The 47,594-nt window shown below is 58.7% G+C and carries 43 protein-coding genes, 4 tRNA genes and 1 pseudogene; 20 read left to right on the plus strand and 28 right to left on the minus strand.

Features of this window, described 5'->3' with window-relative positions; all coding sequences use genetic code 11:
- The first annotated feature begins 1 nt into the window (after nt 1).
- The 3 genes from AAHA39_RS19370 (at nt 2) to AAHA39_RS19380 (ending at nt 305) form a co-directional block, all read left to right on the plus strand.
- A tRNA-Val gene (locus AAHA39_RS19370) sits at nt 2–78 on the plus strand.
- Between the two features lie 37 nt (nt 79–115).
- A tRNA-Val gene (locus tag AAHA39_RS19375) sits at nt 116–192 on the plus strand.
- A 36-nt stretch (nt 193–228) separates the two neighbouring features.
- Nucleotides 229–305: transfer RNA gene (locus AAHA39_RS19380), tRNA-Val, on the plus strand.
- A gap of 134 nt (nt 306–439) precedes the next feature.
- Here AAHA39_RS19380 and AAHA39_RS19385 read toward each other — a convergent pair.
- The 5 genes from AAHA39_RS19385 to fadR form a co-directional block, all read right to left on the minus strand.
- Nucleotides 440–2,281 (minus strand): sigma 54-interacting transcriptional regulator, encoded by a 1,842-nt coding sequence (locus AAHA39_RS19385; RefSeq protein WP_033115827.1) that lies wholly within the window; start codon nt 2,279–2,281, stop codon nt 440–442.
- Nucleotides 2,282–2,467: 186 nt separating this feature from the next.
- Nucleotides 2,468–3,352, minus strand: coding sequence for an AEC family transporter (locus tag AAHA39_RS19390; RefSeq protein ID WP_071909968.1), 885 nt, complete (start codon nt 3,350–3,352; stop codon nt 2,468–2,470).
- Nucleotides 3,353–3,364: 12 nt separating this feature from the next.
- Nucleotides 3,365–3,922, minus strand: coding sequence for a YaeQ family protein (locus tag AAHA39_RS19395; protein WP_042030612.1), 558 nt, complete (start codon nt 3,920–3,922; stop codon nt 3,365–3,367).
- A 175-nt stretch (nt 3,923–4,097) separates the two neighbouring features.
- Nucleotides 4,098–4,238 (minus strand): TIGR02808 family protein, encoded by a 141-nt coding sequence (locus tag AAHA39_RS19400; protein ID WP_071909966.1) that lies wholly within the window; start codon nt 4,236–4,238, stop codon nt 4,098–4,100.
- Nucleotides 4,239–4,541: 303 nt separating this feature from the next.
- Nucleotides 4,542–5,255 carry a fatty acid metabolism transcriptional regulator FadR gene (gene fadR / locus AAHA39_RS19405; RefSeq protein ID WP_033115828.1) on the minus strand — a complete coding sequence of 238 codons (714 nt, stop codon included), beginning with the start codon at nt 5,253–5,255 and terminating at the stop codon, nt 4,542–4,544.
- Between the two features lie 334 nt (nt 5,256–5,589).
- On the opposite strand from fadR, the gene nhaB reads away from it, so the two are divergent.
- A complete protein-coding gene (nhaB, locus tag AAHA39_RS19410; protein WP_041210759.1) occupies nt 5,590–7,170 on the plus strand; it encodes a sodium/proton antiporter NhaB in 1,581 nt (526 codons plus the stop codon).
- Nucleotides 7,171–7,270: 100 nt separating this feature from the next.
- A complete protein-coding gene (gene dsbB / locus AAHA39_RS19415) occupies nt 7,271–7,792 on the plus strand; it encodes a disulfide bond formation protein DsbB (protein WP_033115823.1) in 522 nt (173 codons plus the stop codon).
- Between the two features lie 83 nt (nt 7,793–7,875).
- Here the strand turns inward: dsbB and AAHA39_RS19420 are convergent, their stop codons facing one another.
- From AAHA39_RS19420 to uvrB, 3 genes are all read right to left on the minus strand, one after another.
- A complete protein-coding gene (locus AAHA39_RS19420) occupies nt 7,876–8,523 on the minus strand; it encodes a DedA family protein (RefSeq protein WP_033115822.1) in 648 nt (215 codons plus the stop codon).
- Between the two features lie 179 nt (nt 8,524–8,702).
- Nucleotides 8,703–8,960, minus strand: a complete 258-nt coding sequence (locus AAHA39_RS19425; protein ID WP_320656570.1) for a YkvA family protein — start codon at nt 8,958–8,960, stop codon at nt 8,703–8,705.
- The gene (uvrB, locus tag AAHA39_RS19430) at nt 8,957–10,969 is read right to left on the minus strand and encodes an excinuclease ABC subunit UvrB (RefSeq protein WP_042030616.1); all 2,013 of its coding nucleotides are present in this window, start codon (nt 10,967–10,969) and stop codon (nt 8,957–8,959) included. The genes AAHA39_RS19425 and uvrB overlap by 4 nt, the downstream gene beginning before the upstream one ends.
- A gap of 133 nt (nt 10,970–11,102) precedes the next feature.
- Between uvrB and AAHA39_RS19435 the strand changes: the two genes are divergently transcribed.
- Both AAHA39_RS19435 and AAHA39_RS19440 read left to right on the plus strand, forming a co-directional pair.
- Nucleotides 11,103–11,178: transfer RNA gene (locus AAHA39_RS19435), tRNA-Asn, on the plus strand.
- A 762-nt stretch (nt 11,179–11,940) separates the two neighbouring features.
- Nucleotides 11,941–13,626 carry an aspartate:alanine antiporter gene (locus tag AAHA39_RS19440; protein WP_033115819.1) on the plus strand — a complete coding sequence of 562 codons (1,686 nt, stop codon included), beginning with the start codon at nt 11,941–11,943 and terminating at the stop codon, nt 13,624–13,626.
- A 239-nt stretch (nt 13,627–13,865) separates the two neighbouring features.
- On the opposite strand, the gene fabB is transcribed toward AAHA39_RS19440, so the two are convergent.
- Nucleotides 13,866–15,077: a beta-ketoacyl-ACP synthase I gene (gene fabB / locus AAHA39_RS19445; protein WP_042030619.1), complete on the minus strand. Its 1,212-nt coding sequence runs from the start codon at nt 15,075–15,077 to the stop codon at nt 13,866–13,868.
- Between the two features lie 90 nt (nt 15,078–15,167).
- Here fabB and mnmC point away from each other — a divergent pair, with 90 nt between their 5' ends.
- Nucleotides 15,168–17,186, plus strand: coding sequence for a bifunctional tRNA (5-methylaminomethyl-2-thiouridine)(34)-methyltransferase MnmD/FAD-dependent 5-carboxymethylaminomethyl-2-thiouridine(34) oxidoreductase MnmC (mnmC, locus tag AAHA39_RS19450; RefSeq protein WP_320656569.1), 2,019 nt, complete (start codon nt 15,168–15,170; stop codon nt 17,184–17,186).
- 78 nt (nt 17,187–17,264) lie between these two features.
- Here mnmC and AAHA39_RS19455 read toward each other — a convergent pair whose 3' ends face one another.
- Nucleotides 17,265–17,885 carry a DUF922 domain-containing protein gene (locus AAHA39_RS19455; protein ID WP_320656568.1) on the minus strand — a complete coding sequence of 207 codons (621 nt, stop codon included), beginning with the start codon at nt 17,883–17,885 and terminating at the stop codon, nt 17,265–17,267.
- Between the two features lie 182 nt (nt 17,886–18,067).
- Nucleotides 18,068–18,478: a hypothetical protein gene (locus AAHA39_RS19460; protein WP_231556912.1), complete on the minus strand. Its 411-nt coding sequence runs from the start codon at nt 18,476–18,478 to the stop codon at nt 18,068–18,070.
- Between the two features lie 250 nt (nt 18,479–18,728).
- Between AAHA39_RS19460 and dcuC the strand changes: the two genes are divergently transcribed.
- From dcuC to AAHA39_RS19485, 5 genes are all read left to right on the plus strand, one after another.
- Nucleotides 18,729–20,081: an anaerobic C4-dicarboxylate transporter DcuC gene (dcuC, locus tag AAHA39_RS19465; protein ID WP_033115719.1), complete on the plus strand. Its 1,353-nt coding sequence runs from the start codon at nt 18,729–18,731 to the stop codon at nt 20,079–20,081.
- Nucleotides 20,082–20,170: 89 nt separating this feature from the next.
- Nucleotides 20,171–21,817 carry a bifunctional metallophosphatase/5'-nucleotidase gene (locus AAHA39_RS19470; protein ID WP_320656567.1) on the plus strand — a complete coding sequence of 549 codons (1,647 nt, stop codon included), beginning with the start codon at nt 20,171–20,173 and terminating at the stop codon, nt 21,815–21,817.
- Nucleotides 21,818–21,991: 174 nt separating this feature from the next.
- Nucleotides 21,992–23,635, plus strand: a complete 1,644-nt coding sequence (locus AAHA39_RS19475; RefSeq protein WP_320656566.1) for a hypothetical protein — start codon at nt 21,992–21,994, stop codon at nt 23,633–23,635.
- Between the two features lie 125 nt (nt 23,636–23,760).
- Nucleotides 23,761–24,264 (plus strand): YgjP-like metallopeptidase domain-containing protein, encoded by a 504-nt coding sequence (locus tag AAHA39_RS19480; RefSeq protein ID WP_156852895.1) that lies wholly within the window; start codon nt 23,761–23,763, stop codon nt 24,262–24,264.
- Nucleotides 24,265–24,290: 26 nt separating this feature from the next.
- Nucleotides 24,291–25,151: a DUF2927 domain-containing protein gene (locus AAHA39_RS19485; protein WP_320656565.1), complete on the plus strand. Its 861-nt coding sequence runs from the start codon at nt 24,291–24,293 to the stop codon at nt 25,149–25,151.
- Between the two features lie 127 nt (nt 25,152–25,278).
- On the opposite strand, the gene AAHA39_RS19490 is transcribed toward AAHA39_RS19485, so the two are convergent.
- A complete protein-coding gene (locus AAHA39_RS19490) occupies nt 25,279–25,530 on the minus strand; it encodes a DinI family protein (protein WP_033115714.1) in 252 nt (83 codons plus the stop codon).
- Nucleotides 25,531–25,617: 87 nt separating this feature from the next.
- Entirely contained in the window at nt 25,618–28,056 is a 2,439-nt protein-coding gene (locus tag AAHA39_RS19495) for a DNA polymerase II (protein WP_407707136.1), read from the minus strand.
- A 199-nt stretch (nt 28,057–28,255) separates the two neighbouring features.
- Between AAHA39_RS19495 and AAHA39_RS19500 the strand changes: the two genes are divergently transcribed.
- Nucleotides 28,256–28,753, plus strand: a complete 498-nt coding sequence (locus tag AAHA39_RS19500) for a prolyl-tRNA synthetase associated domain-containing protein (protein ID WP_320656563.1) — start codon at nt 28,256–28,258, stop codon at nt 28,751–28,753.
- Nucleotides 28,754–29,323 carry a GNAT family N-acetyltransferase gene (locus AAHA39_RS19505; protein ID WP_320656562.1) on the plus strand — a complete coding sequence of 190 codons (570 nt, stop codon included), beginning with the start codon at nt 28,754–28,756 and terminating at the stop codon, nt 29,321–29,323. It abuts the gene before it with no gap.
- A gap of 61 nt (nt 29,324–29,384) precedes the next feature.
- Here AAHA39_RS19505 and AAHA39_RS19510 read toward each other — a convergent pair whose 3' ends face one another.
- From AAHA39_RS19510 to AAHA39_RS19525, 4 genes are all read right to left on the minus strand, one after another.
- Nucleotides 29,385–30,245, minus strand: a complete 861-nt coding sequence (locus AAHA39_RS19510) for a PA4780 family RIO1-like protein kinase (protein WP_185227207.1) — start codon at nt 30,243–30,245, stop codon at nt 29,385–29,387.
- 183 nt (nt 30,246–30,428) lie between these two features.
- Nucleotides 30,429–31,424, minus strand: coding sequence for an LpxL/LpxP family acyltransferase (locus tag AAHA39_RS19515; protein WP_320656561.1), 996 nt, complete (start codon nt 31,422–31,424; stop codon nt 30,429–30,431).
- A gap of 173 nt (nt 31,425–31,597) precedes the next feature.
- Nucleotides 31,598–32,587 carry a lauroyl-Kdo(2)-lipid IV(A) myristoyltransferase gene (lpxM, locus tag AAHA39_RS19520; protein ID WP_255933592.1) on the minus strand — a complete coding sequence of 330 codons (990 nt, stop codon included), beginning with the start codon at nt 32,585–32,587 and terminating at the stop codon, nt 31,598–31,600.
- A gap of 263 nt (nt 32,588–32,850) precedes the next feature.
- Complete coding sequence (locus AAHA39_RS19525; RefSeq protein WP_320656560.1) at nt 32,851–33,843, minus strand: TDT family transporter; 993 nt, start codon at nt 33,841–33,843, stop codon at nt 32,851–32,853.
- Between the two features lie 102 nt (nt 33,844–33,945).
- On the opposite strand from AAHA39_RS19525, the gene AAHA39_RS19530 reads away from it, so the two are divergent.
- A complete protein-coding gene (locus AAHA39_RS19530) occupies nt 33,946–34,851 on the plus strand; it encodes a LysR substrate-binding domain-containing protein (RefSeq protein ID WP_043850476.1) in 906 nt (301 codons plus the stop codon).
- A gap of 102 nt (nt 34,852–34,953) precedes the next feature.
- Here the strand turns inward: AAHA39_RS19530 and nfo are convergent, their stop codons facing one another.
- The 4 genes and pseudogenes from nfo to AAHA39_RS19550 all read right to left on the minus strand — a co-directional run bounded on the left by nfo (nt 34,954) and on the right by AAHA39_RS19550 (nt 37,719).
- A complete protein-coding gene (gene nfo / locus AAHA39_RS19535) occupies nt 34,954–35,796 on the minus strand; it encodes a deoxyribonuclease IV (RefSeq protein WP_320656559.1) in 843 nt (280 codons plus the stop codon).
- Nucleotides 35,797–36,243: 447 nt separating this feature from the next.
- Entirely contained in the window at nt 36,244–36,639 is a 396-nt protein-coding gene (locus AAHA39_RS19540) for a DUF4019 domain-containing protein (RefSeq protein ID WP_320656558.1), read from the minus strand.
- Between the two features lie 179 nt (nt 36,640–36,818).
- Nucleotides 36,819–36,941 (minus strand): annotated as a pseudogene (locus AAHA39_RS19545) (IS3 family transposase); the annotation flags it as partial.
- A 463-nt stretch (nt 36,942–37,404) separates the two neighbouring features.
- The gene (locus AAHA39_RS19550) at nt 37,405–37,719 is read right to left on the minus strand and encodes a hypothetical protein (protein WP_201966582.1); all 315 of its coding nucleotides are present in this window, start codon (nt 37,717–37,719) and stop codon (nt 37,405–37,407) included.
- 384 nt (nt 37,720–38,103) lie between these two features.
- Here AAHA39_RS19550 and AAHA39_RS19555 point away from each other — a divergent pair, with 384 nt between their 5' ends.
- Entirely contained in the window at nt 38,104–38,364 is a 261-nt protein-coding gene (locus tag AAHA39_RS19555; RefSeq protein WP_320656557.1) for a tyrosine-type recombinase/integrase, read from the plus strand.
- A 27-nt stretch (nt 38,365–38,391) separates the two neighbouring features.
- Here AAHA39_RS19555 and AAHA39_RS19560 read toward each other — a convergent pair whose 3' ends face one another.
- The 4 genes from AAHA39_RS19560 to AAHA39_RS19575 all read right to left on the minus strand — a co-directional run bounded on the left by AAHA39_RS19560 (nt 38,392) and on the right by AAHA39_RS19575 (nt 42,674).
- Nucleotides 38,392–38,721 (minus strand): YbaB/EbfC family nucleoid-associated protein, encoded by a 330-nt coding sequence (locus AAHA39_RS19560; protein ID WP_041210739.1) that lies wholly within the window; start codon nt 38,719–38,721, stop codon nt 38,392–38,394.
- A 114-nt stretch (nt 38,722–38,835) separates the two neighbouring features.
- Entirely contained in the window at nt 38,836–41,433 is a 2,598-nt protein-coding gene (gene dnaX / locus AAHA39_RS19565) for a DNA polymerase III subunit gamma/tau (protein WP_320656556.1), read from the minus strand.
- 184 nt (nt 41,434–41,617) lie between these two features.
- Nucleotides 41,618–42,163, minus strand: a complete 546-nt coding sequence (gene apt, locus AAHA39_RS19570; protein WP_033113563.1) for an adenine phosphoribosyltransferase — start codon at nt 42,161–42,163, stop codon at nt 41,618–41,620.
- Between the two features lie 133 nt (nt 42,164–42,296).
- Complete coding sequence (locus AAHA39_RS19575; protein WP_320656555.1) at nt 42,297–42,674, minus strand: YbaN family protein; 378 nt, start codon at nt 42,672–42,674, stop codon at nt 42,297–42,299.
- Between the two features lie 123 nt (nt 42,675–42,797).
- Between AAHA39_RS19575 and dusC the strand changes: the two genes are divergently transcribed.
- From dusC to AAHA39_RS19590, 3 genes are all read left to right on the plus strand, one after another.
- Complete coding sequence (gene dusC, locus AAHA39_RS19580; RefSeq protein ID WP_320656554.1) at nt 42,798–43,742, plus strand: tRNA dihydrouridine(16) synthase DusC; 945 nt, start codon at nt 42,798–42,800, stop codon at nt 43,740–43,742.
- 97 nt (nt 43,743–43,839) lie between these two features.
- Entirely contained in the window at nt 43,840–44,208 is a 369-nt protein-coding gene (locus tag AAHA39_RS19585; RefSeq protein ID WP_041210735.1) for a TraR/DksA family transcriptional regulator, read from the plus strand.
- A gap of 158 nt (nt 44,209–44,366) precedes the next feature.
- A complete protein-coding gene (locus AAHA39_RS19590) occupies nt 44,367–45,074 on the plus strand; it encodes a substrate-binding periplasmic protein (protein WP_236661099.1) in 708 nt (235 codons plus the stop codon).
- A 68-nt stretch (nt 45,075–45,142) separates the two neighbouring features.
- Here AAHA39_RS19590 and yjjG read toward each other — a convergent pair whose 3' ends face one another.
- From yjjG to AAHA39_RS19605, 3 genes are all read right to left on the minus strand, one after another.
- The gene (yjjG, locus tag AAHA39_RS19595) at nt 45,143–45,832 is read right to left on the minus strand and encodes a pyrimidine 5'-nucleotidase (protein WP_320656553.1); all 690 of its coding nucleotides are present in this window, start codon (nt 45,830–45,832) and stop codon (nt 45,143–45,145) included.
- A gap of 14 nt (nt 45,833–45,846) precedes the next feature.
- Nucleotides 45,847–47,346, minus strand: a complete 1,500-nt coding sequence (locus AAHA39_RS19600) for a M17 family metallopeptidase (protein ID WP_320656580.1) — start codon at nt 47,344–47,346, stop codon at nt 45,847–45,849.
- The coding region (locus AAHA39_RS19605; protein WP_342690035.1) for a hypothetical protein at nt 47,240–47,594 on the minus strand (355 nt) is incomplete at its 5' end. The genes AAHA39_RS19600 and AAHA39_RS19605, both read right to left, overlap by 107 nt.

Below are 47,594 nucleotides of genomic sequence, written 5' to 3' on the forward strand. Positions count from 1 at the left end.
TGCGTCCTTAGCTCAGCTGGTTAGAGCATCACCTTGACATGGTGGGGGTCGGTGGTTCGAATCCACTAGGACGCACCATAACAGTTTGAATATATTGCATATGTAAGTTTGATGTGGGTTTATAGCTCAGTTGGTTAGAGCACTACCTTGACATGGTAGGGGTCGTTGGTTCGAATCCAATTAAACCCACCACTTCCCTGCAGAACAGAAAGTCGCATTGCGCACCCTGCGTCCTTAGCTCAGCTGGTTAGAGCATCACCTTGACATGGTGGGGGTCGGTGGTTCGAATCCACTAGGACGCACCAGATTTGAAAAGCACGCTCATCGAGCGGGCTTTTTTCATTCTCTCCCCCAGCCTTCTTGCGCTTTTTTTGCTGCGCCAACAAAAAGCCCGCATCACCAATTGCATGACACGGGCTGAATCGACACCGCCAGACCATCAGGCCTGTACGGCAATATCGTACTTCTTTATCTTGCGATAGAGGGTGGCAATCCCGATCCCCAATGCCTGCGCCGCCAGCTTCTTGTTGCCCAGCCGCTGCAGAGTCTCCTCGATCATCTGTTTTTCCATGCTCTCCAGCCCGCTCTCTCCCGGGGCAGGATCCTGCAATTTCTCCGGCATCACCGCCATTGGGCCTTGCGCTGCCACCGGTTCACCCGGGATGGCGCTCAGGGGCACGATGGGGATGGTCTGGGTGACCACCGGATGGGGATCCTGATTGCGGATGATGTTGGGCGGCAGCAGGCTGCTGTCGATCACCTCACCCGCCTGGCTGACGTTGACCAGATATTCGATGAGGTTGCTCAGTTCGCGCACGTTGCCCGGCCAGCGATACCCCTTGAGCAGCGCCATCACCTCCGGCGTCAGGCCGGGGTAGACTGTACCGATCCGGCTGGTGTGTTGGTTGAGGAAATAGTGGGTCAGCAGCTCCACATCCCCTTCCCGCTCGCGCAACGGCGGCAGGTTGAGAGGTATGACGTTGATGCGATAGAAGAGATCCTCGCGAAACTTCCCTTCGGCGATGTACTGGTCGAGATGCTGATGGGTGGCAGCGATGATACGAATATCCACCGGCACCGGCCGGCTGGCGCCGATGGGGGTCACTTCCCGCAGCTCCAGCACCCGCAGCAGCTTGGCCTGCATGGTGAGCGGCATGTCGCCGATCTCGTCGAGGAACAGGGTGCCCTGATGGGCCGCCTGAATAAGCCCCTGCTTGCCACCGCTGGAGGCACCGGTGAAGGATCCCTTCACATAGCCAAACAGCTCGCTCTCCAGCAGCTGCTCGGGGATGGCGGCACAGTTGATGGCGATAAAGGGTTTGTCATGGCGCGGGCTCAGGCGATGAACCGCGCGGGCCACCACCTCCTTGCCGGTGCCACTCTCGCCACAAATGAGCACGCTCGACGGGCTCTGGGCAATGCGCTGCAGCAGCCGCTTGAGGTTGCGCATCGGCTTGCTCTCGCCGATCAGCAGGTCGATGCGCACATCGGGGTCAGGCTCGCGCACCTGCCCGGAGTGGGACTGGTGAAAAGCCATCAGAAAGAGCTGCTGCCCCTGCACATGGTGCAGCTGACCGATGATCAACTCCTGGCGATCCCCCAGGGTGAAAATGTGCTGGATATGACCGCTGATCTCCTGCCTGGCAAAGGTGAGCGGGCGGATCCCCACCTCACGCCCCTGCAGCTGCTCCGGCTGACAGCCCAGATGATGCAGCGCCGCTTCGTTGGCAAAGCGCACCTGATTTTTCTCGTCGAGCAGCAGGCAGCCCTGATCCATGTGGGTCATCAGATCGAGGAACACCTTGTTGACCCCGTCCGACAGGCCGCGCGAGTCGAGCAGCTTGGCCACAAAGATGGTGGAGATGTGGCGCACATAGTCACACACATCCTGCAGATTGTTGTTGAGACGGGCCTGCTGCTCGGCGCTGAAGGCGACCAGGCTGATCACCCCGATGCACCCCTCGTCCACCATGATGGGTACCCCGAGGAAGGCGCGCTCGCGACAGCTCTCCTTGCAGCTGCACCCCTCACAGACCGGATCATCACTGGTGTGGGTAACGATCTTTTCCCGCTGATTGTCGATGACATAGCGCAGCAGGCGGGAGTCCCCCTCCAGCTGGCGGCCAAAAAACTTGCCATAGGGGCCAGTGCCCGCCACCCGCACCATATCGGCATCGACGATCTCGACCTCAAGTTGCAGCACACTCGCCAGCATCTTGGCAAAACGCAAGATGGTGGGCTGGATCTGCATCAACAGACACTGGTTGCTCACGGATCTCATCCATCATTCCTTTTTGTTCTTGTTGTTCTCCCTCTAAAGGGAGCCATGCTGGCCAGATACTAAGGGATATCCGTCAGCACAACTTCGGGGGGGATCACGAAAAGGGAAAATGAATGACGGGGAAAATGAGCACAAAGATGAAGATAAAAACCAACAAAAACAGAAATATAGAAGATGCGAGCAAGATCAGGTCGGCAGGTGCAGCGCCAGCCAGACTGACAGCGGGATCACCACCACCGAGAGAGCATTGCCGCCGAGCACGATACTTGCCACCTTCTCCGGCTGGCAGTGGTACTGCTCGCAAAGCATGTAATTAAGCACCGCAGGCGGCAGGGAGACCGACAACATCAGGAGCGGGATCCACTCCCCCTTGAGAGGCAACAACCATATCGCGAGCAGCAACGACAAACCGCCCGCCAGCAGATAGAGCAAGTTGCATTTGAGCGCCAGCCCCAAATGATCCAGCTCCCCTTCCGTCAATCTAATTCCCAGCGCAAAAAGCATCAGTGGCACCGAGATCTGCCCGACCAGCGAGGCGGTGGTCACCACATACTCCGGCAGCGCGATATGCAGATTGGCCACCAGCAATCCGGCCAGCGCGGCCCATAGCACCGGACTGCGCAGCCAGAGCCAGCGGGAGGTGTTGGCCGAGAGGATAAACATGCCGACCGAGAAGTGCAGCAGGTTGGAGAGCACAAAGAGGATAACGATGGCCCCCAGCTGCTGCTCGCCAAAGGCCAGCACCATCAGGGGAATGCCGAGGTTGCCGGTATTGCGGAACATGGCGGGCAGAATGAGCGCCGCCCGTTCAATCCCCTTGAGCCTGAGTAGCGTGAGCAGCAGACCGGGCAGCAGGATCACCATCGCGCCGGCCGCGATGAGCGGCAGATGCTCCCCCAGCGCCAGCGGATACTTGACCAAGGCGGAGAAAACCAGCGCCGGGGTAAACAGCTCGATATTGGCACGATTGACATAACCGAGCGCAGCCTCTGGCCGCAATCGGCCATAAAGAGCGCCAAGCCCGACCACAGCAAACACAGGGATGACGATATTGAGCAGGGCGCCGAGCACAGGGAGATCCCGTTACAGTTCGCGGGCAGGCTTGCCCATCAACAGCTGCGGATCGAGGGTTACCTCTTTGCTGCCGTTACTGATCCAGAGCTGTCCTTCCGAGATGGTGCAGGTGAGCTGCATGGTGCGCTCCACCATCTCGGTAAGCGGCAGGGTCTGGCTCTCGGAGAGCTCGATGATGCTGAGGTTGTCGTGCAGGCCAAGCTTGCCCTGATTCTGCTTCCACCAGACGCTGGTGCCGCGACCGCCATAGAGATAGAGCACCACTTCGCGGGCGCGGTTGCAGGCCTTTTTCAGCCGCTTCTCGTCGGGCTGACCCAGCTCAATCCAGAGCTCGATCTCGTCCGAGTAGTTCTTGCGCCAGAGCTCGGGCTCGTCATCGGCGCTGAGCCCCTTGGTGAACTCAAGCCGCTCGGCGGCGTGCCAGGCAAAGGCCGCCAACCGGATCATCATCCGTTCGTCGGTTTCGGAGGGGTGGCGCGCCAGCGTGAGGGAGAAATCCTGATAGAGGTTGCGATCCATATCAGACAAGCTGATCTGGGCCTTGAATACGGTTGCCTTGAGAGCCATAAAAAACCTTGAATACCCTGTGACAAGTGGGGGTAGAAAATATGGCCGTCAGTGTAATCAAAATCAGTGGCAGGTTCGAACCTTTCTGCCCCCAGGCCTGGATTTAAGTGCCTTAAAAGACAGAAAAAACAAATGCCAGTCCGAAGACTGGCATTTGGCGGTATCAAGAAGCGACTCACTTCTCGGCGGACTGGACTCCGAACGCATTGAGCAGCGCACAGCAGGTGACTGCCACGGCTACGAATCCGCTCAGAAAGATAAAGGGCATGGCCCCGTATCCCAGCACAGTCCAGATGGTGTGTTCAAGAAGACTCATTGTGTGTCCTTCATCCAGTGAAAGGTGTGTTCCTTTTGGCGGATGTAGGCTCCGCTCTCGTGAGGCCATTTGACCTCAATGTGAGTATGAGTCCAATGCCACCAAAGTAATAAATGCAGGGAGCATTTGAGCTGGATCAACTTTTTCGGCCGAATATCCATCCAGATCAAGCGATTAGATGGCCATTATCGGGCCAGACCAGCCCTCACCCTGTGCGCCTTGTGACATAAAACGGCTGGCGGCGTGACCCAATGGCATAAAAAAACGCGCCCGATGGCGCGTTTTTGAATGTCCGGCTGACGATCAGTTGTCACACAGATCGTTGGGCATATCCTGACGCAAGCGGGTCCAGAGTTTGCCTGACTCGATACCGTACTGACGCACTGTCATAAAGACGGCTTCATGGTTTTTGGTCTCGGCCAGACCAAGCAGCGTCTTGTAGTAGGCATCTGCGGTCTCGCGGGCCTGCTTGTCGGAGAAGTAGTAGCTACCGACCCGGCTATACAACCCTTTAAAACCGTTCAGGATCAGCGCGTAGATCGGATTGCCGGAAGCAAACGCCAGCTGGTGATGCAGGCGATAATCGAATTCGGCATAGGCCTGTGGGTTGTTCTCGACCCCATCGGCACCACGCAGGATCTCGGCGGCCTGCTCCGGATTGTGACGGATCGCACCGCGAATAAAGATGGTGCAGATGTGGGTACGGGCAGAGAGCAACTGGGCTATCAGATCCGGCACCTTGTCCTGATCGAGACGAGCCAGCGTCTCCAGAATATTGAGACCCGAGGTTTCCCAGAAGTTGTTCACCTTGGTCGGTTTGCCATGCTGGATGGTCAGCCAGCCATCACGGGCCAGTCGCTGCAGCACTTCACGCAAGGTCGTCCGCGTCACCCCGATCAACTCGGACAACTCACGCTCGGCGGGCAGAATGGATCCGGGAGGAAAGCGATTGTTCCAGATGGACTCGATGATGTATTCCTCGGCAAACCCTGCAGGGCTCTGCGCTTTTATAACCATGAATTGACTCTGTTGTAATGCGTAAAAAGGCTGACGAATGATATCAAAGCGATGATGGCTGGCAAGCAGAAGGTCAGTCCTCTGCTCACATCGGGACAAATATTGTTGATAACTTGTATTCAATCACATCCCTTGTAGTGGGAAGCCGCTCAATGTGTGGTTATTAAACCACCATCAAGACCGCTTCCGGCCTGCTCTTATTTATAATCGGCCCGCTTTTTGATTAAAATCACGTGACATCAACTCATGAAAGGTCAACATCCGGACGTACTGGTCGCTCCATCATTGACTGCATGGATGCAAGATCCCAACAACAACCCAGAGACCCAACATCATGCCAATAAGCCTCGGGCAGGCATTTGCCAAGAACTTCCTCGGCAATGCCCCACACTGGTATAAAAGCGCCATTCTGCTGTTTCTGGTGATCAATCCGATCGCCTTCTATCTCGACCCCTTCAGCGCGGGCTGGTTACTGGTGGTGGAATTTATCTTCACCCTTGCCATGGCACTCAAGTGCTACCCCCTGCAACCCGGCGGTCTGCTGGCCATCGAGGCAGTGCTCATCGGCATGACCTCTGCCGAACAGGTCAAACACGAGCTGGTCGCCAACATCGAAGTGCTGCTGTTGCTGGTCTTTATGGTGGCCGGCATCTACTTCATGAAGCAGTTGTTGCTTTTCGTCTTTACCAAGCTGCTGATCGGGGTGCGCTCCAAGATCCTGCTCTCCCTCTCCTTCTGTCTGGTCTCCGCCTTCCTGTCGGCGTTTCTCGACGCCCTGACCGTGATTGCCGTGGTGATCAGCGTCGCCACCGGCTTCTACGCCATCTACCACAAGGTCTCCTCCGGCAAGGAGTTTGGCAATCCCCACGACCATACCCAGGATCAGGAGGTGCCCGAACTCAACCGTCAGGATCTCGACAACTTCCGCGCCTTTTTGCGCAGCCTGATGATGCATGCCGCCATCGGTACCGCCCTGGGTGGCGTCTGCACCCTGGTGGGCGAGCCGCAGAACCTCATCATCGGCGAGCAGGCTGGCTGGCACTTTGGCGAGTTTGCGGTGCGCATGGCACCGGTCACCCTCCCCGTATTCATCTGCGGTCTGCTGACCTGCGTGGTGGTCGAGCGGTTCCGCTGGTTTGGTTACGGCACCCTGCTGCCGGACAACGTGCGCGCCATCATGGAGGAGTACAACCGTTATGAAGAGGCGAAGCGCAGCCCGCAGGACAAGGCCAAGCTGATTGTCCAGGCGCTGATCGCCGTCTGGCTCATCATCGGCCTCGCCCTTCATCTGGCGGCAGTTGGCCTCATCGGTCTTTCGGTCATCGTGCTGGCCACCTCGCTCACCGGCATCACCGAAGAGCATGCACTGGGCAAGGCATTTGAAGAGGCACTGCCCTTCACCGCGCTGCTGGCGGTCTTCTTCAGCGTGGTGGCGGTGATCATCGATCAGCAGCTGTTCAAACCGGTGATCCAGTGGGTGCTCTCGGCCGAACCCGAGCAGCAGCTGGCCCTCTTCTATATGGCAAACGGTCTGCTCTCCATGGTCAGTGACAACGTCTTTGTCGGTACCGTCTATATCAACGAGGTGAAAACGGCCCTGCTCAACGGCGCCATCAGTCGCGAGCAGTTCGATCTGCTGGCCGTGGCCATCAACACCGGCACCAACCTGCCGTCAGTCGCCACCCCCAACGGTCAGGCCGCCTTCCTCTTCATGCTGACCTCGGCACTGGCGCCACTGCTGCGCCTCTCCTATGGCCGCATGGTGTGGATGGCGCTGCCCTACACCCTAGTGCTGGGACTGGTCGGCTTCTTTGCGGTCGAGTTGCTGCTCGGCCCCGCCACCCAGTGGTTCTATCAGCAGGGATGGCTGGTGCTGTCAGAGGGTGCAGCCGCCGTGGCGCCCGCACTCCACTGAACCCGTTGTGCCTAATCGAGAAGGGTCCCTGCGGACCCTTTTCTTTTGCTGTCCGCTCTGCTCTAATTCAGCCACTATTTTTTTCTGAGAGATCAATCAGATGATCGAGTTTCTGCGCCGTTTGGCAGCCAATCGACTGGCGTGGGGGCTGCTCGCTGCCTCCGCCCTGTTCCTTGAGCTGTGTGCCCTCTTCTTCCAGCATGTGCTCGGGCTTCACCCCTGCGTCATGTGTGTCTACGAACGGCTCGCCACCCTGGGGGTGCTCACGGCCGGTCTTGTTGGTCTCATCGCTCCGCAGAAGTGGTATCTGCGCTGGAGCGCCATGCTGCTGTGGGGATACAGCGCCTTCCGTGGCTTCCAGCTGGCCCTCAAGCACGTCGACTATCAGATGAACCCCTCCCCGTTCAACGTCTGCAGCCCGTTTGCCGACTTCCCGAGCTGGGCCCCCCTCGATCAGTGGATCCCCTGGCTCTTCTTCCCGGACGGCGATTGTGCCGAGATCAGCTGGCGTTTCTTCGACTTCTCCATGCCCCAGTGGCTGGTCGCCATCTTCGCAGCCTATCTGCTGGTTTTCGTGGTAGTAGCCATCGGCAATCTGGTGAAAGGACGCTGCTGCAACTGACGTTTGCATGGGCGTAGAAATCGTTAACAACAAAAAGGGGGAGCCATAATGGCTCCCCCTTTCTCATGCTTTCTGACCGCTGGTTACGCCTTGGCGGCGCCCATCTTGGCCTTGATCGCCCCGATGACCATTGGCAGCAGCGAGATGCCGATGATGCCGAAGATAAGCAGGGTAAAGTTCTGGCGCACTACCGGCAGGTTGCCAAAGAAGTGGCCCGCATAGACAAACGACAGCACCCACAGCAGACCACCAACCAGATTGAAGGCGAGGAAGCGCGGATAGGTCATGGCACCCATGCCAGCCACGAAGGGGGCGAAGGTACGCACGATGGGCAGGAAGCGGGTAATGATGATGGTCTTGCCACCATGTTTGGCATAGAAGGCGTGGGTCTTCTCCAGATAGTCGCGGCGGAAGATTTTTGAATCCGGGTTGCGGAACAGCTGTTCGCCAAAAAAGTGACCTATGGTGTAGTTGACCACGTTGCCCAGCACAGCCGCGATGATCAGCACGGCCGCCAGGGTATGGACATCCAGCACGCTGCCCACGGTGAGTGCACCGGCAGCAAACAGCAGGGAGTCACCCGGCAGGAAGGGGGTCACCACCAGTCCGGTCTCGCAGAAGATGATGAGAAACAGGATGGCGTAAACCCAGATGCCGTAGTTTTCAAACAGCTCTTTCAAATGCACGTCAACGTGCAGAATAAAGTCGATTGCAAAGAGGATCAGATCCATTTTTCCATACTCGTAAAGTGAACGGCGTGGAGTCTACGCCAATGCCAGTCGGCTCACAATCGCTGGGCCGGCCTCTTTTTAAGCCCGCAACCCCCTCAGCCAAATGAAACCGTTTTTCCTGCTGTACCGCCCGCACTGGCTTCTTCAGCAAACGGGAAAATGGTGACAGAGAGTGTGACTTACTGCTTTACCTCCAGCTCGTGGCGCACCTGCTGCGGCAGGCAACGCTCCCAACCCCACAGCAGAATTAGCAGCAGGGTCGCATCGTCGAGCCAGCCAAAAAGCGGGATCATGTCCGGCACCAGATCTACCGGACTGATGCCGTAAAGCAGGATAAGGATCACCAGCCCCTTGGCCCACCAGGGGGTACCGGGATGGCAAAAGCCCTGATAGAGGCGGCGTACTCGCCGCCAGAGCAATCCGCGTCTGGTGCTCATGACTCTATCAGCTCGCTGCGCAACCGCTGGATCTGATCCCGCAGTGCGGCCGCCTGCTCGAACTCCAGATCCCGCGCATGCTGGAACATCTGCTCCTCCATCCGTTTGATCTCTTTGGCAATCTCGCTGGCAGAGCGGGCATGGTACTCCCCTTGCGGTTCGGCGGCCTTGCGGCTCCCTTTGCCCGGTTTGCCGGTGGGACGGCTTCCCCCCATGTCCATCACATCCCCCACCGACTTGTTGAGCCCTTTGGGCACGATGCCGTGCTTGAGGTTGTGGGCATGCTGCAGGGCACGGCGCCGCTCGGTCTCTTCAATCGCCACCTGCATGGAGTTGGTAATGGTATCGCCGTAGAGGATGACCTTGCCGTTGAGGTTGCGCGCCGCCCGGCCTATGGTCTGGATCAGCGAACGGGTGGAGCGCAGGAAGCCCTCTTTATCCGCATCGAGAATCGCCACCAGCGACACTTCCGGCATGTCGAGACCTTCCCGCAACAGGTTGATCCCCACCAGCACGTCAAACTTGCCGAGACGCAAATCACGGATGATCTCCACCCGCTCCACAGTATCGATGTCGGAGTGGAGGTAGCGCACCTTGACCCCGTGCTCCGCCAGATATTCGGTCAGATCCTCAGCCATTCGCTTGGTCAGGGTGGTGACCAGCACCCGCTCCTCCACGGCAACCCGCTTGCGGATCTCGGAGAGCAGATCGTCCACCTGGGTGCTGACTGGCCGTACTTCCACCTCGGGATCGAGCAGGCCGGTGGGACGCACCACCTGCTGCACCACATCGCCACCGGATTTCTCCAGCTCGTAGGGGCCGGGGGTCGCCGAGACAAACACCGTCTGCGGCATCAGCGCCTCAAATTCATCGAACTTGAGCGGCCGGTTGTCGAGCGCCGAGGGAAGCCGGAAACCGTACTCCACCAGAGTCTCCTTGCGGGAGCGGTCCCCTTTGAACATGGCGCCGATCTGCGGCACGGTTACGTGGGATTCATCGATGATGAGCAGGCCATCCCCCGGCAGGTAGTCAAACAGGGTGGGCGGCGGCTCCCCCGGCGCGCGGCCGGAGAGGTAGCGACTGTAGTTCTCGATGCCGGAGCAGTAACCCAGCTCCTGCATCATCTCCATGTCGAACTGGGTACGCTGGCTGATGCGCTGCTCCTCCACCAGCTTGTTGAGTGACATCAGCTGTTCGCGACGCCCTCTGAGCTCCTCCTTGATGTGCTCGATGGCGCCGAGGATGGTCTCGCGCGGGGTGGCATAGTGGGTCTTGGGATAGATGGTGTAGCGCACCACCGTCTGCTCAATGGCGCCGGTCAGCGGGTCGAAGAGAGAGAGGCGCTCCACCTCTTCATCAAACAGCTCTACCCGCAGGGCAAGCTTGTCCGATTCGGCGGGGTAGATGTCGATCACCTCGCCGCGTACCCGGAAGGTGCCACGCTGGAAAGCCATGTCGTTGCGGGTGTACTGCAGCTCGGCGAGCCGGCGCAGGATATCCCGCTGGTTGATCACATCCCCCACTTTCAGATGCAGCATCATGCTGAGGTAGGCCTGCGGATCCCCCAGACCATAGATGGCCGACACCGAGGCGACGATCACCACGTCGCGCCGCTCCAGCAGCGCCTTGGTGGCCGACAATCGCATCTGCTCGATGTGATCGTTGATGGAGGCATCCTTCTCGATGAAGGTATCGGTGGTCGGCACATAGGCTTCGGGCTGGTAGTAGTCGTAATAGGAGACGAAATACTCCACCGCATTGTCGGGGAAGAACTCCTTCATCTCGCCGTAGAGCTGGGCGGCCAAGGTCTTGTTGGGGGCCAAAATCATGGTCGGGCGATTGAGGGTGGCGATGACGTTGGCCATGGTGAAGGTCTTGCCTGAACCGGTCACCCCGAGCAGGGTCTGGTGGGCCAGCCCTGACTCGATGCCATCGAGCAGCCTGGCTATTGCAGCGGGCTGATCCCCGGCGGGTTGAAACTGGCTGGCTAGTTTGAACAGTTTGCTCATGAAGACTCCCGACACAAAACAGCAAGTAGCGCAGTGTAACCGAGTGCTTCCCGGCGGTACACTCGCTTGCGGTGGCGCGAACGGCTTGACCCTCTCCGGCGCCTTCTGTATGATGCCCCTCCTTGCCTGATGTTCCCCCGTAGTTCAGTCGGTAGAACGGCGGACTGTTAATCCGTATGTCACTGGTTCAAGTCCAGTCGGGGGAGCCAATTCCTCACCATATCGGTGCAAGTTATCCACTTTAGTGCCCTCCCCAGCTTTTTTTAATGCACAAGATCCCGTTTGCGGATCCGTTTCCCGTTTCCTCCCGCGCTCCCCCTAGCAGAGTTTTCTTCTGCCATATCTAACTATTTGATTTTTATAGCAAGTTTTTTTATGCGGTATTTTTTGAACAGCACTTGCAGCCCAGTCGTGACGCGGCTTTCCGGCCGATGAACAAGATTCATAAACAGGGTTATCCACAGATTCTGTGGGTAACTGCCGCAATCCCTGTCGGGACGCGGGATAGCTGGCAACCCCGGCTTTTCAGGAGCGGTTTTGCAACGAAACCTGATTTTATGCTGTTTTTACGCATCTCTGGTCAGTGGCGCAAAAGGGGTCTTTTGAACCTTTCTCGAGATATCTTTTTGCCAGGCCAGTCAGGCTGGGCGAACAGGCAAATCATCCCCTGTTTCACCTCGTGCCCACCCTCTGATCCCGCTGGTTGAATCTTCTGAAACTGATCTCGATCAAGCGTTGTGGCAGCAGAATCTAAAGTTTTTACCTCTGCCATCCCCCAAGCGAGGCCACCAGCATTTTTCACTAATTGACACTGAGGGGCACAGCAATAAGCTCCCTCTTTTTCCCCCTTGCCCCCCTATCGCCTCGAAATAGTGCGAGATCCCTTTCGATTAATCGGCCCCTTGCGCTTCTTTATTGGGGATAGATCCGGCACAATATCGGCCCCACTTTTTTCCTCGGTTTTTCCGGGCATGACCATAGACTTTGTGACACTGCTACATCAAAGCGACTCCCTGCTGCTCTTCGTGGTGCTGGCTTTTGGCCTGCTGCTTGGCAAGGTACGGATTGGCAACTTTCAGATTGGCAACACCATAGGTGTGCTGTTTACCGCCCTGCTGTTTGGCCAGATGGGCTTCGAGTTCACCGCCACGACCGAGAATGTCGGCTTCATGCTCTTCATCTTCTGCGTGGGGATCGAAGCCGGGCCCCACTTCTTCAGCGTCTTCCTGCGCGATGGCATCCACTACATCACCCTGACCCTGGTGATCCTGCTGACCGCTCTCTTCCTGACGGTAGGGCTGGCCAAGTTCTTCAATCTGGGGCCCGGGATGGCGGCTGGCATTCTGGCGGGATCGCTCACCTCGACCCCTGCGCTGGTCGGTGCCCAGGATGCCCTGCGCAGTGGCCTGCTCAACCTGCCCCATCAGACCGATATGCAGGCGGTGCTCGACAACATGGGCATCGGCTACGCCCTGACCTATCTGGTGGGTCTGGTCGGCCTGATGCTGGTAGTGCGCTACCTGCCGTCGCTGGCACGGCTCGATCTCAACACCGAGGCGCAAAAAATTGCCCGTGAGCGGGGTCTCTCCGACAGCGACAGTCGCAAGACCTACCTGCCCATCATCCGCGCCTATCGGGTTGGCCCCGAGCTGGCAGCATGGATTGGCGGCCGCACCCTGCGTGAGACCGGCATCTATCCCCACACCGGCTGCTATGTGGAGCGGATCCGCCGCAACGGCATTCTCGCCAGTCCCGATGGCGATGCCGTCATTCAGGAAGGGGACGAGATCGCGCTGGTGGGCTATCCCGAAAGCCACGAGAAGCTGGACGTCAACTACCGCAACGGTAAAGAGGTGTTTGATCGCAACCTGCTCGACCTGCAGATCGTCACCGAAGAGATCGTGGTAAAGAACGATTCCGTGGTCGGCCGTCATCTGGTGGAACTCAACCTGACCGAGAAGGGGTGCTTCCTCAACCGGGTGGTGCGTTCCCAAATCGAGATGCCGTTCGATCGCAACATCATGCTGCAAAAAGGCGACGTGCTGCAGATAAGCGGCGAAAAACAGCGGGTCAAACTGCTGGCCAACAAGATCGGCTTTATCAGTATCCACAGCCAGACCACGGATCTGGTGGCGTTCACCACCTTCTTTGTGCTGGGGCTGCTGATCGGTTCCGTCTCGCTGGTGTTCGGCCAGATTGAATTTGGCCTCGGCAACGCGGTCGGTCTGCTGCTGGCAGGCATTCTGATGGGGTATCTGCGGGCCAACCACCCGACGGTCGGCTACGTGCCCCCGGGCGCCCTGCGACTGGCCAAGGATCTTGGTCTGGCGGTCTTTATGGTCAGCACTGGTCTCAAGGCGGGTGGTGGCATTCTGGACCACCTGAGCGAAGTGGGTGCCGTGGTGCTCTTCTCCGGTATGCTGGTCACCACCCTGCCGGTACTGGTCGGCTACCTGTTCGGGGTCTGGGTATTGAAGATGAACCCGGCACTGCTGCTCGGCGCCATCACAGGTGCCCGTACCTGCGCTCCCGCCATGGATGTGGTCAACGAGGCCGCCAACAGCTCCATTCCGGCGCTTGGCTACGCAGGTACCTATGCGGTGGCAAACGTGATGCTGACGCTGGCAGGCTCCTTTATCATCGGCTTCTGGTTCTAGCAGCCATCAAGTTACCGCTAACAAAGAAGGGAGCCTCAGGCTCCCTTCTTGCTATCTGCCTTTCTCCCAAGATGCGGAGCTGGCTCATTGGTGTGACCTCACCTGACACCAACCATCTGCTCTGCTCTGCTCTGCTCTGCTCTGCTCTGCTCTGCTCTGCTCTGCTCTGCAATGAGTGATGGCAGATCACGAAAACAAAAAAAGCGCCCTGAGGCGCTTTTTTCATATCAACCGGATGATCAGGCTTTGAACTTGCTGAACACCAGGGAGGCGTTGGTACCGCCAAAGCCGAAGCTGTTGGACATGACGGTGTTGAGCTCGGCCTCTTCGTACTCGCGCACGATGGGCAGACCTTCCGCTTTCTCGTCCAGAGTCTCGATGTTGATGCTGGGGGCGATAAAGCCGTGCTCCATCATCAGCAGGGAGTAAACAGCCTCGTGCACGCCGGCAGCGCCCAGCGCATGACCGGTCATCGCCTTGGTGGCGGAGATCTTGGGACCGTTGGCGCCAAACAGAGTCTGGATAGCTTCCAGCTCCTTGGTATCGCCAACCGGGGTGGAGGTACCGTGGGTGTTGATGTAATCAACCTTGCCGACACCCTGCATTGCCATCTTCATGCAACGCACCGCGCCTTCGCCACTCGGGGCAACCATGTCGTAGCCATCAGAAGTAGCACCGTAACCGGTCAGCTCGGCATAGATGTGAGCACCACGGGCCAGAGCGTGTTCCAGCTCCTCAACCACCAGGATGCCGCCGCCACCGGAGATAACGAAACCATCGCGGTTCGCATCATAGGTACGGGACGCTTTTTCCGGCGTGTCGTTGTACTTGGTAGAGAGTGCACCCATGGCGTCAAACTGGATGGTAGAGGACCAGTCCAGCTCCTCGCCGCCACCAGCGAAGACCACATCCTGTTTGCCAAGCTGGATCAGCTCCAGCGCGTGACCGATGCAGTGGGCAGAGGTGGCGCAGGCGGAGCTGATGGAGTAGTTGACCCCCTTGATCTGGTACGGAGTCGCCAGACAGGCAGAGGTGGTCGAAGACATGGTGCGCGGCACCATGTAAGGGCCCACACGCTTGACCCCTTTTTCACGGGCGATGTCCACAGACTCCGAGGTGTTCTTGCCGGAAGCACCACCTGAGCCGACCACCAGGCCGGTACGCTCGTTGGAGACCTGCTCTTGCGCCAGACCGGCATCTTCAATGGCCTGCTGCATGGAGAGGTAGGCGTAGGCCGCAGCGTCACCCATGAAACGCATGACTTTACGGTCGATCAGTTCAGACGGCTCGAGTTTGATATTACCCCAGACACGGCTGCGCAGGTTGTGCTGCTCGAACTGCTCGGAATAGGTGATGCCGGATTTACCTGCTTTCAGGGAGGCCAGCACTTCTTCCTTGTTGTTGCCGATACTGGAGATGACGCCGATACCGGTGATCACTGCTCTTCTCATTAATTCATCTCGTCTGGAAAAACTGGCGCCAAGTCTACCCGCTTTCGGCTGCCAAACTGGTCTGCTTTCACGTAGAATGCCCGCGTTTTTGTGACGCGAGCCGAGGAAAACGTGAGTCAAACATCCTTACATCATGCCCGATTGGACTGGAACGAGGCGGGAACTCCAGTCTCCAGTGAGTTCGGGGATGTGTACTTTTCCAATGATAACGGTCTAGCTGAAACGCGCTATGTCTTTTTGCAGCAAAACCGGCTGCCAGCGCGATTTTTGCACCACGATCGTGACACTTTCGTGATAGGTGAGACAGGTTTCGGCACAGGTCTTAACTTTCTGGCGACAATGGCAGCCTTTCTTGAACAGGCGCCCCAAACCGGCAACGGCTCTCGCCTTCACTTCATCAGTTTCGAAAAATACCCCCTAACCCAGAGCGATCTGCGCAAAGCGCTGGCCGCATGGCCCGAGCTCTCTTCCTTGAGCCAGGCGCTCATCGCGCAGTGGCCCATCCCGGTGTCCGGCTGTCATCGTCTTATCTTTGCCGGTGGCCGGATCCGGCTCGATCTCTGGTTGGGCGATATCAAGGATATGATGCCGCAACTGCCCCACCACGCTGAGGGGCTGGTGGATGCCTGGTATCTGGATGGCTTTTCCCCCGCCAAGAACCCCGAGATGTGGACGCAAGCGTTGTTCGACGGCCTGGCTCGCCTCGCCCGTCCTGCCGCCACCATCGCCACCTTCACCTGTGCCGGCTTCGTGCGCCGCGGCCTGATTGCTGCAGGCTTTGCCATGAAGAAGGTGAAAGGGCACGGCAGCAAGCGGGAGATGCTGGCGGGTGAGCGCACCGACAAGCAGCCGCAACAGACCATTGCCCCCTGGTATGCACGCCCGGCAGGTAGGGATGGCGAGGTACTGATCATTGGCGGCGGCATCGCCTCGGCCATGACGGCGCTCTCTCTGGTAGAGCGTGGCCGCAAGGTGACCCTGCTCTGTGAAGATGACGAGCCAGCCAACGGCGCCTCAGGCAACCGCCAGGGAGCCCTCTATCCACTGCTTAACGGCGAGCACGATGCGCTGTCGCGTTTCTATTCGCTCGCCTTTGGCTATGCCCGCCACCGCCTGCTGGCAATGGCCGAGCGCCATCCCGTCGCCTTTGCCCTGTGCGGGGTAACCCAGCTCGGTTATGACGACAAATCGGCCGCCAAGCTGGCGAAAATGAGTCAGGGCCCCTTCCCGCTCGAGCTGATGCAACCCCTCTCGACCGTGGAAGTAGCACAAGTCGTCGGCCTGCCCTGCGGCCACAGCGGCGTCAGCTACCCGCTGGGCGGCTGGCTCTGCCCGGCGGATCTCACCCGCGCAGCCATCAAGGAAGCACAAGCCAGCGGGTTGCTGGAGGTAGTGTTCAACACCGAGGTGGTCACCATTGCCGAACAGGTGGATGGCTGGCAGCTCGAGAGCCGTGACGGACGCCGCTGGCAAGCCCCCAATCTGGTGGTTGCCGCCGGACACAAGCTGCCTGAGCTCATCCCCTTTGCCGAGCTGCCGCTCTATCCGGTGCGCGGTCAGGTGAGCCATGTGCCGACCTCAGCCAGCCTGAGCCGGCTCAAGACCGTGCTCTGCTACGATGGCTACCTCACTCCAGCCCATAACGATCACCACTGCATCGGCGCCAGCTATGGCCGCAACCAGACCAATCTTGCGTTTCGCGCTGAAGAGCAGCGCGAGAACCAGGCGCGGCTGCAAGCCTGCCTGCCGGAGCAAAGCTGGCCCGGTGAGGTGGATGTCAGCGGCAATGAGGCTCGGGTAGGGGTGCGTTGTGCCAGCCGGGATCACCTGCCGGTGGTGGGGCCAGTCGCCAGATTGGCAAGCCTGGCGGCTCACTACGCCGGGCTGCACACCGATCAGCAAGGTGCTGCCCCCCTACCGTGCCACCCCGGCCTCTATGTGCTGGGGGCGATGGGCTCAAGAGGTCTCTGCTCGGCGCCGCTTTGTGGCGAGCTGCTTGCCAGCGAGATCTGCGGTGATCCGCTGCCGCTGGCAGCCGATCTGCTGGAAGCGCTCCACCCGGCCCGCTACTGGGTACGCAAGCTGCTCAAGGGCAAAGCGCTGGCATAATGCCAACGGCCCGAAACGACAAGGCCGCCCACAGGGACGGCCTTTCTCTATATGTTGTGCATATCTTGATTAGCCGGACTACTTGGGCCAGTGGACTCCAAGTTGCTCGCCATAACGGGTTTGTCGCTGAAAATCGGCAATCCGGCTGCGGATCTTCACCAACTCTCCCTGCCCCGCCGCCCAGGCGGCATAACGCAGAGCCTGACAGTCGCTGTGAGCTGGCAAATCAGCAATGGCGCCGCCAACCTGATTGGCACCTTGCTGAACCATCTCCTTGAAGCGGGACTCATAGTCGAACATGCTGGCCAGCAAGCGAGCCCAGCGCTGGCGCGCCGGATCGGCGGAGTTGTTCTTACCTTCACCACTACTTTCACTCTGGCGCCAGCGGGGCAACTCAACCGTCGCACGGGTGGTGACGGTGACTCTGCTCAGCTGGCAAAGCCCCTGCAGCTGATCGGTCTCAAGTTGCCAATCGAGCTGATAACTCGCCTTGCCAAGCACGGGGTTGCCGTTCACCTTGGGTGCACTCTGGGCAATAGCTTGGGCCAGTTGATCTGGCTGAGTTGCACTGACCTCATAAAAACGAACATTGATACGGGACTCGGGGACCACTTGCGGCCTGATTGGCTGCGCCTGACTTGCCAGGGGCAACAGCAGCGCCGCAACCCCCACTACCACTCCATAGAACTTGCTGACCATGCCAGACTACCTTCCTTGATTGCACGGGCGAAGTACCGACCTTGGGGAAACGCGCCGCCACACAGATAACGTCTATAGCCTATGTGTGCCAAAGATATGGCGCAACACAATGATGGGCCAGAAATCAGAGCCCGCTCACAGGTTCCGTGAGCAGAGTATGGCACAAGGCCAAATCTGTATTTTTATTGGGCAGAGCGACTGATGCGCAGCCAGTTGAGGTGGTAGTTTTTCACATTGATATCGTGACCATCTATCTGAATGAACTGATCATTTTTAAGACGGTTGGCAAAAAAGTCCTGATCTGCCCCCTCTTTCAGCCACAGCTCGCAAAGCCCCCGTTTTCCCTCCCCGGGATAGAACCGGGGGATCACCAGCACCGCCACACCGTCCACCCGGATGCCATTGCGATTCATACACTCCCCCTCACTCATGCGCGATGCCAAAGCGGCATAACGGGGAACCTGCCCTCTGGCCACCACCACCACACCGTAGGAGTGGGCAGCCATCAATCGCCGCATGGCGACCGCCTGATGGGGGCCGGTCTGATGAAATCCATCGTTCTTCATGGCAACGGCCGGCAGCGGCAGCAACATCCAGCAAAGGAGCCATATCCAGCGTTTAACACCTGACAAACGACGAAAAACCATACAAAAGCCTCAAAAGAAAACCTGAGGGCGGTAAGGCTATTACGTCAAAAATTCAGGGTAAAGCACCTTTACCCTTCTTTAATTCTGCAAAACTGGCCAAACGTTGATTAGGTTCACACTGCATTGAGTTTCATATCGCCAAATTACCTCTATAGGAATAGACTCCGAACCCCTCTTGTTTAATGGAATGGAATAGATGCTGGAACTCATCATCGGCACCCTGGTCACTCTGGTGGTCGGGCGCGCCATCTTCAAAGGATACTCAGCGACAGGCGTGTTGCTGAGCGGCGGCTTGCTGCTGCTGGTCGTCACGGCCCTGATGGGCAAGCCGGTGCTGCCGAGCAAGGTGACAAGCACCGGTTATATCGCCACCGATATCTTCGAATATGTCCGCTTCCTGCTCAACGATCGTGGCGGTGGACTGGGGATGCTGATCATGGTGCTGTGCGGCTTCGCCGGCTACATGAGCCACATCGGTGCCAACACCATTCTGGTCAAGCTGGCCAGCAAACCGCTCGGCATCATCAAATCCCCCTATATCCTGCTGGTTGCCGCCTATCTGGTGGCCTGCGCCATGTCGCTGGCGGTCAGCTCCGCCACCGGTCTGGGCGTGCTGCTGATGGCGACCCTGTTCCCGCTGATGGTCAACATGGGGATCTCCCGTGGCGCCGCGGCCGCCGTGTGCGCCTCGCCGGCCGCCATCATTCTGGCACCTACCTCCGGTGACGTGGTGATGGCAGCCCAGGCTGCCAACATGCCGCTGCTGGACTTTGCCTTCAAGCTGACCCTGCCCATCTCGCTGGTCGCCATCGCCTGCATGGCGGTGACCCACTTCTTCTGGCAGCGCTACCTCGATCAGAAATCCGGCGAGCACAACGAGCCGGTCGCGCCGAGCGACCTCATCACTACGGCGCCCGGCTTCTACGCCATTCTCCCCTTCACCCCCATCATCGGGGTGCTGGTGTTTGACGGCAAATGGGGCCCGCAGCTCGATATCGTCACCATCATCGTCATGTGCATGGTACTGGCCAGCCTGCTGGAGCTGGTACGCCTGCGCAACGGCAAGGAGCTGCTGGATGGCCTGCAGGTCTGCTGGCGCAACATGGCCGATGCCTTTGCTGGCGTGGTGATGCTGCTGGTCGGTGCCGGTGTCTTCGCTCAGGGTCTGATGACCATTGGCTTTATCGATACCCTGCTGGCCCACGCCCAGGATCTGGGCTCGGGCGGTATGATCATGATGCTGTCACTGGTGGTGATCACCACCCTGGCCGCCTTCACCACCGGCTCGGGCAACGCCCCCTTCTACGCCTTCGTGGAACTGATCCCCAATCTGGCCACCAGCCTTGGCATCAACCCGGCCTATCTGGTGATCCCCATGCTGCAAGCCTCCAACCTGGGCCGCACCATTTCACCGGTCTCCGGTGTCGTGGTCGCCTGTGCGGGGATGGGCAAACTCTCGCCATTTGAAGTGGTCAAACGCACTTCGCTGCCAGTGGCCGTCGGCCTGCTGGTGGTGATCGTCGCCACCCAGATCATGGTTCCGGCCTGATCGCTGACCAGCCCGGTCTGCGCCGGGCTGGTATCTCTCCCCCCCTTTGCAGTAGACTCTGTGCTCTTTTTCCCCAAAGGAGGACCGAGATGAGTATTACGGTTCAACTTGCCCACTTCAGTGACTGCCACTCCCATTTCGATGGGGCGCCGATTAGCTTCACCCCTGCCGGAGAGTCCCAGTGGCGCACCCAGTGTGGCGGTTATGCCCGGATCCTGACCCGCCTGACCCAACTGCGCGCGCAAGCGGCAGCAGCAGGTCGCGGCTGCCTTTTTCTGCACGGCGGCGACTCCTTTCAGGGCTCCCTCTATTTCAACCGGTTCAAGGGGCGGGCCAACGCCGACCTGCTCGCCATGCTGGCCCCCGATGCCATGGTGATTGGCAACCACGAATTCGATCTGGGTAATGGCCAGCTGGTGGAGTTTCTGCGCCAGCTCGAATTTCCGGTGCTCGCGGCCAATCTGGACAACAGTCAGGAGCCGGCCGATACGCCTCTTCGCCTATGGGATATTCCCCACCTCTACGACGCTCATCAGCCCTGGCATCGCCGGGTCATCGATGGCGTCCCCTTTGCCCTGCTCGGGATCACGCTGGCCCAGATGGCGGCTATCGCCAATCCGGATCCCCACACCCGCTTCCACGGGGTGAACGAGACCCTGACCCGGGTCATTCGCGAGATCAAGGGCGAAGGGGTCCACCATATCGTGCTGCTGAGCCACCTCGGGCTGGATCAGGACAAGCTGCTGGCCGAACGCTTCCCCGAGCTCAGTCTCATTGTTGGCGGTCATACCCACAGCCTGCTGGGGGATCTCGCTCCGCTGGGTCTGCCAAGCGAAGGGGATTATCCCCTGATGCACAATGGCGTAGCCATCATGCATGCGGGCCACAGTGCCCTCTGCCTTGGCGTCTGCGAGCTCACCTTCGATGAAGCTGGCCGCGTGGCAGATAGCCACGGCCAGCTGGAGTGGCTCCCCTGGCAACCCTGGCCGTTCGGCTCCACGCCGCCAGCCGGACTCACTTTCTGCGAACCGGATGCCAGGCTGGAGCAGCATCTGGCCAAACGCTACCGGCCGGAGATCGAGACCATGACCCAGCGCATCGTCACCAGACTCGATACCCCGCTCCCCCATCAGCGCCTGCCGGATGCCAACCTGCCTCACGGCAGCCATGTCGCACCGCTGGTAGCCCATGCCATGCTGATGGCGGCCCGGGAACAGGTGGGCGAGGTCGATTTTGCCCTGCACAACGCTGGTGGCGTGCGCTGCTCGCTGGAGCCGGGCCCCTTGAGCGAGGCCGATATCGCCGGTCGCCAGCTCCCCTTTGCCATTCCCCTCACCCTCTATCGGGTACACGGCCACGAGTTGGCGGAAGCGCTGGAGAATGCCATCGACAACGCCACCAATAATGGCGTGGTCGGCAATGGCAACGGCAGCTTCCCCTACACCGCCGGGGTGCGCTTCACCTACCAGGCCGATCAGCCCAAAGGTCAGCGTATTACCCGTCTGGAGTGGGAGCCTGCGCCAGACTGCTGGCAACCGGTTAAATCCGACCAGGTTTATCGCGGGGTATCGAGCGCCTATACCGCCTCCGGCAAGGAGGGCTACACCGCGCTGACTCGCACCCTGACCCAGCACAATCAGGAGCTTGGCATCACGCTAGCCGATGCCTTTATCCGCTGGGCCCGCCATCAGCCGGAGCTGCGGGCCATGCCACCGCGAGTCGAGTACCTGCCGTAAAGGCCCCTCGATGTGCCTGTCTGCATCCATATCGGGCAGATAGGCACTTTTCGTCTCTGAAACCGCTCTTTTTCGACAATATTTGCCCCGGATGGGCCTGTACCATTGCATCATCCGCGCGGGCTCGGCAAGATAGGCCCGCTTTCAAGACCAGCTGCAGGAACAGGCTACTTCATGAATCATTCCATCCGTTTCACTCCCCCCCGCGTCAATCCGGCCATCAAGCCCACAGCCATCTTGCTGACCGCGTTGCTGGCGCTGCTCTTCTGCCTGCGCAACCCGCTCGTTCATGCCATGGCGCCGGGGTTTGACGCCTCGCTCTTTGCCGTCATGGGCAAAATGTGGAGTGAAGGGGGGGTGCTCTATCGCGACATGATCGATATCAAGGGGCCGATGATCTTCGCCCTCGATGCGCTGGGGTATGGTCTGGGTGGATTTGTCGGGATCTGGGCGCTGGAGTGGGTGCTCTGCTGGCTCGGGCTGATGGCCAGCTGGCAAGCTTTCTCCCAGCTTGGCCTCTCGGTCAGGGCGCGCCTTGGCGCCATGCTGGCACTGCTGGCCCTCTACGGTACCCGTTACTACTACGGCAACATGACCGAGGACTGGACCTTCCACCTCGCCCTCATCGCCCAGTGGGCCTTCATTACCCTGTTGCTGGACAAGGGATTTCGCTGGTGGCCGGCGCTGGTGGCGGCCCTCACCTTTGCCATCGTCGCCTGGATGCGTACCAACAACGGCGCCTTCTGGGGGGCCTGGTACTTGGTGCTGTTCTGCCACTGGTGCCTGCACGAGAAGTGGCGTGACGCCATCCTGCTGCTCGTCTCCAGCCTGCTCGGTCTGGCGCTGATTGGCGGCCCCCTCTACGGCTACTTCCAGCAGCACGATCTGCTGGCAGCGTTCAAATATTACGCTTTCGACATCTTCTTCGAGGGGAGCTACGGCAACGGCTTCTCCCCCATGGTGGGTGCCGTCGGCCTGCTGCGCACCGGTCTGGTAATGCTGCTGCCCCCCTTCATCCTGCTGATGCTGAGCCGCCGTCAGGAGTGGTATCTGCCCGCCCTGCTGGCAACCCTGTTTGGCGTGCTGTTTACCCTGATCGCCAACTCGGTCTCCGGCCATGTGTTTGATCACTACGATGTGCTCTATCTGCAGCTGGCTCTGCTGCCGCTGGCAGTACTGCTGGATCGCAGCGAGCAGAAGGCCGATACCCTCGGCCTGCTCTGCATCTCGCTGGTGGTGCTGACTGCCAGCTGGCTGCTGGCCCAGCAGCTGGTCTTCGGCTGGAGCACCAAGGAGTGGTCCCTCGAGCGGGTTAACGAGGTGCTCGGCACCAGTTTGCTGTGGGCCCTGCCGGTACTCATTCTGGTGCCCCTGTGGCGCGCCTGGGATGTGCGCAGCGCCACCCCCTGGCTCGCCACCCTGGCCATGCTGCTGTTGATGATCAACAACGCCTGGGAAGGAACAATCAAGGGGCGCCCCTTCAACCCGGCCGCGCAGGTGCGGGTCGATCGCATCAAGGCCGAGACCAGCCCGGGCGACAAGATCTGGGTCGATGGTATCCAGCCGCAATATTATCTCTGGACCGATCGTCAGCCGGCCTCCGCTTATCTCTTTTTTGCCAACGTCAACCCGCCCTATGACGTGCGGGCTCGCGTGCTGGCGGACATCCAGCGCCAGAACCCCAAGTTCATCATCGCCAAGCCGGATCGGGTGAGCGAAGAGCTGAAAAAGCCGAGTTCGCCCTCCCATCTCGCCTTCTATCAATACCTGACCAGCCACTATGAAGAGGTGGATCCGGGTCTCTATCGTCGCCGCTAACCAGAGCAGAGACGCAAAGGGCGGCCATTTGGCCGCCCTTTTTCCATCCCCTCACTCCTCACCGGTAGGCAAGCAGGCCCGCGATGACTACAATGGCCCACTTTTGGATGTAACGGGTGACAGACATGGCGGAACTGACCTATCTCGGGGGCTATCCCGAAGCGCTCAAGGCACAGGTGCAACAGCTGATCGCGGCTGGCAAACTTGGCGACATGCTGGCCAAGCGCTATCCGGAGAGCCACCAGATCCAGAGCGACAAGGCGCTGCTCGCCTACACCATGGAGCTGAAAAACCGCTACCTCAAAAGCTCTGCGCCCCTGTCAAAGGTGGTGTTTGACGGCAAGATCAACGTCATCAAGGATGCCCTCGGCCTGCATACCTACATCAGCCGGGTACAGGGCAACAAGCTCAAGGCCAAGAACGAGATCCGCATCGCCGCCCTGTTCAAGGAGGCACCCGCCCCCTTTCTCAAGATGATCGTCGCGCACGAGCTGGCTCATATCAAAGAGAAGGATCACAACAAGAGCTTCTATCAGCTCTGCCAGCATATGGAGCCCGACTATCATCAACTGGAGTTTGATCTGAGGCTCTGGCTCACCTGGCGCGATATCGATAAGGCCAATCGCTAGGTTGGCAGTGGTTTCAAGGAGGAAACATGTCATTTGCCGCTATCCCCTTTAGCGCCCCGCACTTTATCGCCAATGTGGTGATTGCCAATTTGTGCCGCGCTGTCCGTCCCCGGGGCATGTCACACGGGCTGCTGGCCCTGCTCACACTCTGCTCTTTCTTCTCACAAGGAGCAGAGCGCTGGCAGAGCGACAGCTATCTCACCGAGAGTTTTATGGCCATCGCCATGGAGCGGGAGTATCACGAAACCGCTCACCCGCGCTTCACCCGCTGGCAGCAACCGGTGCGCTTGCAGCTCATCAACGAGTCGGGGGACAAGCCGCTGCAGGCGGAGGTGGTCAAGGTACAAGCCGCCCACCTCGCCCGCATCACCGGCCACCCTATCAGCATGGTGACCAGCAAACCCAACCTCACCCTCATCATGACCGACTACCAGCGGATGAAAAGCTGGGCCAAGCGCACCATGGGCAACGCACCTTCGGTCAACGCCGCGCTCAAGGAGGGGCTCTGCATCGGCCACTTTGCGACCAACAAGCAGCACGAGATCAGCAGTGCCACCATCATCATTCCGGTTGATTACAGCCGCGCCAAGGGGCGCTTTCTCGACTGCGTAGTGGAGGAGTTTACCCAGGTGATGGGGCTGCCCAACGACTCGGACAAGGTGTTTCCCTCCATCTTCAATGACAACAGCATCGACAGCTTCCTGACCGGCCTCGACTATGTGCTGCTCAAGCTCGCCTACCACCCTGCCCTCAAGGCGGGGATGAGCAGCGACGAGGTTCGGGCCGCCCTGCCGCTTGCCATCAAGGATCTGCGCGCCAAAGGCGAGATCAGCGAGGCAGACCGCCGCGTTCAGCAACAGAGCCTCAAAAGCTGGGCAGGGCTCTGAGTTTCAGCCAGCACCAAGCGTCAACTCTGAAAACATCCGCTCCGGCTCGCCCTTCGTCCGGCACCAAAACAAAAACGCAGCCAATGGGCTGCGTTTTTGCTGTCAAATCCACCCGTGATAAGCCTTTTCAGGAAGCCAGACTCTCTTCCGGCATCCAGCTGTCTGCGTTTTCCCACACCTCCTGCACCATAGCCTCGGCAAGCTCCTTGTCCTCCTTGCTGGCGCGGCTGACAGTCAGGGACATGCTGCTGCCCGGGGCGACGCGGACATGGAGATCGGGGAATTTCTCGCCCAGCTGCTTGAGCAGCTCCTGGCGCAGCGCTTCCATGGTGGAGGTCGGGATCTGATGTTTTTTGTCGATGATGATTTCCAGACGCATAGGATACTTCTCCATGATGAATAACTGTATTTTTATACAGTATCCTGGAAAAGTAAAGTACCCGACAAAAAAAGAGGCAAATGACCCCTAAAAAAGATCGAGCTGCTGGCCGCAGATCCGCTCGAACGACTCGCCGACAAAGGGGAGGATCGCATCGGCAATGGGTTTGAGCTGCTTGTCGATATAGTGCTCGTAGTCGATGGGAGTACGCCGGTACTCCAGCGGTTCGGGGCCATTAAGGGTCATCAGATAGGCGATAGAGCCCCGATGCTGATAGCGCTGGGGCAGACCGCGGCGCAGGTTCTCCTCATCCGCCAGACGCGCCGCCCGCACATGGGGTGGCACGTTCTTCTGGTACTCCTCGAGCTTCTGACGCAGCCGCTTGCGATAGACCAGCAGCTCGTCGTGCTGGCCGGCTCGGGTCTCGTCCACCATGGTACGCACATAGCTGCCGGGATCCTGGTCGTGAAACACCATTTCGTAGAGGCGGGTCTGAAACGCCTTGGCAAGGGGCGTCCAGTCGGTGCGCACCGATTCGAGCCCCTTGAACACCAGTTGCTCCTCTGCCCCCGCCTCCTTGCCAGCCACCAGCCCCGCGTAGCGTTTCTTGCTCCCCTTCTCCAGCCCGCGGATGGTGGGCATCAGAAAGCGGCGATAGTGGGTCTCGTACTGGATCTCCAGATAGCTCGGCAGGTCGAATTCGCGCTTGATCAGTGCGGCCCAGTTATCGTTGATCATCTTTGCCAGCCGCCGGCCAATCTCGTCCGCCTGTGCGGGACTGGTCTCCTTGCCAAGGTGCACGAAGGTGGAGTCGGTGTCGCCATAGATCACCTCGAAACCCTCCCCTTCGATCCACTCCCGGGTCTGCTGCATGATGCCGTGACCGCGCAGGGTGATGGAGGAGGCAAGCCTCGGGTCGTAGAAGCGGCAGCCCCCTGAGCCCAATACCCCGTAGAAGGAGTTCATGATGATCTTGATGGCCTGGGAGAGCGCCTTGTTGCTGGCAGCCTTGGCCCGATCCCGCGCCGCCCACAGGGTGGCGATGAGATCCGGCAGGAAGTGCCGCTCGCGGGAGAACAGGGCGCCGCGAAAGCCCGGAATGGCGTGCTCAGGATGCTGCAGCCCCTCGATAAGCCCCATGGGGTCGATGCAGAAGGTGCGGATGATGCTGGGATAGAGGCTCTTGAAATCGAGCACCAGCACGTGGCGATAGAGGCCGGGTTTGGAGTCCATCACATAGCCGCCGGGGCTCGCCAGCCCACCGTCGGCCGGCAGATTGGGGGCCACGTAGCCGCCGCGATGCAGCCGCGGCAGGTAGAGGTTGGTAAACGCCGCCACCGAGCCCCCCACCCGGTCCAGCTCAAGGCCGGTGAGTGAGGCACGCTCGATGGCAAAGGGGATGAGGTGGCAAAAATCGAAGATCTCCCACACCAGCTTGCAATCTTCCAGGTTGTAGCGGGCCAGCGCCTCCTTGTCGGAGTGGAACAACTCGGTGATCTTCTCGCCCCGGTTGGCCACATCCTCGATATCCTTGCCGCGGCCAAGCAGCTCGCTCGCCACCGCATCCAGGCTGTAGCTGGCAAACTGCCAGGTGGCGCTTTTCAGGGTGTCGATGCCATCTAGCACCATGCGCCCGGGGATAATAACGTTGCCAGTCTGGGGGTCGTTGCGCGATGAGCGCCAGAAACAGAGCTCGTGGCCACGACCCAGCCGCAGCCGCCGCTTGTTGAGCTCGGCGCGGCGCAGCAGCAGGCGAAAGTCGAAGTTGACCACGTTCCAGCCGATAACCAGATCGGGGTCGTGCCGCACAAACCAGCGCTCCAGCGCACTCAGCAGGGCGCTCTCGTCCGTCACCCATTCGACCCGGGTACTCCAGCTGTCGGCGTCGGCCTCCGGCGTACCGATCATGATGACCCGCGCATCCTCTTCGCTGTAGAGCCCCACCGAGAAGAGCGCGCCGTCCATGGCGCACTCCACGTCCAGCGACACCCAGGAGAGGGTCGGCGTCACCGCCTGCGGTGCGCAGCGCGCCTCGTTCACCTCCCAGTAGCCGTGCTTGCCCCCTTTCTTGAGGGTGCGCCCCTCGAAGCGCACGCCGGCGGTGATGAAACGCTCCATCAGATAGCGCTCCGGCAGCCGGATATCCGCCTCGAAGTGCTCCAGACCACGGATGAGCAGCAGCTCGATGGCGCGGTGAAAGGCACTCAAGGTGGCAAAGTAGCAGCCCACCACGGCGCGGCCATCGAAGGTGTGCATCGGCAGGCGGCGAAACCGCCCGCTCACCCCGGCCCCCTTGAACAGCTCGGCGGCTTCTTCCATATGGCTCTGCGGCAGAAAGAAAACCGGCTCCTGCCCCGGCACTACCACCCGCACCGCCCCCTGCTCGCTCCAGAGCCACATCACAATCTCGGTGCGTTCGCCATGTCCGTTGCGGCCGCGCATATCCCGCCCGTGACGGGTCAGAATAAAGCCGTCGCGTGGCGGAGTAACGGGTGGGATGGACGGTTGGTCAGTCATGCAAGTCATCGGGATCAACATGGAGATGGGAGTATTGTACGTTCATACAGTGCTTTGCTGCAATTGCCACGCCAGCCACCATGGCCTAACCAAGCTGCGAGCCGCGCCGCAAACTGGTAAGCTCGGCCAGAATGGCAGCTAATGCCGGTGGCGGCTGTATTCGCGATGCCATTCATCCCCCCTACTCTTCACCCGATATCAGGAGGTCATGGTGGCGCTTTACTCTCTGCTGGATCAGCTGGCCATTCCCTATCAGCGCATCGATCACGCCCCCGTCTTCACCTGCGAGGAGGCCAGCCGGCTGCTGCCCGACCTGCCTGCCGCCAAGAGCAAGAATCTCTTTTTGCGTGACCCGAAAAGCGAGCGGCTGTTTCTGGTGGTTACCCCTGAAGAGAGCCGGGTCGATCTCAAGGCACTGGCTGCCGCCCTTGGCGTCAAGCGGCTGAGTTTTGGCTCGCCAGAGCGGCTCGAGGCGGTACTTGGCCTTACACCGGGTTCGGTCACCCTGCTCGCCATGGTGCGCGACAGGGAAAACGCGGTAGAGCTGGTGGTGGACGAGGCCATCTGGCAAGCGGAGCAGATGCAGTGCCATCCGCTGGTCAATACCGCCACCCTGATTATCCGCCTCGACGATGTGCGCCGCCTGCTAGCTCACCTCGGCCGGGAGGCCAATGTCATGACACTGCCGGTCGTGGCCGCAGATTGAATGGCAGGTGAAACCCCCACTGCACAGGTGCAGCCACTGCCGACCCGCTATGAATGCCGCCCGGCTCGCCTGACTGATGCTGCCGCCTATCGCAACTATGTGGCCGAGTGTGCCGACGCCGGGTTGCCCCTCTATCAGGTCGCGCAATTTGATCCTGACAGCTGGCTACAAGCGCTGCTGGATCATGCCAGAGGGCATAACCTGCCCAGCGGCTATCCGACCACCACCACCTATTTTGCCCTCGATGCCGGGGAGATCCTCGCCACCTTGCGCCTGCGCCACGGTGACAACGAGGCCAGCCAACAGTGGCTGGGCCACATCGGTTACGAAACCCGTCCCTCCCGCCGTGGCGAAGGGGCTGCGAGCTTGCTGCTTGGCTGGGTACAGCAACACATTTTGAACAAGCCGGTATTGATCAGCTGCGACGAACAGAATCAGGCCTCCCGCAGGGTGATTGCGAAAGCAGGCGGAGTATGGCTGGCGCGACGCTTCCATCCGGGAGATCGCTGCTGGTTGGCGGTGTACCGGATATTCCCTCTGCCCCATCCGATAGAACACGCCCCAACATAACCAGCCGATAGCAATAAAAAGAGCGCCCCGAGGGCGCTCTGGTGGCGAGAGTGGCAAACCCTCAGTAGCTGTCTTCCTGCTCTGCCTTCATCCGTGCCTGACGGGCATAAGCCTCCTCTTCGGCACTGGCGATTTCGTCAAGCACGGCATCGAGATCGATGGCCTCCCGGCTCTCCTCGTACTGACCGGTCAGCTCGCTCTGGGGCGTGAGCTTGCCATCCTCGTAAAGCGCCCACATCTCTCTGGCGTAGTTCGTTTTGAGCAGCTCGGGGGCATACATGCCGTAGTAGTTGCGCATGTTGTTGACGTCCCGCTCCAGCATGGCTCTGGCCTGATTGTTGGCGGCCGCATCCACCACCTGTGGCAGATCGATGATCACGGGGCCCTGCTCATCCACCAGCACGTTGAACTCGGAAAGATCGCCGTGAATAAGACCGGCGCAGAGCATGCGTACCACATAACCAATCACCTTGGCGTGATCCGCCAGCGCCTGCTCATGGCTGAGAGCCACGTCGTTGAGGCGGGGTGCCACGTTGCCATCGGCATCGGTGACCAGCTCCATCAACAACACGCCATCGAGACAGACATAGGGTTTGGGCACCCGCACGCCAGCTGCCGCCAGCTTGAACAGGGCATCCACCTCGGTGCTCTGCCACACCTCTTCGTGCTGCTTGCGGCCGTACTTGGAACCCTTCTCCATGGCGCGGGCACTGCGGCTGTTGCGCACCCGGCGCCCCTCTTGATAGACCACCGCCTGCTTGAAGCTGCGCTTGGACGCCTCCTTGTATACCTTGGCGCAGCGAGTTTCGTCGCCGCAGCGCACCACGTAGACATCGGCCTCTTTGCCGCTCATCAACCGGCTGATGACCTCGTCAACCAGGCCGTCATCAACCAGGGGTTGGATTCGATTTGGAACTTTCATGACCGCCCTTTCACTCTCTCTGCCCGTTGCAAAATTGTCTGTTGCACGTCCACCTGCCCATTTTTCTGTCCGGACACTCAGTTATCCACTGCCTGCCCGCTGTTTGTCCATCTCCCAGCACTGAAAATTCCCCTACGGGCTTGCCACGGCAACAAAAATGGCCCGCAAGCGGGCCAGTTCAACTCAGGGCTCGGGGGGCAATCCCTGACGGATCCGCTGGATCCCCGCCTCATAGAGGCCATCCGGCCCCTCCTGATGCTCCTGAGTTTCGAAAATCTTGAGAAACCACATGTACTGCTCGGGGTGGCGAGTCACCTGCTGTTCCACCATGCGGTTCATGGCGACCACATCCGCCATCGCATCCGCAGTGGGGTAAGGATCGAACGGCGGTTCAATCTCCAGCAGATAGCAGCCGGCATCCTCGTCATAGCTGGCGAAGATGGGCACCGCCTTGGCGCCGGTCAGCTTCACCAGCTTGGGTAGCGCCGGCAGGGTCGCTTTGGGATGGCCAAAGAAGGGGGCGAAGACGCTCGCCTCCCGACCATGATCCTGATCCGGCAGGTAGAAGAAGCTGGCACCGCCGCGCACGGACTTGATCGCCGGCTTGATGCCTACGCTGCGCTCATACACCTTGCCCCCCTTGGCCCGCTCCCGGTTGATATACCAGTCGAACACCTCATCCTTGGCGCTCTTCATCATGGTGCACATGCTCATCCCCTGTAGCGGGAAGTAGCGCCCCAGCATGTCCACTGCCCATGTGTGGGGAACGACCAGGATCACCGATCGGCCAGCGGCCTGCTCTGCCTCGATATGCTCCCAGCCACTCACCTTGATGTTGCGCAGCAGGTGCGCCGAGCTACGCCAGGTCAGCTCGCCAAAGCCCATAAAGGTCTTGAGGCCGACCCGGATTGATTTAAGCAGCAGGGCTGCGCGAGCCGCCTCATCCAGCTCGGGAAAACAGATCTTGAGGTTGGTATCGGCGATATAGGCCTGCTTTTTCGAAAAACGCAGCAGAGTGGGCGCCACCAGATTGGCAAAGCCGTCCCGCACGCGCGCCGGGATGAATGCAAGCAGGGAGAGCAACCCCAGTGCACACCAGCTACCCCACCATTTGGGGTGGAGCAGACGGGGATGAAATGTGGTGTCAAATACCGGATCTAATGGGGACATGTCAGCCATCAAGTCATGAAAAACAAACGGTTATTGTAGTTATCCTGACATTTTTTTCTACCCTGTGCCCCTTGGCTCCCATTCGCAGAGGTGATGGCCATCCCACTCGGGATCAAAAAATGGCCCTCTCAGGGCCATTTTTATCCGGCAGACCGCAATAGCTGCCGCCAGGCTGTGCGCACTCAGGCGTAAGGAGAGAGCCCCTGACGAATGCGCTGGATGCCCGCCTCGTAGAGGCCATCGAGCCCCTCCTGATCCTCGCGGGTATCGAAGATCTTGAGGAACCACATGTACTGGCCGGGATGACGGGTCAGCTGCCGCTGCACCGTGTCGTTCATCCGGCAGGTATCGGCCATCACATCGGCGGTTGGATAGTTGTCGAACGGTGCCTCAATCTCCAGCCGATAGCAGTGATTCTCTTCGTCATAGCAGGCCAGCAGCGGTACCGCCTTGGCGCCGCTCACCTCCACCAGCCGCGACAGCGCCGGCAAGGTGGCTTTCGAGTGGCCAAAGAAGGGGGCAAAGATACTCTTCTCGCGACCATGATCCTGATCCGGCAGATAGAAGAAGCTGCGACCACTCTTGATGGTACGGATCACCGCCTTGATGCCGGCGCTGCGCTCATAGACGCGGCAACCATTTTTGGCGCGGGCCCGGTTGAGGTGCCAGTCAAAGACCGGGTTGCGCGCCCGCTTCATCATGGTGCACATGGGCACGCCACGACGGGTAAAGCAGTAACCGGCGGCATCCACCGGCCAGGTATGGGGTACCACCAGGATCACCGGCCGACCGGCCGCCTGCTCCGCTTCGATATGCTCCCAACCGCTCACCTGCATCCGGCTCAGAAGATAACGCTCGCTGCGCATGGTGAACTCGCCGAAGCCAAGCAGGCTCTTGAGCCCCACCCGGATCGAGGTCAATGCGATGGCATCGCGCTCGGCCGGACTCTTGTGCGGAAAGCAGATCTCCAGATTGGTTCTGGCGATATAGAGCTGTTTTTTCGAGATACGAAACACCAGCGGGGCCAGCCCCTCGGCCAACCGGTCGCGCAGACGCACCGGAACAAACGCAAGCACCATCAACACACCGAGTGCCAGCCAGCTGAACCAGTAACGGGGGTGAAGGAAACGAACTTCAAAAGCGGGGTTGAACAGGGGATCTTGGGGGGACATGATTCACGGTTTACGTCAAAAAGGTGGTGTATTGTAGACGCCCTGACAGGTAATACCAGTTAAATCCGCTATATCGCGCACGATAGGAAGTTTCGTACGACAGAAGTGGCGAAAAGGTAAAAAAATGCCCCGCATGGCGGGGCATTTTACCTATTACACAACCAGCGGGTGGCTCTTTGTCCATCCATCGTATGACTGGTCGTTTATCCCGTCGCTCCCAGAGCGCACTGCTTATCCATTTTCCAATGTCGCATCTTCAAGATTTAACGATGAGCCCCCTGGCGGGCAATGCCGTGGTTCATTTCAGTATCACGCTGCGGCAGAAAAAACATCAGGTAACGCAGGGCCACATAACCGACGATGACGGTAGCCACCCCCAGCTCGAAGTGAGCCAGCATTCGGATCTGCTCGACATAGTGAGCGCTCTGCTCAAACCCTTCCACCAGATGAGCCACTTTGAACAGGGCGGTGGCACCGATCACCAGCGGGAAGGTAAAGGCGGCATAACCCGGCGAGAAGGGCAGACGCAGCAGTTTGATGAAGGCCAGATAGATGATGCCGGTCATCAGGATCGCGATACCAAACAGCATGGCCACCAGCAGCAGGGAGGGATCCTGGCTGACAGTCAGGTAGCCGGCCAGCGAGAGACTTGCCGGCGCCGCCAGAATGGCGATGGTCGGTTTGGCTGCATCCGGTACTTCGTGGCTGAAGATGAGGCGATAGAGCATCAGCGGCAGCATCAGACCGTAGCAGATGACCCCGAACCAGAGCAGCACATTGGCCAGCGGCGCAAACTGGCCGCCCGGGAAGGCAACGTCAGCCACGATGATCCCGACCGGCGGTACGAACCAGCTCGGCACCATGTGGTGGATCTCGAACTCTTTGGCGCGATGCCAGATGAAGGTAGCCAGGAACAACAGGTGAACAGCCACGGCAAACAGCCAGAGCGCTTCACCCGCTTGCGGAGCAAGCATACCGAGCGCCTTGGAGACCACCATGGTGCCCATGGCATAGGTCGGCACGACGCTACCAACTACCGGGTGTGCCAGATCCTGCATCAGCAGGTTCGGGTGGAACAAAAACTTGAAGGTAAGGATCACCAGCAGCACTGCGGCAATAGCGGCGCCCAGCAGCTGCATCCGTCCATCGAAGTGACCTGCATTCTCCCAACACCAACCGAGACTGGCAATGCCCAGCGCCAGACCCGCCATGGGGGTTGGCGCGGCAGCCAGGGATTTACGGGTTCTTGCGATCATGATGACACCTTTCTATTGATGACTATGGCGATAGGATAATGGCCCCTTATCGTTTACGATATCTAAATGAATTGAATCACTCATTCAGGATTACCAAACACGATGAAACTGACCCTGCAACAGCTGAAGGTGTTCGCCACCATCGCCCGCTACGGCAACCTTGGCCTGGCTGCCAACGAACTCTGTCTGAGCAAGGGGGCCGTCTCCCAGTCACTGCAGGAGTTGGAGCGCCAGCTCGCCACACCGCTGTTTGATCGCATCCACCCCAGATTGCAGCTCAACAACGAGGGGCGCCTGCTACAGCCTGCCGCCGAAGAGCTGTTGACCCGGATGCAGGATATCGAAAACCTGTTTCGTGCCGATGCCGAGCCGAGCGGCCAGCTGCGTCTTGGCGCCAGCCAGACCATCGGTAACTACCTGCTCCCCACCCTGCTCGCCACCAGCAAGCAGGAGCTGGGGCTCCCCCCCAAGGTGACCATCAACAATACCCATCTGCTCTGCCACGCACTCGCCAACTTCGAGCTGGATATGGCACTGATCGAGGGGGAAAACCACCATCCCGATCTCGTCACCGAACCCTGGCTGCAGGACGAGATGCTGGTGATCGCCCACCCTGATCACCCGCTGGCCAACCAAGTGGATCTCTCCCTCTCCCGGCTGGGTGGTGAGACCTGGGTGCTGCGTGAGCCCCAATCCGGCAGCCGCGAGCAGTTTATCCGCCAAATCCAGCCCGGCCTGCCCAACTGGCAACCAGGCCTTGAGCTCAACACCCTGGAATCCGTGATGCTGGCGGTGGAGAAGGGGCTCGGCATCTCTTTCATCTCCCGCCTCGCCGCCTCGGATCGTCTGGCTGATGGCCGGCTGGTAGCCCTGCCCCTCACCCGCCGCTTCCCGCGCCAGCTCTCCCTTATCTGGCACAAGCAGAAGTACCACTCCGCTTCCCTGCGTCACTTTATCCACTTCTGCCGGGCCCAGCTGAACGATGCCGAGGTGATCAGCGCGGAGTAACCCACGATCATAACGCCGCAAACAAACCGGCACGCCAACTGCTGAAAGGTACAAAGCAAAGAGGGAGCCATGGCTCCCTCCCTTTTATTTGCTCGCTGAGTATCACTTCGCCAAGCTGCGCAACCAGCTGATCTCCTCGCCCCAGATGGACTCGTCGATGGTCTCGAGGATCAGCGGAATGCGATCAAAACGGTCATCGTTCATGATGTGGTGGAATACCGCCTCCCCCAGATTCCCCTCGCGCAGACTGTGGTGACGATCGACCCGGCTGCCGAAGGTGCACTTGGCGCCGTTGATATGCATCCCCTTGAGATACTGAAAACCTACCGTGCGGTCGAACTCGGCAAAGACAGTGGCGCAGCTCTCGGCGGTGCGCAGATCATAACCCGCAGCAAAGGCGTGGCAGGTATCGAAGCAGATCCCGACCCGGCTCTTGTCCTCCACCCCCTCGATAATGGTGGCGAGGTGCTCGAACGACCAGCCGAGGTTGGTCCCCTGCCCGGCGGTATTTTCGATGACCGCCGTCACCCCTTCACTGCGCTCCAGCGCCCAGTTAATGGACTCGCTCACCAGCTTTAGGCTGGCTGCCTCGGGAATTTGCTTGAGATGGCTGCCGGGGTGAAAATTCAGATAACACAGCCCCAGCTGCTCGCAGCGCTTCATCTCGTCGAGAAACGCATCACGGGATTTGGCGAGGCCATCGGGATCGGGGTGACCCAGATTGATGAGGTAGCTGTCGTGGGGCAGGATCTGCTCCGGCAGAAAACCGACCTTTTCGCAGGCCGCCTTGAAGGCACGGATGGAGGTATCCGACAAGGGAGCCGCCTGCCACTGACGCTGATTCTTGGTAAAAAGCGCAAATGCGTTGGCCCCGATGGCCTGGGCGCGGGCGATGCAGTTTTCCACCCCGCCAGATGCGCTGACGTGGGCTCCAATATATTTCATAACGTCTCCTCAGTGAGGAGCTATTATGCCGTCTCTCCCGATAGATGCCAAAACGCTGTGGCACTTTGCAACGCCCTTCCCGACACGATCACCCTGAATATGAGTAGGGGCGCGGCGTGATAACTCAATCTGGTCATGCCTTCTATCGGTTAAAATGGTACTTTTTGATAACAGTGTATGGAGATGATATTCACCTGCCAGTTGCCCGTACAAGAGAATGGTTATAGTGCGCAAATTGTGAAAAAAACGGCCCCCATATAGCGTCATTTACCGTACTCATACGGAGCACCAACAAGAGAGCGCAAGTAATATACTCCATTTACCCAAGACACATTCACCTTGCCACTGAGTGAAGGTAAAACAATTAAAAATGTGCATCCCCCCTGACTAATAGTGTCATCAGGCGATAAGCTAATTAATGCGCACTTATACTCTCTAGTAGAGAATTTATTTAATGAAGTAACCTACAGGATGCCAATCACCACTATTTTTACTCAAAGTAATAGTCTCAATAGCAGATCCAGCATACTCAAACTTGGTAATAAACTGTATGGTCATGTACTTCCCATCAGATCTACCAGGAAGGCACTCTGATTTCTCCTGTGCAATCTCAGAACGTAGAACAACCATACCTAAAGGATGACGAAACTTGTCCAATGCATCATGCCATTGAGAGACAGACAATTCAGACTTGAATGCATTATCAGTTAATTCGTAGCTTTGGTTATAATATCCAGCATCAACGGTTTCAAGCCATGCTCTCACTACTGATAGTGCATCATTTTCTTGAGCTGCAACAAAAAATGAAACCAAACAAGTAAAAGTAATAAGCCCCTTTTTCACCTTAAACTCCTTTATTATATTCGTGCATTCTGGGCAACAAGGAAGCCCCCTATTTAGGTCTGCAACCCGGTAGCACTTGGATCAAGCCTAATGGCTTATCCCAAGAAACCGACAAATCCTGACGATGGTCAGCCTTGCGAACTGCCACAACAAGAAGACTCACAGGATTGCGTTGCTCGCTTTTTTAAAATGGAATTTCCGTAGTCCTTTTTCAGCTCTTCAACAACAGCTTCAAAAAATTCGGCCTTTAGCCTCATTTGCTCCAACTGTTGCTCGAGCTCCTTGATGCGCTGTTCGGCTGTCTGTTTGTCGAGATACAACATGGCGTTGCTCCTGCCGTTTTTCCTGAATTGGTAAAATGGCTAGTGCTTGCAAGCAGGCTAGCCTTTTCGTTCAGATCGTTCTGCGACAGTTTAAAAGTCAGTGGGATATAGTGCAGTCTGCATTTTACACCTGCCACATCTTGGCTACCTCCAGCTTAAGAAGAAGGTATAAACCATACGAAGGGCCAGATATTAAATAAAAAATGTGGTCATAGGAGTGCGAACCCGATAATAGAACAGCTTCCCTACCATGCTATTTGCAACTACCCTATGACCACCAAAGCCGTCGCTACGAAAATTGCCAGATTACCAGACCAGAGGAACCAAGGGTTGGCTCGACAAAATACGTAGTGGCAAAGGACGGCACTACTTGCATCTCGAGCACAGGTGTTAGCTCGATATCAAAAACTTGCGTTTTACACTATCTTGAAAATTATCAACATTAGACTTGTCGGCGCTGACTGTGAACAGCCAGATGCCTGTTTAGGTGAAATCGCGACATAATTTTCTTAAACTCTTTGATATCTTCTGCATGAAGCGTCAAAGCCCAATGGGCGCGGTGTTCACCATAATCCAGTCCACCAGTGTAAATAATCGTATGATTTTGAATGCGTAGTTGGTTTCGATGAGCCTCCATCTGCAGGCCTATCTCAGGAAACCAAATGTGCAATGCTCCTGATGTAGTAAATGTAAATTGAGCAACTTGCTCATTTTCCCCTGCAAGCCTAAATGTCTTTTCAAAAACTTGGATTTGCATAGCAGCTCCTAGTTGTTGTCAACATCTGATTTTCATTCTATGCATTGACTACAATGGGATCTAGCCATTTAGGCTTTAGCACGTCATTATCAGAATATTCCGAATCAGTATGCGCTAAAATTAAAATAGTAAGACTAGCTTTCCATTATTTATATGATCTATTTTTCTAGGGCGTTTAGGGAAGGTGGGAACGTGACTCATGCTGAACCTCATCCACGAAACCGACGGGGACTCGTTCGATAAGAAAATGACTTGTTCGTATCTTCCCCTAATCACCCAGCCACAGTGTCATAACAAGCAGTGTGAAGGGATGAGGCGAAGAGTCTTTTTGGGGAGGGAGAATATGCCGTACATCAGACCCGAACTGTTTACAGCACCGGGATATTGGCACGTCTACCAAGAAAAGCGCAGCTGACACATAGAGAACCGTATCAGCTGCGCCATAGCTATGCCTCAATGCTTCTGATGGCGGGTGCTCATCCAGCCTATCTGGCCAAGCAACTTGGTCACAAAGACTGGGGGATGATCCGCACCATTTATGCTCAGTGGATTAGCAAGGACAACCCTAATTACAGGAATGAACTGGCTGAAAAACTGGGTGTTGTTGACCCATATATGACCCACGAGCAACAGGCCAAAGCATAAGGCATTGAACCTAAATGGTTTTATGCCTTAAAACGGCATCTTAAAACCTGGCGGCAATTGCATGCCACCGGTCAGTTCGCCCATCTTGGTCTTGTTCTGCTCTTCCACACGACGCACGGCATCGTTGCAAGCGGCGGCAACCAGATCTTCCAGCAGCTCCTTGTCATCTTCCATCAGGGAGGGATCGATCTCGATGCGACGTACGCTGTGGCTGCCCGTCATGGTGACCTTGACCATGCCGGCACCGGCTTCACCGGTCACTTCCATCTGGGCAAGCTGCTCTTGCATCTTCTGCATACGCTCTTGCATCTGCTGGGCCTGTTTCATCAGGTTACCCATTCCACCTTTACCAAACATATGTCGTCTCTCGTCTTGAAATCCGGCATCCAGCGCCGGGCTGTGGGCTTGTCTGTCCTAGATGGGGACAGCCAAACTGCTTTTCAACCGGGAACCAGCTCCCGGCCACGGAATTTAGCGGTTGAGGGGCTCGATGCTCTCGTGATGGAGCACAGCACCAAACCGCTGAACTAAAAACTGTACGTTGGGATCCTGTTCCAGATCCCGGGTCACCTGCTCGCGTACCCCCAGATAGAGGCGATGCTCGATCTCGAGGGGGGTCTCCTTGTCAGGCACCACGCCAAGAGTCACCTCGACCTGTACCGGTTGCCCCAGCGCAGGCCCGATGATCTCGGCCAGATCGGCGCGCGCCTTGTCGCTCACCAGATGGCGCTGCTCGGGTTTGAGGGTCAGCAACACCTTGTCTCCCTCCCGCGTCATCACCGAGTTGATGGCGAGCTGGCGCAGCCGGCCGCCTACCTGGGTGTGAGCAATCAGCTCGGCCCAAGCGTCACCACAACCATTGAGCAGTGAGGAAGGAATAAGGCGGGTCGCCTCCCCCTCTTGCTGCGCCTCATCGCTCTCGAGCTCGTCCCAATCGATGGTCTCCATCACTGGCTGGACAGGCTCGCTCTGCGCCACAGGGGCAGCAGCTACCGTCGTGGTCATTGGCTGGGTCGCAGGAGCAGGCGTCACTGCAGGCGCTGTGGCACTGCGCTCGCCAGGTCGATAGCTCGGCTGCCCAGCCAGATCCCAGGGGGGCAGATCGGTTGGCTGCGCAGGCTGGGTAGCGGGAGCCGCAGTGCGATTGGGCGCACTGCGGGCAGGCTCAGGCACGGGCGAGGCCATAAAGCTCTGGCTGAGATACTCCTCGTAATCCCCGTTATCACCCGCCTCGTCATAATTTTCGGCGTAGAGATCCACCGGCGGCAACTCGCCAAACTGGCCCATGGCGGGGCCACTCGGGGTGGCCGTTTGGCTGATAGCAGGTGATGGCGCGCTCTGCGGCTGAGGTGCTGGCGCAGAGGCAGTAACCTGACGCACTGGCGCAACCGGCACCGCCCGAGGAGCAGGAACAGCTGTACTGCTCTCTCCACGCTGGCGACTACGCAGCATATTGCGTTTGCCAAGCAGGCTTTGCATGCTCGATACCGCCGACACAGGTTCGGGCGCTTCCGAAGCAGATGCAGCCGGAGCGCTATCCATCGGTCCAGACGTCATCTGCGCAGGCGCCATCTCTGCAGCGGCCATCTGCGCAGTGTCGGTTGGTACCGATGGGTTAGGGTTTGCAACGGCCCCCTCCCCCCAGCTCGCAGTATCAACCGTCATGCCGCTATGCGCGCCAGAGAGCGGGGCCGGCTCTGCCTGATAACCCATACCGGCCGCCTCGCGCAGCAACTCATCCTGCTGGCTGAAGAGTTGGGCGGCTTGCACCTCCTCTTCACCGCTCTCCTCATCCTGACCGGTTACCTCGGCCGTGGCCGTCATGGCATCGGCAGAAACCGTCTGTGCAGGGTGTGGAGTATGAGTTGCAGGCTCAGCGGCCGGACGCTTTCCCGGCAGCGTCGGGGCAGCCCCCATCCCCGTGCTGGCCGAGCCAGTCATGGATGGGGGAAGCGCCGTCAGCGTGGCGGGGTGCAATACCTCGCGCCGTGGCGAGAAGGCGAGCATCCGCAGGCAGGTCATCTCCAGCGCGGTGCGGCCATCGGGTGCCCAGGGCAGATCTTTACGGCCACCCAGCACAATCTGGTAGCAGAGCTGCACCTCTTCCGGGCTCATCGCCTTGGCCAGTTGCAGCAGGGCATCAGCATCCGCCCCCTGCTCCTGCACGCTGGCAGGCAGCAGCTGGGCCATGGCGATACGATGCAGCAGCCCTTCCAGCTCGGCATGGAGCTGATCAAAATCGGGGCCAAGGGTGGCGATCTCGCTGATCTTGGCCATGGTCGCGGGGGCATCTTGCCGCAGGATGGCTTCCAGCAGCTGGTGCAGGTGGCGGTGATCGAGTGTGCCCAGCATCGTCAGCACGCTGTCGAGGCGGACGCTGCCGTTGCCGTGTGCCAGCGCCTGATCGGTCAGGCTCAGGGCATCGCGCATACTGCCGTCAGCCGCTTTGGCCAAAGCCAGCAGGGCACGCGGTTCGAAGGGCTGCCCCTCCTGATCCAGCACCCATTCGAGCTGCTTGGCGATCTGGGTCTGATCCAGACTCTTCAGATGAAACTGCAGGCAGCGCGAGAGAATGGTGATCGGCAACTTCTGCGGATCCGTGGTGGCCAGCAGAAACTTCACATAGGGGGGCGGCTCTTCCAGAGTTTTCAGCAGCGCGTTGAAGCTGTGACGCGACAACATGTGCACTTCGTCGATGAGATAGACCTTGAAGCGACCACGGGCCGGGCGGTACTGCACGTTGTCGAGCAGCTCGCGGGTATCTTCCACCTTGGTACGCGACGCCGCGTCAATTTCAAGCAGGTCGACAAAGTTGCCCTGATCGATCTCGCGGCAGGTATCGCAGACGCCACACGGATGGCTGCTGATCCCCTGCTCGCAGTTGAGGCTCTTGGCCAGAATACGGGCGATGGTGGTTTTGCCGACGCCGCGGGTGCCGCTCAGCAGATAGGCGTGATGCAGCCGTCCCTGATCCAGGGCGTTGGTCAGGGCAGTCAGCACATGTTGCTGACCAACCACTTGTTCAAACGTATGGGGGCGCCATTTACGCGCCAGAACCTGATAGCTCATAAATCCATCATGCAGGGAAGACAGGGCATTGAGGCCGGATGCTAACACAAATGGACGGGAGGCTGTATCGGCTATCGGTCAGAGCGGGAGGGATCGCTTGAATTTCAAACCGATGCCCGCACGGGCACCGGTTTGGAGGCTGGCAACAGGCTGACGATAGCAGCCTGTTGATCAAACCGGGGGCTTATTCGCCCGGCAGTTCAACCAAAGAGACCACCTTGACGCCAGCGGCGGTCAGGCGGGCATCACCACCGAGAGACGGCAGGGAGATGATGAATGCGGCATCAGCCACAGTACCGCCAGCGCGACGGATCAGCTTGACGGTGGCATCGACGGTGCCGCCGGTCGCCAGCAGATCGTCCACTACCAGTACCTTGTCACCGGGCACGATGGCGTCGGTGTGCAGTTGCAGGGTGTCGGTGCCGTATTCGAGGGCATAGGACTCCTCGATGACAGCGCGGGGCAGTTTGCCCGGCTTGCGGACCGGCACGAAGCCCAGACCCATGGCGTAGGCAACCGGCGCGCCAAAGATGAAGCCGCGAGCCTCGGTACCAACAATCTTGGTGATCCCTTGATCACGATAGTGATTGGCCAGCAGATCGATGGTGGCTTTGAACGCCTCGGCATTTTCGATCAGGCTGGTAATGTCGCGAAACAGGATGCCCGGCTTCGGATAGTCGGGAATGGTCTTGATGCTCGCTTCGATAAATTTCAGGGTTTCCGGATTCATGGTTTGACCGTTTGTTTTTCGACCCAGATGGCCGTTTTATCTTAGTCTTCCCGCCAGCGGGAAATAAAAAAGCCTGTCACGCAAGAATGACAGGCCGACTCCATAGCATTATTGCCGCAATAGCTTAGGGACTTCACTTCTCCATTGCAACTGGCTCCAGCACCGGCAGGCGCATTAACCAGGTGAGCAGGATCACCATTATGAGAAGCAACAGCCCCCTGACCCATAGCAGCGGCACCACCGCCAGCGACACCGAGAAGGTGAGCAGAATGAAGATAATGGCGCGCCGCCGTGCATGCCGGCGAATACCGCGATACTGCTGCCAGTCTGCAATGGGTTGGCCAAACCAGGGATGGCTTAGCAGCCAGTGGTGAAAACGGGGGGACGAACGAGCAAACAGAGCGGCTGCCAGCAGCATGAAGGGGGTGGTCGGCAGCAGTGGCAACACGATGCCGACAATGCCGGTCACAAAGGCCAGCCACCCCAAGATCATCAGACACCAGCGCTGCATTGCCACCTCTCATCTCTGTTTTTACCTGTCTAGCCTAACAGAGTTTGGCTGATAGCTGACAGCGGGGCACAACCCCACTACAATCTGCCCTCTTTTTTCTCCTTATCTCTTCGGAAAGCAGTTATGCGCGTTATTTTGGCCCCCATGCAGGGGGTACTGGATCACCTGATGCGGGAGGTACTGACCTCCGTCAACGATTACGATCTCTGCGTAAGCGAATTTATCCGGGTCGTTGATCAGCTGCTGCCCGCCAAGGTGTTCTATCGCCTCTGCCCCGAACTGCTGCAAGATGGCAAAACCCGTGCGGGAACCCCGGTACGGGTCCAGCTGCTGGGGCAACATCCCGAATGGCTGGCTGAAAACGCCAGGCGCGCTATCGAGCTGGGCTCCCCCGGGGTCGATCTCAACTTCGGCTGCCCCGCCCCCACCGTCAACAAGAGCAAGGGCGGCGCAGTGCTGCTGAAAGAACCCGAGACCATCTATCGCATCGTCAAGGCAGTGCGCGACGCGGTGCCCGCCCATCTGCCGGTCAGCGCCAAAATTCGCCTTGGTTACGATGACAAGGATCTCTATCTGGATAACGCCCTGGCAGTTCATCAAGGCGGCGCTAACGAGCTGGCCGTCCATGCCCGCACCAAACGTGAAGGCTACAAGGCGCCCGCCCACTGGGAGTATGTGGATGCCATTCGCCGCGCCTTGCCAATCCCCGTCACGGCCAACGGCGAGATCTGGGATCATCAGGATGCCCTGACCTGTGCCAGCGTCTCCGGCTGCGACTCCCTGATGGTCGGGCGCGGCGCCATCTCCCTGCCCAATCTGGCCAACGTGATGAAAACCGGCTGCCCCCACATGAGCTGGGCCGAGGTACTGCAATTGATGGTGAGCTACACCGAGCAGGACTTGGCCAGCGAAAAGGCTGACTACTACCCCAGCCGGATCAAACAGTGGTTCAGCTATCTCAAGCGGGAATACCCGGAAGCAGATCTGCTGTTTCAGGATATCCGGGTGCTCAAAGAGACGGACCCCATCCGCGATGCCTTGCTGCAAGCGGCCAAAAGCCACGGCTAACCGTCGTTAACTTGACTCATATCATCTTGATAAAGTTATCGGATCCCTATACTGCCCCGAATCTGTCGTCTGTCCTGTGGGGGATAATGTGTGTGAAATGACGCAAGCACAGTTGACTGTCTGGCGTAATCGCCTGCTGTCCGACTGGGCCCAGGTACGAGAAACGCTGATCGGTCAGCTAAAAGCCTGTCGCCGTGACGAGTGGGCCGAAAAGCTGGATCACTGCGAACAGGATCAGCTGGTCGAGCTGACCAGCCGGCTGGATCTGCCCAAAGTGGAGCAGAGTGTGGCGCATCTCAAACGGATCGATGCCGCACTCTGTCAGATGGATCTCGGCCTCTACGGCCTCTGTTCCGACTGCGAAGAGCCACTGGCCATCGAATCGCTAGAGCAGGATCCGACCCTACAACGCTGCCCGCGCTGCGAAGCCCGCTATCGCAAGGGATTCCACGCCCACGAGCTCTGAAAGATGCACCAACCGGTGCATCCTCTCTTTACCGCCTCACTGGTGACACTGCCATTCCTGTCCAATACTCGACTATATGAGCCGGTTCGAGGGGATGAGTCGTGTACAGACTCTTGTTGTTATGGTGTTTATGCTGTCAGGCCGCCGCACAGGAGTCTTTGGTCGTTGGCTGGGGCGACTGGCAGCCGTTCAGCTATCGCAATGAACAGCATCAGCTACAAGGGCTGGATATCGAACTGCTCAATGCCATCCTGCAGCGGGCTGACTATCAGGCTCGCTTCATCGAAATGCCCTGGACAAGGGTGCTGCACGAATTGGAATTTGGCACGGTTCAACTGGCCATGTCCGCCAACATCACCACCGAGCGTCAGCAATATGCTCGCTTCAGCCATGCCTATCGGGAAGAGGAGACGGTCATCATCATCCGCAAGGAGGATGAACCACGCTGGCGCACCATCACCACTCTGGAACAGCTGATCAATACTCCCGATTTTCATATCGGTCTGCTCAAGGGGTTTGACTACGGCGAAGCCTTTCGCCGCCTTGTCGCCGACCCCAAGGTGAAACCTCGGCTACAGGAGCGATTCACCCTGGAGCAACTGCTCAAGATGCTCAACGGCGGGCGGATCCAGGGGTTTATCCTCGATCCGAACAGTCTGCAGGAATGGGAGCATCAGGGCATCACCCTGAAGAAGCTCCATATCCTGCTGCATATCGAGCGCACTCCGGTTCACCTGATGCTCAGCAAGAAGAGCACATCGCAAGCCCAGCTGGATCGGCTCAATCAGGCGATCGACCAACTCAAGCAAAGCCCCGAATATCAGCAGATCCTGACCCGCTATACCTCTGGGTTGCTCGCAGAATAACAACGGGAGAGCCGATGGCTCTCCCGTCCTCTACGTTGGTTTCGTCAAATAACCTATCAGGAACCACTTCAACTCCGCGACTGACCAAGCACAATGCCGGCGAGATGAGAGAAGTGATGGATCTCGTGAGTGGCATCGCACTCACTATTCTGTTTGCCCGGGTTATACCAGCAGGTGGCCAACCCCTGCGCAGCCGCACCGGCAATATCGGTCTTGGGATTGTCGCCCACCATCAGCACTCTGGCCGGATCCGGAGCCCCCATCAACGAGAGGGTGTGCTGAAAAATAGCGGGATCTGGCTTGGTAACCCGGATCTCGTCGGAAATAACCAGCGGGGCGAACCACTCGCTCCAGCCCAGCTTGCCAAGTCGGCCTCGCTGGGGAACGCTGAAGCCGTTGGTGATGATGCCCATCTTCACCTTCTCCTTCAGCAGCTGTAGCGTCTCCACTACCCCATCAAGGGGCATGCTCAAGGCAACGATCTGCGCCAGAAAGGTGTTGTTCATCACCATGGGGTCAACATTGACCTGCTCGGCAAAAAGGGAGAAGCGGGTCTCTTGCAGCGCTGTAGCATCAATTTCGCCATTGTTGTACTGCTGCCACAAACCGTGGTTAAGGGTGTGATAGGCCGCCATGCCAGCCTCATCCACCTGTACGCCATAGTGGCGAAGGGTTTGCTCCAGCGCCTGTGTCACCGGGAAATCGAGCAGGGTCTCATCCAGATCGAACAGCACCCAGTCATAGCTTGTCTTGTTCACAAAAATCCTTGTCATCAGTCAGGTTGTTCCATGCTGTGGCGCCCCGTTCTGCCCAGCGGACTGGCCAGCAGATCCAGCGTCAGACGCACGCCAAAGCCTGTTACTTCGCTTGAAACCACCCCGTTGCCTCCCTTGTTGCGAAAACCGCTCAGGTCAAAATGCAGCCAGGGAGTCTGCTCGGGGACGAAATGGGAGAGAAAACGGGCCGCATCGATATGATCCGGGGAGCTGCCCGGCGCACACTGCAACAGATCGGCCCATTCACTCTCGATGTTGTCGTCATAATCCTCATCGAGCGGAAACGGCCAAACCCGCTCGCCGCTACGCTGCCCCATATTGACCAGCGACACCAGCCATTCGGTGCGGTTGGTAAAGACGCCGCAGTAGCGGCTTCCCAGCGCCCGTTTGCAGGCACCGGTCAGGGTGGCGTAGTCGATCAGCAGATCCGGGGTATCCTGCGCCGCCATCGCCAGCGTATCAGCCAGCACCATCCGCCCCTCCGCATCGGTATCGACCACTTCGATGGTGGTACCGTTGATGGCCGTGACGACCTCCCCGGGCCGATAGGCATGAGGGCCGATATGGTTCTCGGCAATAGCCAGCCAGCAGTGAACTTCATAGGGTAGCTGAGCTCTGCTGATGGCATAGAGGGTGCCGAGGGCCACCGCGCTGCCTCCCATGTCGAGATGCATGCCATACATGCTGCCGGAGATCTTGAGGTTGTAGCCGCCGGAGTCGTGGCAAATGCCCTTGCCTACCAGCGCAATACGGCGCACTGGCTTGGGGGGGTAGTAACTGAGCTTGACCATGGCACCCTGATTGTCTTCCGAGCCACGGGCCACGGCCAAAAAGGCGCCTGCCCCCAGCTCGGCCAACTGGCCCTGATCATAATGGAGGCAGTGCCATCCCTCCTCCTGCGCCAACTGGCTGAGAAACTCGCGATAATTGGCTGCGGTCAGCTCGGAAGCGGGCAGCACCGCCAGATGACGGGCCAGCCCGTTGCCGCCCGCTTCGCTGTAGATCCGGGCCAGATCCAGCACCACCGCCGGGGACACAACTACCTGCTGATAGCTCCAGCTGCTTTCACTGCGGCTCTTGCTGGTCGGCAGCGGCATATTGGCAGCAAGCAGGGTGGAAAGCACCAGCTCGGCCAGCACTCCCCGCTCGGAGGCAGAAAAGCCCTCGAGATGAAGACCGACCCGCTCGGCTTTTAATCCGGACAACGGCGCAATCCAGCTTCGCACCTGCTTGTAGAGGCGGTGATCCCGCTCAACGCTGCCCGCCACACAGACGACCAGCAGCAGGCTGTTGCCCTGCATCAGGGTAAAGGGGGCTTTTTTGCCCAGCGCCAGCAGGGTGTTGACACCCGATAGCTGGGGATGAGCCAGGATCGTCTCCTTCTGATCTTCAGCGATCAGCAATATCTGTATAGGAAGCGCCTGCTCGAGGGCCTGGACGAGAGTGGCATCCTGGCAATCGATAGCGGGAGGAAGATAGGTAAAGGGAGTGATCACAGGCATGTACCTCATCCGTGAAGAGATACCTGATCATACCTAACAAACAGGCGGGACGACCAGTTTTGCCCTGAAAAACCAGCACAAACAACATCTTCACCACGCAAGAGTGATATTGCGCAATGTCTGTAAAGTATTTGGAAAGAGAAAAATGGAGGTGATGAAAAGCAGCTGAAAAAGGAAAAACCGAGAGAAAGTTGGTTGCGGGGGCCGGATTTGAACCGACGACCTTCGGGTTATGAGCCCGA

This window comes from Aeromonas sp. SE22, from assembly GCF_038739755.1.
GTDB lineage: Bacteria > Pseudomonadota > Gammaproteobacteria > Enterobacterales > Aeromonadaceae > Aeromonas > Aeromonas jandaei.

Coding starts and splice junctions, on each gene's coding strand:
- dcuC (WP_033115719.1), top strand. CDS start 18,729: ATGCTGGAACTCATCATCGGCACCCTGGTCACTCTGGTGGTCGGGCGC.
- AAHA39_RS19515 (WP_320656561.1), bottom strand. CDS start 31,424: ATGGCTGACATGTCCCCATTAGATCCGGTATTTGACACCACATTTCAT.
- AAHA39_RS19500 (WP_320656563.1), top strand. CDS start 28,256: ATGGTGGCGCTTTACTCTCTGCTGGATCAGCTGGCCATTCCCTATCAG.
- fadR (WP_033115828.1), bottom strand. CDS start 5,255: ATGGTTATAAAAGCGCAGAGCCCTGCAGGGTTTGCCGAGGAATACATC.
- uvrB (WP_042030616.1), bottom strand. CDS start 10,969: ATGAGCAAACTGTTCAAACTAGCCAGCCAGTTTCAACCCGCCGGGGAT.
- AAHA39_RS19550 (WP_201966582.1), bottom strand. CDS start 37,719: ATGCAAATCCAAGTTTTTGAAAAGACATTTAGGCTTGCAGGGGAAAAT.
- AAHA39_RS19420 (WP_033115822.1), bottom strand. CDS start 8,523: ATGGATCTGATCCTCTTTGCAATCGACTTTATTCTGCACGTTGACGTG.
- AAHA39_RS19585 (WP_041210735.1), top strand. CDS start 43,840: ATGACGCAAGCACAGTTGACTGTCTGGCGTAATCGCCTGCTGTCCGAC.
- AAHA39_RS19525 (WP_320656560.1), bottom strand. CDS start 33,843: ATGATCGCAAGAACCCGTAAATCCCTGGCTGCCGCGCCAACCCCCATG.
- AAHA39_RS19455 (WP_320656568.1), bottom strand. CDS start 17,885: ATGGTCAGCAAGTTCTATGGAGTGGTAGTGGGGGTTGCGGCGCTGCTG.
- AAHA39_RS19485 (WP_320656565.1), top strand. CDS start 24,291: ATGTCATTTGCCGCTATCCCCTTTAGCGCCCCGCACTTTATCGCCAAT.
- nhaB (WP_041210759.1), top strand. CDS start 5,590: ATGCCAATAAGCCTCGGGCAGGCATTTGCCAAGAACTTCCTCGGCAAT.
- AAHA39_RS19510 (WP_185227207.1), bottom strand. CDS start 30,245: ATGAAAGTTCCAAATCGAATCCAACCCCTGGTTGATGACGGCCTGGTT.
- AAHA39_RS19480 (WP_156852895.1), top strand. CDS start 23,761: ATGGCGGAACTGACCTATCTCGGGGGCTATCCCGAAGCGCTCAAGGCA.
- dsbB (WP_033115823.1), top strand. CDS start 7,271: ATGATCGAGTTTCTGCGCCGTTTGGCAGCCAATCGACTGGCGTGGGGG.
- apt (WP_033113563.1), bottom strand. CDS start 42,163: ATGAATCCGGAAACCCTGAAATTTATCGAAGCGAGCATCAAGACCATT.
- AAHA39_RS19470 (WP_320656567.1), top strand. CDS start 20,171: ATGAGTATTACGGTTCAACTTGCCCACTTCAGTGACTGCCACTCCCAT.
- AAHA39_RS19575 (WP_320656555.1), bottom strand. CDS start 42,674: ATGCAGCGCTGGTGTCTGATGATCTTGGGGTGGCTGGCCTTTGTGACC.
- nfo (WP_320656559.1), bottom strand. CDS start 35,796: ATGAAATATATTGGAGCCCACGTCAGCGCATCTGGCGGGGTGGAAAAC.
- AAHA39_RS19505 (WP_320656562.1), top strand. CDS start 28,754: ATGGCAGGTGAAACCCCCACTGCACAGGTGCAGCCACTGCCGACCCGC.
- AAHA39_RS19460 (WP_231556912.1), bottom strand. CDS start 18,478: ATGTTGCTGCCGCTGCCGGCCGTTGCCATGAAGAACGATGGATTTCAT.
- AAHA39_RS19385 (WP_033115827.1), bottom strand. CDS start 2,281: ATGAGATCCGTGAGCAACCAGTGTCTGTTGATGCAGATCCAGCCCACC.
- AAHA39_RS19490 (WP_033115714.1), bottom strand. CDS start 25,530: ATGCGTCTGGAAATCATCATCGACAAAAAACATCAGATCCCGACCTCC.
- AAHA39_RS19560 (WP_041210739.1), bottom strand. CDS start 38,721: ATGTTTGGTAAAGGTGGAATGGGTAACCTGATGAAACAGGCCCAGCAG.
- AAHA39_RS19400 (WP_071909966.1), bottom strand. CDS start 4,238: ATGAGTCTTCTTGAACACACCATCTGGACTGTGCTGGGATACGGGGCC.
- AAHA39_RS19495 (WP_407707136.1), bottom strand. CDS start 28,056: ATGACTTGCATGACTGACCAACCGTCCATCCCACCCGTTACTCCGCCA.
- dnaX (WP_320656556.1), bottom strand. CDS start 41,433: ATGAGCTATCAGGTTCTGGCGCGTAAATGGCGCCCCCATACGTTTGAA.
- lpxM (WP_255933592.1), bottom strand. CDS start 32,587: ATGTCCCCCCAAGATCCCCTGTTCAACCCCGCTTTTGAAGTTCGTTTC.
- dusC (WP_320656554.1), top strand. CDS start 42,798: ATGCGCGTTATTTTGGCCCCCATGCAGGGGGTACTGGATCACCTGATG.
- AAHA39_RS19440 (WP_033115819.1), top strand. CDS start 11,941: ATGACCATAGACTTTGTGACACTGCTACATCAAAGCGACTCCCTGCTG.
- fabB (WP_042030619.1), bottom strand. CDS start 15,077: ATGAGAAGAGCAGTGATCACCGGTATCGGCGTCATCTCCAGTATCGGC.
- AAHA39_RS19530 (WP_043850476.1), top strand. CDS start 33,946: ATGAAACTGACCCTGCAACAGCTGAAGGTGTTCGCCACCATCGCCCGC.
- AAHA39_RS19395 (WP_042030612.1), bottom strand. CDS start 3,922: ATGGCTCTCAAGGCAACCGTATTCAAGGCCCAGATCAGCTTGTCTGAT.
- AAHA39_RS19425 (WP_320656570.1), bottom strand. CDS start 8,960: ATGAGCACCAGACGCGGATTGCTCTGGCGGCGAGTACGCCGCCTCTAT.
- AAHA39_RS19475 (WP_320656566.1), top strand. CDS start 21,992: ATGAATCATTCCATCCGTTTCACTCCCCCCCGCGTCAATCCGGCCATC.